The organism is Pseudomonas sp. SMN5 (genome assembly GCF_052041925.1).
Classification (GTDB): Bacteria; Pseudomonadota; Gammaproteobacteria; order Pseudomonadales; family Pseudomonadaceae; genus Aquipseudomonas.
Window position 1 is genome coordinate 115,344 of the sequence record NZ_JBKGGX010000013.1, and the last position, 57,671, is coordinate 173,014.

At 57.7% G+C, this 57,671-nt stretch carries 34 protein-coding genes and 2 pseudogenes (2 of these 36 cut by a window edge); 19 read left to right on the forward strand and 17 right to left on the reverse strand.

Features of this window, described 5'->3' with window-relative positions; genetic code table 11:
* From ACLEJR_RS15175 to ACLEJR_RS15185, 3 genes are all read left to right on the forward strand, one after another.
* A protein-coding gene (locus tag ACLEJR_RS15175) for a hypothetical protein (RefSeq protein ID WP_243055845.1) crosses the window boundary here: on the forward strand, positions 1-150 show its 3' portion. 510 nt of this gene lie to the left of the window's left edge; 150 of the gene's 660 nt are visible here — the last part of the coding sequence; its start codon lies off the left edge, out of view; the stop codon is at positions 148-150.
* Complete coding sequence (locus tag ACLEJR_RS15180; RefSeq protein ID WP_243055843.1) at positions 147-1,265, forward strand: helix-turn-helix domain-containing protein; 1,119 nt, start codon at positions 147-149, stop codon at positions 1,263-1,265. Before ACLEJR_RS15175 ends, ACLEJR_RS15180 begins: the two co-directional genes overlap by 4 nt.
* 164 nt (positions 1,266-1,429) lie before the next feature.
* On the forward strand, positions 1,430-1,993 hold the full coding sequence (locus tag ACLEJR_RS15185; RefSeq protein WP_243055842.1) for a hypothetical protein: 564 nt from the start codon (positions 1,430-1,432) through the stop codon (positions 1,991-1,993).
* Between the two features lie 201 nt (positions 1,994-2,194).
* Here the strand turns inward: ACLEJR_RS15185 and ACLEJR_RS15190 are convergent, their stop codons facing one another.
* The 4 genes from ACLEJR_RS15190 to ACLEJR_RS15205 all read right to left on the reverse strand — a co-directional run bounded on the left by ACLEJR_RS15190 (position 2,195) and on the right by ACLEJR_RS15205 (position 10,302).
* Positions 2,195-3,442, reverse strand: coding sequence for a GIY-YIG nuclease family protein (locus tag ACLEJR_RS15190; RefSeq protein ID WP_243055841.1), 1,248 nt, complete (start codon positions 3,440-3,442; stop codon positions 2,195-2,197).
* A gap of 14 nt (positions 3,443-3,456) precedes the next feature.
* On the reverse strand, positions 3,457-5,535 hold the full coding sequence (locus ACLEJR_RS15195) for a DEAD/DEAH box helicase (RefSeq protein WP_243055839.1): 2,079 nt from the start codon (positions 5,533-5,535) through the stop codon (positions 3,457-3,459).
* A gap of 22 nt (positions 5,536-5,557) precedes the next feature.
* Entirely contained in the window at positions 5,558-8,314 is a 2,757-nt protein-coding gene (locus ACLEJR_RS15200) for a class I SAM-dependent DNA methyltransferase (RefSeq protein WP_243055838.1), read from the reverse strand.
* A gap of 1,376 nt (positions 8,315-9,690) precedes the next feature.
* A complete protein-coding gene (locus ACLEJR_RS15205) occupies positions 9,691-10,302 on the reverse strand; it encodes a hypothetical protein (RefSeq protein WP_440814831.1) in 612 nt (203 codons plus the stop codon).
* 661 nt (positions 10,303-10,963) lie between these two features.
* Here ACLEJR_RS15205 and ACLEJR_RS15210 point away from each other — a divergent pair.
* The 3 genes from ACLEJR_RS15210 (at position 10,964) to ACLEJR_RS15220 (ending at position 16,278) form a co-directional block, all read left to right on the forward strand.
* On the forward strand, positions 10,964-11,782 hold the full coding sequence (locus tag ACLEJR_RS15210; RefSeq protein WP_440814833.1) for a hypothetical protein: 819 nt from the start codon (positions 10,964-10,966) through the stop codon (positions 11,780-11,782).
* A 69-nt stretch (positions 11,783-11,851) separates the two neighbouring features.
* A complete protein-coding gene (locus tag ACLEJR_RS15215; RefSeq protein WP_440814834.1) occupies positions 11,852-12,232 on the forward strand; it encodes a hypothetical protein in 381 nt (126 codons plus the stop codon).
* A gap of 281 nt (positions 12,233-12,513) precedes the next feature.
* Complete coding sequence (locus tag ACLEJR_RS15220; RefSeq protein WP_440814836.1) at positions 12,514-16,278, forward strand: hypothetical protein; 3,765 nt, start codon at positions 12,514-12,516, stop codon at positions 16,276-16,278.
* 630 nt (positions 16,279-16,908) lie between these two features.
* On the opposite strand, the gene ACLEJR_RS15225 is transcribed toward ACLEJR_RS15220, so the two are convergent.
* Positions 16,909-19,062, reverse strand: coding sequence for an AAA family ATPase (locus ACLEJR_RS15225; protein WP_440814838.1), 2,154 nt, complete (start codon positions 19,060-19,062; stop codon positions 16,909-16,911).
* Between the two features lie 670 nt (positions 19,063-19,732).
* On the opposite strand from ACLEJR_RS15225, the gene ACLEJR_RS15230 reads away from it, so the two are divergent.
* Together ACLEJR_RS15230 and ACLEJR_RS15235 are read left to right on the forward strand one after the other, a co-directional pair.
* Positions 19,733-20,371 (forward strand): flagellar biosynthesis protein, encoded by a 639-nt coding sequence (locus ACLEJR_RS15230; protein WP_440814839.1) that lies wholly within the window; start codon positions 19,733-19,735, stop codon positions 20,369-20,371.
* Positions 20,372-20,547: 176 nt separating this feature from the next.
* A pseudogene (locus ACLEJR_RS15235) lies at positions 20,548-20,661 on the forward strand (SDR family oxidoreductase); the annotation flags it as partial.
* A 98-nt stretch (positions 20,662-20,759) separates the two neighbouring features.
* On the opposite strand, the gene ACLEJR_RS15240 reads toward ACLEJR_RS15235, so the two are convergent.
* Positions 20,760-21,683: an NADP-dependent oxidoreductase gene (locus ACLEJR_RS15240; RefSeq protein WP_440814840.1), complete on the reverse strand. Its 924-nt coding sequence runs from the start codon at positions 21,681-21,683 to the stop codon at positions 20,760-20,762.
* 61 nt (positions 21,684-21,744) lie between these two features.
* Positions 21,745-22,176 (reverse strand): DoxX family protein, encoded by a 432-nt coding sequence (locus tag ACLEJR_RS15245; RefSeq protein ID WP_440793610.1) that lies wholly within the window; start codon positions 22,174-22,176, stop codon positions 21,745-21,747.
* A 310-nt stretch (positions 22,177-22,486) separates the two neighbouring features.
* Here ACLEJR_RS15245 and ACLEJR_RS15250 point away from each other — a divergent pair, with 310 nt between their 5' ends.
* Positions 22,487-23,392, forward strand: a complete 906-nt coding sequence (locus ACLEJR_RS15250; protein ID WP_440793609.1) for a helix-turn-helix domain-containing protein — start codon at positions 22,487-22,489, stop codon at positions 23,390-23,392.
* 130 nt (positions 23,393-23,522) lie between these two features.
* On the opposite strand, the gene ACLEJR_RS15255 is transcribed toward ACLEJR_RS15250, so the two are convergent.
* From ACLEJR_RS15255 to ACLEJR_RS15270, 4 genes are all read right to left on the reverse strand, one after another.
* Positions 23,523-24,284: an SDR family NAD(P)-dependent oxidoreductase gene (locus tag ACLEJR_RS15255; protein WP_340662440.1), complete on the reverse strand. Its 762-nt coding sequence runs from the start codon at positions 24,282-24,284 to the stop codon at positions 23,523-23,525.
* 122 nt (positions 24,285-24,406) lie between these two features.
* Positions 24,407-25,312, reverse strand: a complete 906-nt coding sequence (locus ACLEJR_RS15260) for a LysR family transcriptional regulator (protein WP_440793607.1) — start codon at positions 25,310-25,312, stop codon at positions 24,407-24,409.
* A 173-nt stretch (positions 25,313-25,485) separates the two neighbouring features.
* Positions 25,486-26,424 (reverse strand): AraC family transcriptional regulator N-terminal domain-containing protein, encoded by a 939-nt coding sequence (locus ACLEJR_RS15265; protein WP_440814842.1) that lies wholly within the window; start codon positions 26,422-26,424, stop codon positions 25,486-25,488.
* Positions 26,425-26,447: 23 nt separating this feature from the next.
* Positions 26,448-27,281, reverse strand: coding sequence for an oxidoreductase (locus tag ACLEJR_RS15270; RefSeq protein ID WP_440793603.1), 834 nt, complete (start codon positions 27,279-27,281; stop codon positions 26,448-26,450).
* Positions 27,282-27,471: 190 nt separating this feature from the next.
* On the opposite strand from ACLEJR_RS15270, the gene ACLEJR_RS15275 reads away from it, so the two are divergent.
* The 3 genes from ACLEJR_RS15275 to ACLEJR_RS15285 all read left to right on the forward strand — a co-directional run bounded on the left by ACLEJR_RS15275 (position 27,472) and on the right by ACLEJR_RS15285 (position 31,453).
* Entirely contained in the window at positions 27,472-27,993 is a 522-nt protein-coding gene (locus ACLEJR_RS15275) for a sigma-70 family RNA polymerase sigma factor (RefSeq protein WP_440793602.1), read from the forward strand.
* Positions 27,980-28,960, forward strand: coding sequence for a DUF4880 domain-containing protein (locus tag ACLEJR_RS15280; protein WP_440814843.1), 981 nt, complete (start codon positions 27,980-27,982; stop codon positions 28,958-28,960). The genes ACLEJR_RS15275 and ACLEJR_RS15280 overlap by 14 nt, the downstream gene beginning before the upstream one ends.
* A 120-nt stretch (positions 28,961-29,080) precedes the next feature.
* A complete protein-coding gene (locus ACLEJR_RS15285; RefSeq protein ID WP_440814844.1) occupies positions 29,081-31,453 on the forward strand; it encodes a TonB-dependent siderophore receptor in 2,373 nt (790 codons plus the stop codon).
* 57 nt (positions 31,454-31,510) lie between these two features.
* Here the strand turns inward: ACLEJR_RS15285 and ACLEJR_RS15290 are convergent, their stop codons facing one another.
* On the reverse strand, positions 31,511-32,992 hold the full coding sequence (locus ACLEJR_RS15290; protein WP_440814845.1) for a leucine-rich repeat domain-containing protein: 1,482 nt from the start codon (positions 32,990-32,992) through the stop codon (positions 31,511-31,513).
* 119 nt (positions 32,993-33,111) lie between these two features.
* Positions 33,112-34,392, reverse strand: coding sequence for a hypothetical protein (locus ACLEJR_RS15295; protein ID WP_440814846.1), 1,281 nt, complete (start codon positions 34,390-34,392; stop codon positions 33,112-33,114).
* A gap of 652 nt (positions 34,393-35,044) precedes the next feature.
* Between ACLEJR_RS15295 and ACLEJR_RS15300 the strand changes: the two are divergent.
* From ACLEJR_RS15300 to ACLEJR_RS15325, 6 genes and pseudogenes are all read left to right on the forward strand, one after another.
* Positions 35,045-35,923: pseudogene (locus tag ACLEJR_RS15300) on the forward strand (methyl-accepting chemotaxis protein); the annotation flags it as partial.
* Between the two features lie 201 nt (positions 35,924-36,124).
* Entirely contained in the window at positions 36,125-36,829 is a 705-nt protein-coding gene (locus ACLEJR_RS15305) for a methyl-accepting chemotaxis protein (protein WP_440814878.1), read from the forward strand.
* Positions 36,830-37,216: 387 nt separating this feature from the next.
* Positions 37,217-39,766, forward strand: coding sequence for a Tc toxin subunit A (locus tag ACLEJR_RS15310; RefSeq protein ID WP_440814848.1), 2,550 nt, complete (start codon positions 37,217-37,219; stop codon positions 39,764-39,766).
* 30 nt (positions 39,767-39,796) lie between these two features.
* Positions 39,797-44,368: a neuraminidase-like domain-containing protein gene (locus ACLEJR_RS15315; protein WP_440814849.1), complete on the forward strand. Its 4,572-nt coding sequence runs from the start codon at positions 39,797-39,799 to the stop codon at positions 44,366-44,368.
* Positions 44,365-48,837: a SpvB/TcaC N-terminal domain-containing protein gene (locus ACLEJR_RS15320; RefSeq protein WP_440814851.1), complete on the forward strand. Its 4,473-nt coding sequence runs from the start codon at positions 44,365-44,367 to the stop codon at positions 48,835-48,837. The genes ACLEJR_RS15315 and ACLEJR_RS15320 overlap by 4 nt, the downstream gene beginning before the upstream one ends.
* Positions 48,834-51,614, forward strand: a complete 2,781-nt coding sequence (locus tag ACLEJR_RS15325) for an RHS repeat-associated core domain-containing protein (protein WP_440814852.1) — start codon at positions 48,834-48,836, stop codon at positions 51,612-51,614. Before ACLEJR_RS15320 ends, ACLEJR_RS15325 begins: the two co-directional genes overlap by 4 nt.
* Before the next feature lie 19 nt (positions 51,615-51,633).
* On the opposite strand, the gene ACLEJR_RS15330 is transcribed toward ACLEJR_RS15325, so the two are convergent.
* The 4 genes from ACLEJR_RS15330 to ACLEJR_RS15345 form a co-directional block, all read right to left on the reverse strand.
* On the reverse strand, positions 51,634-52,002 hold the full coding sequence (locus ACLEJR_RS15330) for a glyoxalase superfamily protein (protein WP_440793585.1): 369 nt from the start codon (positions 52,000-52,002) through the stop codon (positions 51,634-51,636).
* A 239-nt stretch (positions 52,003-52,241) separates the two neighbouring features.
* The gene (locus ACLEJR_RS15335; RefSeq protein WP_440814853.1) at positions 52,242-53,690 is read right to left on the reverse strand and encodes an N-acyl-D-amino-acid deacylase family protein; all 1,449 of its coding nucleotides are present in this window, start codon (positions 53,688-53,690) and stop codon (positions 52,242-52,244) included.
* Position 53,691: 1 nt separating this feature from the next.
* Entirely contained in the window at positions 53,692-54,552 is an 861-nt protein-coding gene (locus ACLEJR_RS15340) for a MurR/RpiR family transcriptional regulator (RefSeq protein ID WP_440793581.1), read from the reverse strand.
* Between the two features lie 27 nt (positions 54,553-54,579).
* Positions 54,580-55,929, reverse strand: coding sequence for a GntT/GntP/DsdX family permease (locus ACLEJR_RS15345; RefSeq protein ID WP_440793579.1), 1,350 nt, complete (start codon positions 55,927-55,929; stop codon positions 54,580-54,582).
* A 355-nt stretch (positions 55,930-56,284) separates the two neighbouring features.
* Here ACLEJR_RS15345 and ACLEJR_RS15350 point away from each other — a divergent pair, with 355 nt between their 5' ends.
* Positions 56,285-57,671: the 5' portion of a SulP family inorganic anion transporter gene (locus ACLEJR_RS15350; protein WP_440814855.1), read on the forward strand. Its footprint extends 59 nt past the window's final position; only the first 1,387 of its 1,446 coding nucleotides appear in the window; the start codon lies at positions 56,285-56,287; its stop codon lies off the right edge, out of view.

A 57,671-nucleotide genomic window follows, 5' to 3' on the forward strand; every position in this document is an offset into this window, starting at 1 on the left:
TCTAGACCAGTCAACATGGGGGAAAACGAAAGAGTTGACGGTTGGGCTCCGCGCTTTATTATGCCGCCGCTTCACATTGACGAATCTAACGACCTTCCTGGCCCGGATTCGAGCCCAGACATTGACATCCCCGTGACTCCGAAAACATGACCGAACTGAGCGATTTCAACCCAAACCGGCTAATCCTCGCGAGACAGCGCCGGGGGCTGACCAAGAAATTGCTCGCCGATCTCTCAGGGCTCAGCAGTAAGCTCGTGACTCTGTATGAAAATGGTACGCAAGAGCCAACCTCTGAAAGCCTTGAACGACTTTCTAATGCCCTGCGATTTCCAATGGCCTTCTTTATGGGCCATGACGTCGATGCGCCCACAGATACGAATGCTAGCTTCCGCTCCTTTTCACGCATGACATCAGGGCAGCGTGACGGGGCTCTGGCTGCCGGAGGTATCGCTTATCTCCTTGCTGACTGGATTGATGTTCGGTTCAACGTTCCCAAGCCAGAGGTGCCTGATTGTTCCGGTATGGATCCTGAGGCCGCTGCCATGGTTGTACGTGCTGAATGGCTGCTGGGCGATAGGCCGATCAAGAATCTGATCCATCTGTTGGAATCTAAGGGCATACGTGTTTTCTCGCTGGCCGAAGAAACCAAGCAGGTCAATGCATTCTCTTGTTGGAGACGTGGCACGACGCCGTTCGTTTTTCTGAATACCCAGAAATCGAGCGAGGCAAGTCGATTCGATGCAGCCCATGAGCTCGGGCACCTGGTTCTTCACCGCCACGGTGAGAACAAAGGCAAGGAGGTTGAGGCCGAGGCCAACGCATTTGCCTCAGCTTTGCTCATGCCTCGTGATAGCATCCTGGCGTATGCAAGTGGTTGTAAATCGACAGCGGGCATACTGAGAGCAAAGAAGTACTGGAATGTCTCCGCTATGGCACTCACTTACCGGCTTCACAAGGTAGGGATATTGACTGAATGGGTGTATCGGGACTTGTGCATTGCGTTCTCGAACATGGGTGCCCGAACTAACGAGATTGACCCGTCACCGCGCGAAACCTCTCAGGTACTTCAAAAAGTACTCAACCATTCCCGAGATAAAGGCACATCTCTTCAAAGCATTGCATCTGATCTGAATGTCAATGCTGAGGATTTGGCCGCAAATCTATTCGGATTGGCTCCGGTCATGGTGTCGCGGCCTGGTGCCCCCCCCCAAATTAGGGCAGGTGGTCGGCCACCTGAGCTGAAGCTGGTCTCTGGTAGTAAATAAGTCCCAGCAGCGCTAGTTGCTGACCTGAGGGTCAAGCATCACAAGTGGCTAGACGTTCTAACTTGGATGTTTCGATGTGCCTGCCGGCGAACCTCGCCTATCGTGTGATAGTAGGAGTGGCTAGTGCTGGGCTACGCACTCAAAGGGTATGCAAAGGATTTGGAATGGCTAGTTTTTTAGAGTTTCTCACCAATAATGCTTCAAGATTGACTCTTCTCATGAGCTTTGCGGCGCTGTGCATAAGCGTTCGCAATGGCCTAACCCAAAACGCCTCCTACCAGCTGACGCGAGCAGTGCATCGCAGCGGCACGAATGACTTTCATGTTGTCAGCTCAGAGCAGTTGGAAGATTCGGTCCTGGTACAGCTCGTATATTTCAATCCTGGCGCAATCGCTACGGTCATCCAGAGCTTGGCAGTCTATGAGGTGCCTAAACCTATCTGGTGGCTACCGCGCAAATTTGATCTAGCCCGGAAATCAAGAATTGAGAAAGCCAAATGGTGGCCTGCTGGAAATGGGGACGAAAAGACCGCCAAGCTTTTTGCTGAAAATTTTCAATATCTGATGGTGAACGACTGCAGGGTCATATTCGTGAAGTTGCCAGGCATGATCAATCGCCTGGATCATGCCTTTGAACTGAAGACCAATCACGGGACATTGTTGACTATCTACTCGCTGGATTTTATCGATCGCGAGTTTTCATTCGACTCCAAGCGACATTTTAGCTAAATGGCGGTGATTCTGGCTCAGCGGCCCATTGGATTCAGACTATCTGTGGTTTTCTTGCCTATGGGCACTGACTGCTTAGTATATTTTCAATTCAACGCTACAGGCATAGGGGCGCTGATCGCCCCTGCCTGAATTACTTATTCTGAAGACTGCACTGCTTCAGTGAGAAAAAACCAAAGTAATTTTATAGGATTTTTATCCTCATAATAATCGCCGATCTTTTTTGATCATCTGGCCTGTCGTATTATCCATACGGTATTGAGTAATCGTTCCATCAATGATCCGATTAATTACTTCCCTTGCCACCTCTAGAGAGACAGCAAACCACTCACGCGGGCGATAATGTTCCCCATCCCTACCAACCAGATCCACATTGAGTCGCTGGACAGCCAGGAAGCCGTGAACAAGGGACTCGAACCTCTGTGGGTTCATGTTGTAACACTCAAATTCCGTTACCTTCTGTACCGGGCTTTCCAGAAACGCGATATCCCGCTCTGCATTACGAACGCGCTCATCTACCGTGAGTTCGGTGTACCCGATCTTGTACAGATGGGGGAACTGCGCCAAAGCAGGGTTATTGCTTAGCGACTTGACGATATATACCACGCCTGTGCGCCGATCACGGTGGGTCAGGCGGATGTCTTGGAAAGACTCAGCCAGAGCATCATCTCGATCACGCAGGATGCGGCGGCCAGTTTCTTCCATATAAAGGGCACGACCAAGCGAACGCCGCAGCATGTTCGACTCAGTGCCGTTCTCGAAGATCAAACGTAATCGGGCATCCTTGTGCTCTCCACGGCCATGCTCTTCACCAACCTCATCCACAAAACACATGACGCCATTGAGAATGAAAGCATCGCCAGCGGTGATCTGCCAGTTTTCGGCAAATTGAACGGACTCCGCCCGCCCACTTTTTAGGGCAGTATGTAGGTTCCTGAAAACCGATTCAAACCGCCAGAAATCCTCACATTTCGTCCGTTGCGCTACCTCATCCGGAATTTCCCTTTCGGACGGTACGTGTTTAATGTCAAGGATACTCATATCGCCGACATCAAGCAGCCCCATGTGATCACCACCCAAGATATCGTCGATGCTCATCACATCCTCGGGCGCGATGGGTTCTGCAGACATGAAATTTTGAACTGGCTCGCAAACGGCCAGCAAGCTATGCCGATCCAAAGTGGTTAGGGTGGCGTGATCGCTACCCTCCAAGATCGCCTTCAAGCGCTTTGCCATTTGTCTCTCGAACAAGTTTTCACCGTGCTCGTATGGCAGGCGGCCATGCTGATCAATGAACTGATTGATCTCTTCAAACCGAGAAGCCATCAGATCATTTTTTCTAGGGGGCGCAGGCCGGGGCTTTACGTTGAGCAGGCCGAATTCATCAGAGGCGCCAAAAATGTCATCCAGAGAATCAAGTTCGCGACGCTTTTTACCACTCAGGAACATTCCGTTGCCTCCCGTCAGACTACTTGCTGTTGCTGAAGCTTCTCGCGCTTACGTTTTTTCAGATACTCCAGACCTTCCGCATACCTTTTTTCGATAGGGTCATTCGCGGTAAGGGAAGGCTCGCGTCCTTTCTCTTGTCGGAATGCTACTATGCGTGGCCAGAGGATCACGGCCTCATCCTCGGTCATGTTGATGCGACCTGCCGCAACCACCTCTTGAATCGTCTTAAGCATCAAAGGGGTCACAGATTTCGACAGGATTTCGTAGGCACCGTGGAATGGGTTGACCTGATGGATCAAGTCGATTGTCACGTTGTCGATGTTGATGAACTTATCGCCCATCTTCACAAATTGACGATTGCCCTCCGGTGCAGCAGAAGGCTGAGAAATCGAGCTCGGCTGCGTGACGTAACTTTGGCCAGTCTCCGCCACCGCGTAGCATGCACCATCACTAGTGCTACCACACTCAATGATCACCGCGTCCGCCGGCAAATCTGCCTCATCAAACAACCCGCCCGAGGTGCCGATCAATACCTTGGTCAGAACACCCTCACGGACCTGCTCGACCTCCTCCGGCGTCAGGTCAGGGTATTTCGTCTCAATAATTTTTGGCAGCTCGGTCTCATTGATGACCTCGGGCGGTACTCCACCACCTACCAGAGACTTTCCTACCTCAGGCTTCTGGATCAGCGTCGCAATGATGTCATCGCTGTCACCATTCAGAATTTTGATAACTTTATCAGAGACAGGAGCAGTTACGTCATTGATAATGATAGTTCCAGGCTCAACAGTTTCACCTTCGACAATCTTCGAGCGCGGTTTAAAGGTGACGGTCGGTGCTAATACCTGCTCCATCAATAGCGACAAGGTGATCGCTTTGAGCATATTATTCACCGATATCTTCACATCCACATCTTCAGCATCTGGCTGAGCGATCAAGTTGGTGAACTGAGCATGAGCCTTCCCTTCCACATCACGGGTCGCGCGACCAATTATCTGAACAATTTCCGTCATAGAGCTACGATAGCCAATAGTCAGAACGTGCTCGCACCAAGGCCAGTCAAAACCTTCTTTCGCCATACCGAGGGCGATTACGGCATCCAGTTCATCTGATGCTTTAATGTTGCGGAGATACTCGATAACTGAGGCGCGTATTGGGCCATCGTCGACAAGGTTGGCCACTCTCATTAGCGAGCCATCTTTGCGCTTGACTGTGATAATTCCCGTGTTCAGATCTTGCTTCTGCACATCCCCCATTGCATCAAGAATATGATCAACTGCCTCATGTTTCGGCAGCGCAGCTTCGCCACTATTTACATTAGGAATGTGAATAATAGTCTTCTTTCGATTATCCAGCACATCCTTCATCGCATCGATATAGCGCCCCTGATAAAAATGATACCCAATGCCCAGCGATTTCAGATAACGATAACCATTGAGCTGTTCGTAATAGGTATATGTGACCTTATCGAACAGCTCCTCGTCTTCCGGGAGTAGAATCGGAACAGTGTCACCGCGGAAGTAGGAACCAGTCATCGCAACGATGTGTGCATTAGACCCCTTCATCAGGGAGTCAATAAGTGCGCCCAGGCGATTATCCCCATCGACGGAGACATGGTGGAATTCATCAATTGCCACTAGAGCTGAATCGAAATCAGCCGGTGCCAATTTCTCGAAGGCAAAGCGGAGGGTCGCATGAGTGCAAACGAGAATCTGTTCACCATCGGCTTGCATAAAGCGCCGGAACGATTCAACTTTCGTGCTTTCACCACCCGGCAAGCATAGGTTATTCGATGGAAGAACTGACCAATCAGAAAAGAAACCTTGCTTTGTCAGTGAGGTGTCTCGAAATGAGGCACCGATAGACATTTCAGGTACTGCGACAATGACTTTTTGTAAGCCTTGATTAACCAACTTATCGAGCCCCAAGAACATAAGGGCACGAGATTTTCCGCTAGCTGGCGGAGCCTTCAGTAGCAGGTACTGACTGTTGCGAGAAGCGAAGGCCCTAGCCTGCATTTCCCTCATCCCCATCTCATTTAACGTCGCGCTTTTACCAGTTTGCGCGTACTCCACTTTCAATAAGTCAACCATATTCTTGAGTCCTTTCCAGTTACTAGGCAGCAGTCTTGGATGCGCGGGGTTTACGGATTTTTTTGGTCTTAGCTTGATCAGCCAGCAGCTGACGCTCCTGCTCAATCAGCGTCTCATAACGGTCAAACAGGTGATCTAGGCGCTCAGAAACATCACGGAAGGGGCGAGATCGATATAGTCGTTCCACCGCTGTATCTAGCGCCTTGTGGGCAGATGTCAGATTATCCGGCATGTAGCTTAGGTCGTAGAGGTCAGCCAGCGACTTGTCGGGATAGTGCTCTCTAACCATCAGTACTTCTTCAGCTAGAGCTTCGATCTGCTTACGCTGCGCCTCGGAGGCTTCAGGCCATGGGAATGTGTTATAGACCAATGAGGCGGAATAGCGATAGTCGCTTTTCATACGCCCAGCCACAACACGCACCCAATCATTGTGCATGGTCGATGTAAGCACGCCGAACTCGTACAGAGTCGCATTGGGAATAATCTGCAAGTCGTTGTTAGCTATAACGGAGCTATCCACGTAGCCAATGGGAACATACATTCGGTTCTCGGAGGATGTTCTAGGAATGGCGAGATAATTACCAACTCGGGGCTGACGATTTTCCGTAAACAAATGAGGAGTATTAGCCTTCTTTTTAGTCTGCTCTTTCGGACTGAGAAGTCGAGTACTTTTCACACGCTCAACACGCTTCATTACCTCGGGCATACGACTCAGTTCATCGGGTGAACAATCAGCCAGCCACAAGCAATACCGCGTAACTCCGGAAAGAAGATCGTCCGCCCCACGATAGGGTTTAATCCACTTAGCAGAGGCCGGCTCTGAGGCGATGAGCTGCTCCCGCTCTGTAGCATCTAAGATAAGATGCCCACCGTCGGCGGCAATACTTCCATTGGCAAAAGGTGTGACATTGACGATTGGCTTACGCCGTCCATAAGCGACAGTATTGCCCCCCTCAATTAGGTATGGGCTGATATTGGAAACTATCTGAGCACGCCATTCATTTCCAATGTGCTTAAAAATAATTCGATTAGATGGATTATTGGACAACCCAACAATCACAACATGAACAGCTGCGTTTTTCTTCGCACTATTTTTCCACTTGAATGGTTGGTATGCGAAGCTGATACTCAGGCCGAGATCAAGAACAGCTGGCCAAAGCATTGCTACCTGTTCGCCTTGGCAGATTGAGTTAGTAGATACCAGAGCCAACTCAGATCGAGTACTATTGATGTACTGTGCGCCCTTCCAAAACCAACACGCTACGAAATCAAGGTCTTTGTAGCTGTCAAACCCTTGAAAAGTCAGGACCATATCGTCATCTTGCTCTTTAGAGCGATCTTTACCAGATGCAACAAAAGGTGGATTCCCTATTACATACACCTCATCATTGGCCATATTAGGACAAACACTGCTCCACTCAAGTCGCAGACTATTCCCATGAATAACATTTCCACTTGCCTTCAGAGGCAGCATCGGCTCCGCGTGCCCGAAGGCAACTTTAAACTCAGTGTGCATCTGATGTTCAACAAGCCACAAGGACAGCAAAGCAATCTCATGAGCAAAATCGTCCATTTCGATACCATAAAATTGCGACAACTTAATACCACTCATGAAAATCACACGCTGCTTACTGAAATCATTCAGCGCACGAAAAACCTCCATCTCGAAACGGCGCAATTCTTTATAAGCGATAATAAGAAAGTTTCCCGACCCACAGGCCGGATCGAATACTTTTATTTGAGCAACACGCTCCAGCAATGCCTGCAGCTTTCTCTCACTACCTCGCGAAACCTCTAACTCCGCATACAGCTTGTCCAGGAACAATGGCTGGATGACCTTCATGATATTACTCACGGAGGTATAGTGCTGACCCATGCTACTGCGCTGTTCTTCATCGATCACCGCCTGGAACATGGAGCCAAATATATCCGGATTGATCTGAGACCAATCGAGAGTTCCGCACTCCAACAGCAAACGGCGAGATTTTGCCCCGAATGAGGGGATCGTCAACTGTTGCTCAAACAAACCGCCATTTACATACGGGAAAGCCTGCAGGTGTGCAGGTATGGACTGACGCAGGGTATCTGCTTCAGCAGCGTTCAGGACCGCGAACAGTTTTCCAAGGAATTCCGAAATGTCCTCTCCATCTTCGCGAGTCGTGGACTTGATCGCATCAGTGAACTGATGCTTCTCAAAGATCCCTGTATCTTCAGCAAAGAAGCAGAACAGCAGGCGGGTCAGGAACACATTTAGGCTATGTACATCATCAGCGCTAGTGATTTGGTTACGCTCACGGATCAAGTCAAACAGCCGCCCCATCTTCTCCGCTGCCTTTACATCTGCCACGCTTTCGCTGTGAATATAACTCTTCTCTAACCCCGCCAACGGCAGGAAAAAACTGTACTGCTGGTGGAGCTCGGTGAATGCTGTTTCCAAGCGCTCATCCGCCTTCAGGTCGTAAGCGACCAGCAGTTCAAAGTCAGTCGCGATCACAAAACGGATCTTCTGCGCCTTGATAGCATCACCATTCCGGAGGAGCTCCACGATCTCGTGGAGCTCCTCACCGGCTTGAATAGGGTGAAAATAGAGCTGGCCTTTCAGTGCGACATCACCAGTGATCTTCGCCACGTTACGAGCACCGCCGTTCCTTAGCTGAGTGATCGTGCTCTTTGCGAAACCGTAGGCGTCCAGAAAGCCATAGATGAATTCATTTTCAACGCCTGACTGCTGGGTCAACGATTGCAGCATGTCATAGAGCAAGGTTTGGTTGATCGACATGAATTACTTCCTTGATGAAGGCTTGGCTGATAGCTGGATCAATGACTGATGAAAAATGGGCAAAGCAGAAAAGGTCGTAACCCAGAGGGCCGACCATCTATAACGTCTCGGCGATAAGTAATCCTGGGGGCGAGCCTTAACCGCTTAGACGAACCTGAACCAGCATCGTCGTTTGGCGCTCTATGGCTGCGAGCAGCTGCAGGGTTCCCCACAAGCGTCACCGCCACGACAGCCTGCAAAAGAACTCTTTACATCTGATGCAGGCCACCTTGCGAGCAATATCGAAAGGCCACACCCTAGTCAAAATGGCGGTTGACGTCCACATTGGCTGTTCATACAGGTAAATAATCTGAACAGGTTACGGCGCCCAGGACAGGAGTGGTCGAAGCCTAGGGCCACAAGCCTATTTATCTGTAAAGCCTTCAGACACACTGCCAGCGGCCAGGCCGTCACGACCTTAAGCATTGTCCACCAACCCCTCAAGACCCTTCACCACCGGGAGTGGAAGAGCCTTAGAGTAAACCTCACCCTGGCGCGATCATCGCGCGCTGGGCTGGCCGAATCGAGCCGAGTACGCGGATGGTCTTGATAGACGCTCCATTTTTCTGTCGCTGGTCTTCAACAGCATACACGACGGAATTTAATGGATGGCCCCACCTGCCGAGAAGTAGTATGGATTGAATGCTTAGCCAGTGGCCAACGAACGCACCGCAAACGCTGGCAACCGTAACGCTGTGGCGGTACTCGGGGTACGCCTGAATGAGATCTGTAATTCCTAAACGGATAGTGCCGCGCTACCTGCAATAGCACCGCCAACCTGGACAAGCCTTCGTGGCTTCGACTAACGGCTCGGCAAGCCTGTGCCAATCTTCATCCTGCTGATGCTGGATAGCCTCAACACGCTAACGGCTATTGCGAGCTATCCAGGTTGTACAGTTAGACCCAACTGGTCGGTGCAAGACCTAGAAACTTGCTGCAGAATTCCAATTGGTATTCCAGCTGTAACCACTAACCGATTTTCAGATGCCTAATCAGTATCTTATTGGACCAATTCAACTTACCCCGGCTCCACCAATTTGTCTTCCCAGGAAGACCCAGAAAAGCCGTAAAGCCTAGATAAATCAAAGCTTACGGCTTTTTTCTTGCCTGCGTTTCTCCACCTAATCCGGGGGCATTCCACGGTTGATGGGGGCATAAAACGCTCAGCGGCCCGTTCAGAGAGGATGTAATCCTGATGCCCTCGAAAGAAACCAAGTGCCGCAACGCCAAAAATCCTAGACAAGCCATAGGCACTTTTTCTGCAGTATGACTCGATTGATGTCATCGCCCCGCAACAAGACTAATACGTATCTGTTCAGTTTCACTTGTGCGGTGCTCTAGAAATTGCTGTCCTCAACAACGCACTCTAGAGACGGGAATCCGCTCAGTGAGAACATCCATGAAAGCGAATCGCCAAGTGCCCGCACAGCACTCTGCCCACCATCTGAATGTAGCTCTGCCGTAATGGTAAGGTTGACTGGCTTTTTCGGTAACTCACGACCTGGCCCAACAAGAGGCGCCATCGACACCAGGTATGCAGCTTTGGCTACCTCCTCCAAAAAAGAGTGGGCCAGTCCGGTGCCTCGGCTGCTATTGGCGAGATACACCGCATCTAGGGTGACAGTGAGATAGATTTCGTCAGAGAATTCCATGCCGGAAAAACTCAGCACGGCAACGCCGACCAACGAACCGTTCGTCCAGAGCTCATAGCAAGGACGACCGAGAAAATTCGAAGGCTGTAGCAGATCTCCTACTGGTCTTTTCCTGCGAAAAAGCCCTTTGATCTGCTGATCAGTGGCAAGGTGATAAGTGACCAGATAAAGCTGCTCGCGCCCCGAATTCAGAAAGTTCGTACTGGCCGCCAAGCTGCAAGGCTCAGGCTCGGGGAAGACTAGATCACTGCCTTCATCTTCCAACGCTTCAGCTATGTCCTGAGAGTGAACGTCCATTTCTCATCCTTCGCTATCAATAAAAAAAACCTAGGCTGGTAAGGGGTTGCCTCCTGCATAAGCTGGCCCCCCGCACACTGCTATTTATTGGGTCGGGGGAATAACCAAGTGCCCGTTTGTAGTCGAAAGCAGCCAGCCACAGCACTGATCAATTCCGATGCAAAAAATTGGTTCGGCACCATCTCGGTTCACACGAGCTTGTAGCTGCTAGATAGTACTTCGCTCAGAATGAAAACATGAAAAAAGGGGACAGATTTATTGTCAAAAAAATAAACCTGTCCCCCTTTTTCCGGTGGACCGGAGCATTAGTGATTCAATCACTGGACACGCCCCAGAAACAGTCGCCAGCAAACATTATGATGGCGGAGCTACGATGTAATAGAAGCTCGGCCGCGCTTTTGTATCTTCCTATCCCGCAGCGGTGATATGCCTCACTAGCTACAAGGTAGATTTTTTGGATCGATTTGGAGAAACCCTGACGAAAGGTATCACTAGTCACCGGCTGAAATGTCCGCGTACCATCTAGGAGGGTGTTAGAGGTCAACCGCAACGCTACGCTAGCGGCCCTACATAGTCAGTCCCTCAATGAACGGGCTACGGAGTCGGGTTAGGCTCCACTTATTCGTACTACTCGGAATCGATCTCGCAGGGAATTGCACCGATGCTGCATCACTACACGACAGTGAACACGTTGGCTTTGATACTTAGGCACCAGACTTTACGCTTCACTCGCTTAGACCAGTTTGATGACATAACCGAAGGCCGGTCGCTGGGCCCTTTTCCTCTCGGGGCGCGGATGTTTGCAAGCTGCTGGTCTGCAGCCGACGAAGAAAGCATACCGCAGTGGGCAATGTACGGAGACTCTATGCGGGGTGTTCGCCTTTCGCTCCGCTCTGACCCCTTCACGTGGCGTCCAATCGATATCAGGTGGCACGAGAATTTTCAATTCCTCGATCTTGAAGCGCCGTACAGCGTTGAAGAGATGCTCGCCGCCAACATAACGCTGCTTCCTACGTCTCAGATGAGACAAACATTCGGTCAACCAGTGAACTACGTGCCGGACGTATCCGCTGCGATTGGGCGATTTGCTACCGTATCCAGTGACAATGAAATCACACTCCATGGTGAAGGCACTGAAATCGCATTCTTGAAGTCTGACGCGTGGGCGTTTCAGCAAGAGTATCGGTTCGTAATGGTCGCCGCGCCGGGTCCCACAGAGCCGTACACCGGCGACGCATCTGCATATATTGAATCCAGAAAAATCTGGCATCGAAAAGGCGTCGACCTCATAAGAGGAATCCCTAGCCCTCTTCACGTCGACCTGAAGCTAGATCACAAAGCGCTGATGAATGCGGAAATTTTGATAGGACCTTTAGCGCCGCCGGGCACGATGGAGATTGTTGAAGCGCTCATCGCGCGTTTCGCAGTGGGTGCAGTCGTGCGTGAAAGCAACCTCAGAGGTATGATTCGCCCGAAGTAGTGAAAAAAGGGGACAAATTTATTATTTGAAAAAATAAATCTGTCCCCTTTTTCAGGCACTGCAATCCCATTGAAAATCCCGAAAACCATTGCGGGCTTGGCTCTGCTATTTGAGTTGATGGAAGGTGGGCGGGAAGCTGTGGGCCGAGAGTCCAATGAGCGCGCCATTGAACGGGCAAACTGCCTGATGAGCCATGCCCAGCGACTGTACGGCGCGGCAATCAACGCCCCACTTCTCGGGGCACGGTTGCTCCTAGAACGTCAGCAGAAATTTCCCGAGCCGTTTACCGCACGGGAACTGCGCCAGAAGGATTGGACGGGATTGGGTTCGCAGGATGCCGTAAATAATGCGCTCGCAGTTCTGGCTGAATACGACTTCATCGTTGGCTACGAGGTGGCCGGAGAAAAAGGTGGCCGCCCATCGACACTCTATGTCTGGCGAAAAACGTAGCTCCAAACTAGCTTGTTTACTAAAAAGGCCGGCGGGGCGACCTACAAAACCCACGAAACCTAGTTCTGTAGGTTTTGTAGGTAGCTTTACCCTGGCTGGGAGGAGTGTTCTGCGTTCAAGTGGAGATATCTCTTTTTAGGCGCTCTGGGGCTAGGCACGAGGGACTGACTGTATCCGCTGCATGCTTGGCAGTTTTATTCTGGCGTACGGTAGAGTGCGCTTCTGCTAAGGGGCCGCGCCGTTTCGGCCACACCGCTGCACCATGCGAAAGGAGAGATACGTTGAAATGGATCAGCGCGCTTGAACTAGGGCAGTGGGCCGACACCCTCCAAGCCAAGGATAAAATGCCCGAACTGGTGGCTGACCTGATCTGGGCCACAGCCTCGAGAGTCAGGCGGCTTCGATTTCTGCAGGGTGACATGGGGCAGATCCGAGGGTTTGATGGCTACCTTGATGTCGATTCAACTTCCCCGTTCGTGCCCGACGGGAAGTCGATTTGGGAGTTCGGGACTAATGGCGCAGGCAAAACTAAGGCACAAGGTGACTATAACAAGCGCACCGCCGAGGTGGATGCAGAAACACGTGCTCAGCACACCCTAGTCATCGTATCGCCAAGGACGTGGGACACGCCTAAGGTAAAGGTTGAGGACTGGCTTGATGAAAAGAACAACCAAGGGGATTGGAAGCGTGTCGTCTACCTTGATGGCCCGTTGCTGGAGGATTGGCTTGGGCAAAGTCCGGCTGTAGCATCCCGATGGGCCCGTTACCAGTTCAGGAGCGCACCACAACAAGGTGTGCTCAGCACGGAAGAGTTCTGGCAGTCCTTTTCCAACCGCTATGATCCTGCACTGTCGGAAGACGTTCTGCTCGCAGGGCGTGAATCCCAGGCTGAAGATCTGCTGCGAAACCTGGCCCAGGGAAGTGGGCGCTTGGCGTTTGCTGCGGACACTACCGATGAAGTCATCGCCTTTGCAGTCGCCGCTATTCGCAAGGCGCCCGAAACTGTGCGCAAGCCGCTCGAAGCCCGCACCTTGGTTGTTGAGACAGAGGATGCAGCTAGGCACTTAGTCAACACGTGCAACCTTATCTACCTTCCCCGAAACGGTGCGCGCAGCTGCGTTGGACTCCTCAAAACTTCTGGCCCTACAGTGATAAGCGCCGGGGCGGATGACAAAAAGAGCGATCATGTCGAGCTGACGCGACCGACCAGCACCCAACTTGGTAAAGCGTTCACCGGCATGGGTATGTCTGAAAGCGAAGGGTATGAAACTGCCCGCAAATGTGGTCGGAGCCTGGCGGTCTTGGCTCGACAGAAGCCTAGCGGTACCGCTGAGTTGCCAACATGGATCGGCGAGGCTGATGCATTAATACCAGCAATGTTGGCAGGAGCATGGGTCTGTGATATCGAGCATGATCAACAAGTTCTCAGCTCGCTCAGCCAGAAACCTTATGACGAAACCGAGGATGAGCTGCTCAGATTCTTGGTCATGCAGGATTCGCCCATCGAACGCATTGAGAATTTGTGGGCGACAAAAGCCCCAGTAGATGCGTTCTTGCACCTTGCTCCTCGGGTCGGACGCAAGCACCTTGACCTATTCAAAGCGGCTTTGACCACTGTTTTCGAGTCGGCTGTGGCCTCGCATAAGCCTCCGACTGCAGACGAACCATTCGTAATGCGCAACAAGCGCGACCTGGAAACCTCGCACAGCGAACAACTCAGAAACGGATTGATGACCACGCTACTACATATGGCAGTACTGCATAAGCATGCTGGCTTCACGGTAGCGGGGGGTGACCCGCAAGCTTTTGTAGATGGCTTGGTTAGGTCGATTCACGGCCTGTCGACCAACCATACGTTGATGGCAAGCCTGAACCAAAATCTTGCGCTGCTTGCTGAGGCATCTCCTGGCCCTTTTCTTGAAGCCCTCGAGCGCCAGCTTGAGGGCGACTCGCCGTCAATCCGGCACATTTTCGACGAGCACCCCGGAATGCTCGCACCAGTGACATACCACTGCGGTTTGTTGTGGGCACTGGAAGTAATCGCGTGGGATGCCTTTTATTTTCAGAGAGCCGTGCTATGCCTTGCCAAGCTTGCCGCAATCGACCCGGGCGGCAAATTGAGCAACCGTCCTATCAACAGTCTGCGCGCAATCTTCCTCTCTTGGGTACCAAGTACATCTGTGGGAACAAAGCGTCGGTTGGCCGTTCTGCAGTCAACGGTGAAGGCTGTCCCGAGCATTGCTTGGCCGCTGCTCACTAGCTTGCTACCCCGTTCAGGAGATACAAGCTCTCCAACCGAAAAACCGAAGTTTCGGGAGTACGAGCAGGATCACGCTGAGACCCTGACTTATGGTCTGGTCTGGGAGAGTGAAGCCAAGATCATCGCACTGGCGATAGATGAAGCAGGTTCGATTGCGGAGCGCTGGGTTTCGTTGATTAACTCAATGCAGACCTTCCATGATGCTCCTTTCGATTCTGCTGTCGAGCGGCTCGGTGAAGTGCTAAGCGCCGTCGACACTGACGACAGAACCCAAATCTGGAAAGCCCTGAATCTGGAGGTCAAGCATCACCAGAAATATTCGACCACAGATTGGGCGATGCCGAATGAGCGTATTGAGCTATTGGCTGCCCTGGTCGACCGATATGCCCCTAAAGCATTAGTAGAGAACCACACTTGGTTGTTCGACGATTGGATGCCGCCTGTGGACGGTCTTGATGACGATGATGCTGACCCAACCAAGGTTGTGGAGGATGCCCGTCTGCAGGCTCTGAAGGCGGTGTATGACGCCCTGGGCGTTCAGGGCATCTTGCAGATGACGAGCCGCGTCAAGATTCCGCACTCCGTAGTTTACTCCGCATTGCGTCTTGACATGTCTTACGAAGAGCGCCTCGCGTTGTTTACTGGCCTGCTAAGTAGCGCATTGCAGGAGCTAGAGTTTGCTGCTGGAGCAGTGATGTCGGATGGAATCACTCGCTTTTCAGATAAGTGGAAGCAGGCGGCGCGTTCGGCAGTACTGAGAGTCGGCCTAGGTTCTGATCGTGTAGTTAGAATGATCGAACGTATCCCGGAGAATATGCAGACATGGCTGTACATCGAGTCCTTCGGAGACGAGATAACGAAAGCCTATTGGTCTCTGAAAACACCCTACCCGCTTGAAGTAAGCACCGATGAGCTGCTCCACGCAGTCCGCAAATATCGAGAGGTTGGGCGTCCTGTCGCTGGCTTAAGCGCCGTATCCCGCAGACTCGGTGAGATTCCGACAGAGGATGTTGTAGCGCTGCTAATCGAGGGCGTTGAGGAGCAAAACTCCCAGCCTGGCGATCGTATGGCCACCAGCTTCTTTGACATTGAGAAAGTCATTAGTGAGCTGGCCGACCGACCGGACACCACGCTGGAACAAATTGCGAGTCTGGAGTTTACCTACCTCCCGATGCTACGCGACGATCCAAAAGCCTTGCATAAAATGCTGCTTGAACAGCCCAGCTTCTTCATGGAAATGGTGTGTCAAGTGTTTAGAGCCAAGGACGAAAAACCAGTGGATACTTCTGCATTGCAGAAAAGCCGAGCCACTAATGCTTATCGCTTATTGAAAAGCTTAAAGTCTTTGCCAGGTCAGTCTGATCAAGATGTCGACCAGGATGCGCTACTAGCCTGGTGTCTTGAGATCCAGCGCTTGGCAGCGGAGCAGAATCGTCAGGACATCACTGATCAATTGATCGGCCAAGTTTTGGCACATGCACCATTGAGCTCTAAGGATGGAGCATGGCCACATGAAGCAGTTAGACATGTCATCGAGACGCTTGCTTCTTCTCAGGTAGAACTCGGGATTCACATCGAAAGATTCAATATGCGAGGTGTGTTTTGCAAAGCGATAGGGGAAGGCGGTGATCAGGAGAGGAGTTTGGCCCGTCAAGCACAAGAATGGGCTGATGCCTCGTTGGACTTCGCACGTACCAACACACTGCTTGAGGCCATCGCTCAGGCATGGCTGAAAGACGCTGAACGCGCAGATACGATGGCCAAGCAGGACGCTCTGCGTCACTGATTCGCGGTATGCGCGCCGCCAGGCTTGGTTACGGATCCAGCCCCAGTCGAGGCGGATTGCTTCATCGCCTATGACTTGCGGGAAGATTTAGCACGACACCACGTGCTCAGGAAAAAAGGGGACAGATTTATTATCTGAAAAAAATAAATCTGTCCCCTATTTCCTGAGCAGGCTCACGTCTGCGATTAGATCGGGCGGCAACGCAAGCTGGATAATCGACGTTTTCTAGATAAGGCGAGAGAGGATGCAGCCACCCCCGCAGGGGTGTTCAATTACCGACGTGGAAGCGAGCGAAGGTGCTTACGAACCTTCTCCCAACGACCAAAGCGGTAACGATCGTATTGCCGAACCGGCACTACTTTTTCATGATTTCTCATGACACGTTCTCCATTCATTCTCAGCCAACTGCTGATAGCCTTCACATCCCATATGCAAAGCAGGGCAATCGAATGCGTGGCGGGAACAGAGATCTTTGGGGGTAGCTGCGGATCGGATAGTAGCAGGGGGGTAGGATGCTTGGGAAGGCAGATTGCCATGTAAAGCGAGGCGTTATTCGGCCGTCCTCTCAAGCGACCAAACCCCGAGCCCCAGGCCCCGCCGATCACGGAGCTCGAGCCCGGGCCCGATGAGTCAAGCCATCATGCGATTGAAGTGATCCTCGAACTGTGTCGCGACAAAGACCTGCCGGAACTGATCAAGGTACTGTTGCGCATTGATGTCGCCGAATTCGGTAATGTTCACCGGGTCGGAATGCGACTCTCGATTGATGTAGCGGTAGAAGGCACGGAAGTTGGGGTTCGCTTCGGCCAGACCATCCAAGGCTTTCCAAAGCCTGTCTTTGTGTTGAACGAAGCTGAAGTAGTACTCCAAGATGTTCCGCATCATGTTTGGTATGAGGGAGGGCGACGCTTTTCCCTCCAGCGCATCTTTCAAAGTGTGCCAGAACGCCTGATAGTCGTTTTTGATATCTTCTTTTCTCAGTGGGTGGATGACGCTGTACACCGACTTTGAAACCTTGAAGAGAGCTAGATCCCCACTGCGCTGATCATCCTCTATGAGCTTGATCAGCTCATGGAAGAAGAACAGGTTATGCGTCAACACTAATACCTGCTTGAAGCGACTTGCTGGCAGGAGCACCTCTCGGCGGATGAGGGTCGCTACGTCGTAAACGTAGTTGTGCGAGAGACTGGAAATCGGATCATCGATCACCACGATCCGATCAGCCTTTACCTTAGTCGAATTGGCATCAAGCTCACCATTGCACACTTCGAGGAAGTAAAGGAATGAAATTAGCGTCTTCTCACCTTCGCTCAAGGTTTTAAAGACCTTCTCCTGAGCTTCGAGCCGCTGCAAACGGTACTGAGGGACTTCCCCTTCTTCCCGTACCAACTTGAAGCCCTGTAGGCCCAGCAAGCCCAACCAGCGGTTGATGTTCCCGACTGCTTGGTCGATGTTAGTAATTTGGGATTTGGCATCCGCAACGAGACGGCCTTGGGCAGCGATATCCCTGCGTATGTTGGTAACGGCTTCCCGCTTCATCGTACGCTGACGGACAAACTCTTCAATTTTAGGCTCAGCATGTTTGAACTGTTCATCGCAGAGTCCCCGGTAGCAGTTCCAGAACCGATCAGCAATCAGGCTAAGGTGTTTGGTTTTCTCTCGAACCTTCTCGTTGATGGCATCGATCCGTGCTTGTTCGACCGCGATCAGGGCATTGATCTCTATGATCTTGGGTGCCGTCGGAGCCAGCTCAACAGAGGTCGAGGGTGTCCGGAGCTTATCTTCGACCAGGCGAAGGTTCGAGATAACCAGTGCCTTCAGCTCAGAAGTCAGCTCGGTCAGCAAGGAGTTGGGATAGGTCACCCCTTCAATCTCTGACAGGATCTGGCTGGCGGCTCTCTGGTACTGCGCGCGAAGCGTGTCGAGGCTCCTAATACGCTCCTCGTAGGTCGTATCGAACACCTTCTGGAGCTGATGGTAGAGATCATCTGGTAGCGACTGCTGGCAGAGCGGGCATTGTTCAGAGTGCTCATTGAAAAAATCGAAAGAGTGCTTGACCCAATCGGAGTTGCCAAGCTTAAGGATCAAGGCGGACAGGTAAGACTCGTCAGACGCTGTTATCCGTTCCTGAAATAGCGGGGACTCCTCTACCGCTTGTTCGGAAAAAGTGAGCTTGCGGATCGAAGGAACCGGCTGATCGCTGGCCTTATTGATCTCGTCGACCTCAGCGGCCAGACGCTCGAAGGTGTCAGTCGACTCCTTGTAGACCAAGCCTTTGACCTTCTCCAGTAGCCGATCTTTGGTGTTCGGACCTTGGAGACAATACCGGAGCGACGTGTTCTCCGCCTGCTTCCTTGGGGCCCAAATGCCTTCCTTCAGAGCCTCCTCCAAGGCGTCTTGCGCAGTCTTGATCTCCTGGCCGGCCTGGAGCTCCACCTCCTCCTCAGTAGCCAGCTTCTTGATCGTCGCTTCTGCTCCGGCGAGGGCTTTCTCGGCTTCGATGTTACCTTGGTTCAGCGTGAAAATTCCCGGCTGCCCGCCGCCATGAAAATTCTTCTCGACGAAATTTTGGTTGTACACAAGGATGTCTGGCTGTCCGTTAGCCCCATCCATCCGGCAGCCGTGGAACATGGGTTCGTCCGTAGCTTGCAAGAAGTTTCCAATCGTGGTTTTACCAGTACCATTTTGTCCATAAATCAAGTTGATTTTCTTAAGCGGCCCCAGCACAGCATTAGCTCCAGGCGCATAACTGGATACATCTCGCAATGAAACGTTCAGGATCATTTTAAGCTCTCCTTGACAATGGTAGTGGACGGTCTTCCCTGCGCTATGCATAACTACATCTGGCACCCTTTTCGCATGTGCCCGAACGGCGGAGCGAACTTCGCTACAAACTGTAGACACAGACATCTGGTTGTCGGCCTAAAACACTAGGTCTGAAGGCCATGGGCTTACCAAGAGACCGTATATGGCCGATTTCTGTTTATCGCAACCGGCAGCTATGGGCAATTCTCTGCAGATCATTGGTACGAAGCGTGCTGTTCAACTCCGATGAAATCGGGGCTCAGATCGAATGCACCGGGTAGTCAGGTAAAGTGCAATTCGGCACGGTATTCCATTTGGTATTCCAACCCAAAAATAAAATATTAATATCAAAAATCAATAGTTTAACGAGAAGGGTAAAATTACCCCGGCCCATACAAGCATTACAAATCATGCACTTAGCAATTCCCGCAAGTCCCTTTTATGCCATCAGGCTCGGTTTAGGCCCACAATCCAACAGCCCCCCTGTTAGGACAGCTCCCAGCGCTCTCGCCCCCATTTCCTTGTCACCCCCATTAAATAGTGCACACCCCACTTCCCTGAGTACCACACAACCGCTAAGCTCCCGGTCGCCCTCGCCCCAATACAGGCCAAGGGCCACCAAGGACTAACGAACCGTTCAGGAACCACCATGCCGTATTTAAAAGCTTCCATCGTCGCCCTCGCTCTCGCCTCATTGGTGGGATGCGCGACCAACCGTTCCGAGGTCGACGTCACGGGCCCTGCACCGCAAGCCGGCACTCAGGGTCAAGGTCGGCAGGTGTACATCAGCGCCGTGGATGAGCGGGTGTTTCAGATCGACCCGCGCAGCGCCGATATCCCTTCGCTGAAAAACGATGAAGAAGTGAACGACACCAGCATCACTCAACGGGCCATTGGGCGTAAGCGCAACGGTTTCGGTAAAGGCCTGGGCGATGTGGTGCTGCCTTCGGGTCGTACTGTGTCGCAACTGGTGGGCAACGCGGTGGCTACCGCTTATCAGCAGGCTGGCTACCAAGTCGTAACGACACCAACCCCAAGCGCCGCAGCGGTGAATGTGCACATTATCGAATACTGGTCGTGGTTTTCTCCCGGTGCATTCACTGTGGCCGTGAACAACAAGGCCCACTTGAAAATCGAAAGCCCCGGTGCCGCGCCACTGGAGGTGATCAGCGGTGCACGCGACAGCATGCAGGTGGCCACTGACAGCGACTGGAAGAAGATCAACGAGCAAGGCCTCAGTGCCATCGTCACCGAGACTGGCAAGCAACTGGGCAAGGCCAAGCCATAAGGCTATTCCCGGCCTACTGTCAGCGTCAATCGAGCGCAAAGAATCCCGTAGTTGTCTGCCTTCGCGGGCAGCTATGGGATGGTGTGATGCCCGCGATGAGTCTGTCGTGTACGTCTATGTAGCGATCCCCATCCCCTTTTTCCCGATCCCCTCACTCAACCGCTCCCTGCATTCCCCCGTCCAATTTGACTGCCGCAGCGACTTTCTTGCTTGATGAGCACAGCTCTTTTATTACTGGTCAGACGCTCTATGTTGATGGTGGTGCATCAATCGGCAGGAGCCTGATTTAGCCGTAGTAGAGGCGGTACCCGTCCGATGGAGCGGCGAAGCGATTCAGCAAGACAGGGGGGAGACAAAACAGCCCTCTGCAGGGCCGTTCCAGGATCTTTCAGCGATTGACATCAAGAATGATTTTCCCGCGGGTGTGTCCGGCCCAGCTCTGTTTCACCGCGTCGACAACTTCGGTAAGCGGTAGCACCTGGGCCTGAAGCTGGAGCTTACCCGCTGTAAAAAGCGCGGCGATTTCTGCTAATTGACGTCCATCCGAGCGAGTAGCGAAGTTCTTGCCACTGACGCCGTATGCACGCGCCATTTCTGTATCGGGAGCGCTGACGGATGAGACCAAGACGCCTCCCCGCTTGATCACGCTCCAGGAGCGAGCCTGCGTCTCTCCGCCCACCAGATCAATTACGGCATCGACATCAGCGACGCTGTCTTCGAATCGCGCGAGGGTGTAGTCAATTACCTCATCCGCGCCAAGCGAGCGGAGGTAGTCATGGTTTTTTGCAGAACTGGTTGCGATCACATACGCACCCGCAAGGTGAGCGAGTTGAATAGCGAAGCTACCCACACCACCTGCGCCACCATGAATAAGGACCTTTTGGCCGGTCTGGAGAGCAGCGTGCTCATGCAATGCTTGCCACGCGGTCAACGCTGCAGCCGGTACGCCGCCCGCCTGTAACAACGACAGGTTCGTAGGGAGATGAGCCAGCCGATCTGCCGTGGAAAGTGCTTGCGTCGCATATCCGCCAACAATGCCGATAAACCCGAACACCTGGTCGCCAACTACGAAGTCAATAACGTTCTTGCCAACTGCGGCGACCGTTCCCGAAACCTCTACGCCAGGTGTGTAAGGCAATGGCAGGGGAATGAACTGCTTCATGGAGCCGGACAGAATTTTCCAATCGATTGGATTGATTCCGCTGCCAGCGACATTGATCAGAACCTGATCGTCGTTGGGGGAAAGGTCTGGAACTTCTTTCAGCTCCAACGCTTCGGCCTGGCCGTAGTGTGCTACTTGGATAGCTTTCATGAATTCTCTCGTTTGCGAAGGACAAGGTTCACTGGCGATGTCAGACGTGCCGATGATTGAATCAGCTGCGACGAGCATCGAGGCTGAATCGACCCGCGCCAAAAGCGACGATTTGCAGAAGCCCGCCGGCCATAGCGATATTTTTGAAGAAATGGATGAACTGGTTCTGGTCAGCCAGAGCACTATGGAAAATCAATGCGGTAAAGACACTGAAAACCGCGAGCACTGCGGCGGTAGCGCGAGTGCGGTAGCCAGCGATCAACGCAGCACCGCCCAGAATTTCAACAGCGATCGCGACAGCCAACGCCAGTTGCGGGAATGGCAGCCCAACGGAGCCGATGTAACCGATCATCATGGCGGGTGCGCCAATTTTGGATACGCCTGAAAGAATAAAAATGGCGCTCAAAAAAACTCGACCCGCTAATGAAACAGCGCTGTTCAGGTGGGTGACGGGTGCAACGGCAACGCCGGAGATGCTTGCTGTTTGAGACATGACGGTAGACCCCTTTAGGTTCAGCGCTTCCCTCTGAAGAGCTGTTGTGGGAGGAGATACTGTCACCCTCCAGCTTTGCTTAATAGCCGATTAATTTCGACTTTTAGGTTCTATAAATTAGAAATGATGAGTCACAGGAGCCGGAATGAAAATTCCGGCATTTTTATTGCGCTCGGATGGGCATCGGATACGGCCTCCATCGAGGTCGCCAAGAAGGATTAACAAGGTCGTGGAACTGCTTCGCCAATGGATGGCCTCAACCTAGCGGCCGCTGGATTCGCTTTTTTCACCTATTTTCCGAGATGCCTTGATGAATAAGGATCACGCTGAACGGACCTCCCCACTAGGGCTGGAAGCCTATATCCGCGGCAAGCGTCTTGCTGCCTCGGATGAGCTCGATGCACGCGACGTATTAGTCCAGATATTCAACCGCGAACGGCAAGAGGACAGCTTTATCGTGCCTGCAGTGGCCGAACCCTTGCTGGTATGGGTCATTTCTGGAACGGCTGAGGTTGATGAAAGAATCTTGGGTGGTGAATGGGAAACCAGTGTCGTGAGCAAGGGCGATTTTTTTCTTACCACATCGGCCGAACCTTATGAAATGCGCTGGAACGTCTCCGGCGAAGAAGCATTCGTGGTGATGCATATCTACCTTGGTATTGCGCTTCTGGAGAGAGCCATTAGCGAGACGCTTGGCGGACCTGGTGCGGTTCGTCTGCGTGAGGTATCGGGTGGCCGCGACGGCGTCCTGTCCATGCTGATGGAGCAGTTTCGCAAAGAGCTGACCGATCATTCCACGGGCAGTGCGCTTTTTCTCCAGGGATTGGCGCAGTGCCTGGCCGTTCACCTTGCCCGCAATTACCTGGACGATTCGGCTGAGGATATCGCTCACCGCAATTCCCTGCCTGCATACAAGCTGCGGCGAGTACTGGAGGAGATGGAAGCTAATTTGCACAGGGAGTTCAGTTTAGGAACATTGGCTGAAGGGGCTGGTATGAGCGAGTTTCACTTCAGCCGATTGTTCAAGAAAGCCACCGGGCATTCGCCGTCTCAGTTTTTCATCCGACTGAGAATGGCCCGAGCCCGACAGCTTCTTTTAGAGACAGATCGCAGCATTATCGACATTGGACTTGACGTCGGTTACAGCAGCCCAAGCCACTTTTCGCAAGTGTTCAAGCGCGAGGTGGGCATAACGCCAAGCCACTATCGCAAGTGAATCCAGATGCTGACGAACGTCGATTAATGGAAAGTCGGAATTTCGAAAAGCAGTCATGTCGCCTCCGCTAATGACCGAAAAAAGAAAAAACGCGTGGTGCAGAACGCCCCACGCGTCTTGAGGCAAGGCATCAGCCCACAGGGATGCTCATGCCGCCGTCGGCCATCACTACCGAGCCAACAATGAAGCTGGCGCGCTCGGAGGCAAGGAAGGAAACAATTTCTGCGATCTCCTCAGGCGCCGCAGCACGGCCAATAGGGGCAGATTTGCCATGCTCCTCCAGGAAGCCGCGGCCGTCGTCCATGAAGTGGTTCAGCAAGTTGGTCACCACATCCCCTACCCCGATAGCGTTTACGCGGATGCCATGTTCGATCGCCTCGAGCGCCTGGGTGCGCGTCAGCTGGGCCAAGGCACCTTTGGATGCGGTATATGCCGCGATACCGGGGAATGCAAAGTAGGAGGCATACGAGGCGATATTTACGATCGCACCGGATTTGTTTTTCATCATTTCCTTCATCGCTTCACGGGAGTGAAGGAAAGCTCCGGTGACGTTGGTTTCCATCTGCCAAGTCCAGTCTTCGCGAGTCATTTCGATGACAGGTTTATAAAGGATGCGCCCCGCGTTATTAACCAGGACATCCAGCTTGCCGAACTTCTCGACTGCCAGGGCAACCGCTTTCTCGGCCGAGCCATCTACGGTGATGTCTGCTACGAAGGGGACAATGCCGGGGCGCTCAAGAGCGTTCACGGACGGGTCGATGTCCTCCGCAATCACTTTCGCACCGCGAGAATGGAGAAGTTCGGTAATAGCTTTACCAATACCGCTAGCCGCGCCGGTCACCAGAATTACTTTGTCAGCCACTTCATTGGGGGTTGGGGTGAAGTCAGTCATGTCGTGTCTCCAAGTAGTCATTGGGTAGTCGCTTTCGACAGTTCCAATGTCCCCCTTTTTAAGGTGCTCCTCTTTCGCAGCCTTGCTCAGCCTGTCGGGATTTTGCTTCTTTGTCGAAAAGCTCAGGCACTTCCCGCTTGTTGACCGAACCGTTCTATTAACCAACGCCCAGCCGGACCAGGTGGCGAGTCAGTTCTATAAATAGCGTCGAACGCATAAGTACCGCCTTTGCAGTCAGGCATATCCAGCTCGACCAGGCGCCCCTCTTCTAGGTCAGCTTTAACCATGGGCATGGGCATGTTTCCCCAGCCGATACCCTCTTTCAGAAGCATGTGTTTAGCGCCCAGATCTGCCAACCGCCAGGTGCGTGTGCTCACGACGGCGAAATCTTTGTCACCGGTAAGCGTTGAGCGGTCTGATAAGACCAATTGAACGAACTCCCTCGCAGCCCCAGGCAATTTGGGGCATTCCTCCGCCAGCGGATGAGCAGGCGATGCGACGGGTATCAATTGAACGCTGCCCACGCCGATGCGCTCGATGCCGTCCAGACCGATATCCAGCGGGCCGCTGACGCCAACTCCGGCTTTCTTGTTCATAACCAGCTGAGTCACTGCTCCCAGGGCTTCCATATGCAAGTGCAAGGTGACGGTGGGAAATACTTCTCTGAACGTCTTCAGCGCATCGACTACGCGATCGGCAGGGAGCATTACGTCTAGCGCGAGGTGAACCTCCGCCTCTAATCCATGCAGCAACCCAGAGACTTTTGCCCGGAGCCCGTTTACGCCGTTGGTAATGGTGCGTGCTTCGGCCAGCACGGTTCGACCGGCCCCCGTCAGTTGCGGTTTGCGCGTGGTTTTGCGGTCAAACAGCGAGACCCCAAGCTGCATTTCAAGGTTAGAAATCGTATAGCTCACGACCGATGTAGCACGATGCAGTTTTCGAGCGGCCGCGGCAAAGCTGCCCACCTCAACCACAGTCAGGAAAACTTTGAGTTGATCGAGCGTCGGCGTTCCAGGATCGGAGATCATTTCTATTGGCTCGAACGTTTTTGGGGAAATTATCCTAGTTTCGCAGACAGCAGTATGTCCACAGATTGGGACCTGATTTCCATTGAGGCTGTCGAAAAATGGCACACCTGCCGAACACTCGAATCGAGTAAACGATTCTGGCCGCCCATTCTGAGATCGCTAGAAGGCGATCATTAATGCGACGAAACATAATCCGACGACGATGAAGGCGCAGGCAACGCATAAGCAGCCTTCATCCGCTCGACTTCAGCCTGGGGCGTGCGGCCAAAGAGGCGCTTGAATTCGCGGCTGAACTGCGAGGCACTTTCGTAGCCGACAGTGAACGCCGCCGTCGAGGCGTTCATGGCGTTACGCAACATTAATAACCGCGCCTGGTGCAGGCGCGTCGACTTCAGGTATTGCATGGGGGACGAGTCCGTCACGTTGCGAAAGTGCAGATGAAAGTTGGGCACGCTCATGTTGGCTTCGCGGGCGAGGGATTCAACGTCCAGACGCTCCGAGTAGCCGCTGTGGATCCTGCGAATCGCCCGGGTAATCTGGCCGAAGTGCCCCTGGCGCCTCAGCGCCGCACGCATGGAACCGCCCTGTTCGCCGGTGAGGATGCGGTAATAGATTTCCCGCACCAGCGCCGGTCCGAGTATCTGTGCGTCACCCGGACGACTCATGGCTTCGAGAAACCGCAGCGTCGAGGCGCAGAGCGAATCGTCCATGGGCGAGGCATACATTCCCTTGGGCTGGGCATCGCTCGGCCCCAGGGTTTCATCCACTTGCAGCAGCAGTTCACTGGCCAATTGGAAGTCCAGGCGCATGTAGACCGCCAGCATGGGTTCCGCCTCGCTGGCATCGGTCTCCATGGTGAAAGGAACGGGCACGGAGACCACCAGATAATGCCGAGCGTCGTAAACGTAAACCTCATCCCCCAGGTAACCGCGCTTGCGCCCCTGGCACAGGATGACGATACCGGGGTCGTACAACACCGGCGTTCGGCTTAGCGGCCGGTTGGAGCGTAAGAACCGGATGTCATCCAGTGCGCTGAGGTTGTAGCCCTCGACCGGCGCCAGCTGCTCCATCAACTGCACCATGCGTGCGGTATTTGCGTCGGCCTGTGTCATCGGTGTCTCCCCTCGCCTGCTCTTCAGCCGTCGGTCGAACGAGTCAGCGCTTCCCATTGATCGATCTCTTTGGCGGCACGGTCCAGCTTGTCACGCACCAGGCCCAGTGCGTCGCTGCCTAATAACAGATGGGCCGGCGGCGTCGGGCTGGCAATCACTTGCAACATCGCCTGGGCTGCCTTTTGTGGATCGCCCGGTTGCTTGCCGCTCTTGGCTTCGCGAGCCGTGCGGATCGGGTCGAAGAGCGCGTCATAGTCCTCGATGCTGCGCTGGGTGCGCCGCATCGAACGGCCCGCCCAATCAGTGCGGAATGAGCCAGGCGCGACAGCCGTCACGAAGATGTTGAACGGTTGCAACTCTTTGCTCAGCGTATCGGAAATCCCTTCGAGGGCGAACTTGCTGCCGCAGTAATAGGCGATCCCAGGCATCGTGATCGTGCCACCCATGGACGTGATATTGAGGATATGCCCGGCACGACGCTTACGGAAATAGGGCAGGAATGCCTTGATCATCGCCACCGCGCCGAACACGTTGACGTCGAACTGACGACGCATTTCCTCCAGCGGCGACTCTTCGACGATGCCCTCATGCCCATAGCCGGCGTTGTTGACCAACACATCGACCGGGCCGTGGGCCGCTTCTGTGGTGGCGACCACGCTGTCGATCCGGGCGAAGTCGGTGACATCGAGGAGGACGCCGTGAGCGCGATCGGCGGACAGTTGCTCGAAGGCCTTGAGGTCCGCCTCGCTGCGTACAGTGCCGATGACCCGGTGGCCGGCCGCCAATGCTTGCTGGGCCAGGGCGTGGCCGAAGCCACTGCTGACGCCGGTGATAAACAGGGTTTTTATGCGGTGCATGACGAACTCCCATCAGTAGGTGTGCGCATGTTAGCCATCGCTGTCCAGGGTCACCTATGCCGGTTTGCCTTGCAGCCTTGCCTAGTCCTATCAAGGCAAATACCAGAGCGAGCCTCACGTCCGGCAAAGTTGCCCAGGCCTCTTCAGCCTGAATATAATGCGATTCATTATCAATTATGTAGTCTCCGGTATGCTGACGCGCAGCAACGACACATTGGGCCATGCCGATCTCGCGCTGCTCTACCGCAGCCATCATTCCTGGTTGCACGGCTGGCTGAGCCGGCGCATCGGTTGCCGCGAGAGTGCCGCAGACCTGGCGCAAGACACGTTCGTGCGCCTGCTCAAATCCCGTCAAGCAAGCCCCCTGCGCGAACCTCGTGCCTACCTGAGCAGCATCGCACGTGGGCTGATGATCGATCGGTATCGCCGTCGCGAGCTCGAACGCGCCTACCTCGAAAGCCTTGCGCTGCTGCCCTCCCAGGAAATCCCTTCTGAAGAGGAACGGTTGTTGATTCTGGACAGCCTTGAGCGGATCGATCGTCTGCTGGACCTGCTCAAGCCGAGGGTTCGCGAGGCGTTTCTACTGGCCCAGCTCGACGGCCTGACCTGCCAGCAGATCGCCGAGAAACTCGGTGTTTCCCGCTCTACGATTGAACGCGACCTGGCCAAGGCCCTGCAACATTGCTATCGCTTGCGCTATGCCGAACAGTGACGCGCAAGCGCTTGACCCAGCGGTGGTCGACCAGGCAATCCACTGGCTGGTGCGCCTGCGCTTCAACCCCGCCGATGAGCAAACCCGGAGCATTTTCGAGCACTGGCTGCGGCAGCGCCCGGAGCATCTGTTAGCGTGGCAGCGTGTAGAAACCCTCGGCGATGACTTCGCGGGCGTTCCACCTGATCTGGTCCGGCACACCCTCAAAGGCACCCGCGCCGGCATGCATCGGCGCCAAAGCCTGAAGCTGTTGGGTGTGTTGGCTACGTTGGGTGGAGCGACCTGGTTGGGCCGCAACTACACACCGCTGCCGGCCATGCTTGCCCAGCAGCACAGCAGGACCGGCGAACGCAAACGCTTGCAGCTCGATGACGGCAGCCTTCTCCAACTCAATAGCGACAGTGCCGTCGACAGCTATTTCAACGCGCAACGACGCCTGGTCGTGCTGCGGCGCGGCGAAATCATCGTGAACACCGGCGCCGATGCCGGTTCGGCGCAACCGCGTCCCTTGTGGCTACAGACACGCGACGGATTCATACGCACCCTCGATGCTCGGTTCCTGGTGCACGAACGTGACGACGGAACCGTCCTCGCGGTGCAGACCGGTGCAGTCACAGTATTTCCCGGGTCCAGTCAAAGCCCGGTCCAAGACATCGTCCTGGCCGCCAATCAGCGGCTGTTCACCTCAAAGGACGTTCGTGAGCTCAAGGACGATGGCCTGGATCTGTGGAGCTGGAGCGACGGCGTGATCAGCGCCCGCAACATGCGCCTCGGTGATTTTATCCAGGCCCTGTCGCGTTATCGCCCCGGCGTATTGCGCTGCGCCGAAGAGGTCTCGGACCTGCGCGTTTCCGGAACCTTTCAGCTCGCCGATACCGACCGGGTACTGGCCTTGGTTGCGCAGTCACTGCACCTGCAGATCGATTATCGAACCCAGTATTGGGTGACGTTGAGCGCGGCCAGTTAGATGCATTTTTTCGCTATGCGAATATTTAAATAAAAATGAGGTGATTTCTCATTCTCGTTCGGCATGTAAGAAAGGCTGAAATACAGGCCGATCTGCCGATCCCTTTCACGGAGCGAGTAAATGAGTTCGTCCCCGGTTCCACAGCGTCTTCGACTGAATCGTGCCCTGCACGGCGCCGCACTTGGCTTCATCGTCAGCAGCTACGCACTGCCGTCCCTGGCGCAATCGACGAGCGTCGATCAAACCCACCCGGTTCACCAGTGGAATATTCCCGCCGGACCACTGGCCCCGGCGCTGGATCGCTTTGCGCGTGAGGCCGGCATCAGCCTGTCCTTCGATGCCTCAAGCGTGGCGAACCGCAACACCCGAGGTGTGAGCGGCGCGTTAGATATTCCCCAAGCCCTGTCTTCGTTGTTGCAGGGCAGCGACATAGAAGTGCAACAGCAAGGGCCGAACGCTTACCTGCTAACGCCGCAAACCAGAGCCGAGGGCGAACTCGACGACTATCGCCTCGCCCCCATCCTCGTCAACGCCAAGGCCCGGGTCGACGGCACCGAAGACACTCACTCGGTAGTCGCCCAGGAACTCTGGGTCGGCGGTAAAGTGGCCACCAGCATTCTCAACACGCCCGCCTCGGTCTCCGTGGTGACCGACAAGGAAATGCAGCAGCGCAGCGTGAGCACGACCGAAGAACTGCTGCAGTACACGCCAGGGGTGATAACCGATTATTACGGCACGGACGACCGCAACGACTACTTCCAGATTCGCGGCTTCCAGGCCACGACCTATCGGGACGGTCTGACCCTGGGCTCAATGCGTGGCGTGCGCGAGGAGCCTTTCGCTTATGAGCGCGTCGAGGTGATACGCGGGGCCAACTCCACACTGTTCGGCCCGGCCGACCCCGGCGGCTCGGTGAACTTCGTGAGCAAGAAGCCACGCTTCGACAAGTTCGGCCAGGGCTATGTCACCTACGGTTCTTTCGACCATGTCGAATCCGGCATCGACGTCGGGGACTCGCTGAACCAGGAACAGACCGTGGCCGGTCGCTTCACGGCAAAGCTGCAAGACAGCGATCGCGAGTACGACCACTCCCGGGACGACAACAAGTTCTTGATGGGCGGCCTGACCTGGTCACCCACGGACTTCACTTCGGCCTCGGTGATCGTCGACTACCTGAAAACCCAAAGCTCGCCTAACAGCGGTGGTTATCCGCTGGACAAGGAATATGACCGCAAGAAGTTCTACGGCGAGCCCAGCTACAACTTCCACGATGTCGAGCGCACCAACATCAGTGGCACCTTCAGCCATGATTTCGATAATGGGTTCGTATTGCGCAGCAACCTTCGCTACAGCGAACTGAACGATGATTTCGGCTATGTGTTCCTCAGCGACTCCACGACTCGCACCGGAACCACAGTCCCGCGTTATATCTTTGGCACCGACAGCGAAGCCGAGCAGCTGAACGGCAACTTGATGCTGCAATACGATGCCCGTTTCGAAAACATCGACAGCAGTACCTTGGTGGGCGTGGAGTATGGCGACTCCTCGACCGAGGAAAGCTCCGTGTATTCCCCGACGGGCTCCATCGACCTTGCCCACCCGGTATTCACGGGGGTGCCAAGCGGCGTAGCGCCCTACAGCAACGACAAGCTCGATACCAAGACCAAGGCCGTGTTCCTGCAGCAGAACCTGTCCTTCTACGAGCGCTTTATCGTCACTGCCGGCGTGCGCAACGACTCACTGGACCTGTCCAGCACCGACATCAATAACCTGAAAGAATCGGACAACTTCTCGGAAACCTCCTATCGCGGCGCGCTGACCTATATCGTCAACGACGAAGTTTCCACTTACGTCAGCATGGTGGAATCGGTCTCGCCGCCAACCGTTGGCGTTGTCCCGAAGACAGGCAAGCAATACGAAGTGGGTGTGAAATACGCGCCCATCGGGATGGACGCATTGTTCTCGGCGGCGGTCTACGACTTGACCCAGGAAAATGTCAGCATCGCTGTCGTATTGCCCAGTGGAGTCATCGAGCAACAGACCGTTGGCGAATCACGGGTGCGCGGGCTGGACCTGGAAGCCAAGGCTGAGCTGACCCCTAACCTGAGCCTGGTGGGCGGCTACTCCTACATGGAGTCCGAAGTGTTGCGCGGGACCTTGTACGACGGCAGCTCACTCAAAGGAAATGAGTTCGCCACCGCGCCGAAACACTCCGCTTCGTTGTGGACCTATTACAACGTACCCGACACCGATGTCAGCGTTGGTCTGGGCGCACGGTATGTGGGCTCCTACTACTTCGACGCGGCCAACACCGGCACCAGCGATGGCACCACGCTGTTCGATGCGGCGTTCAACTATAAGCTCTACAAAGGCACCGACCTGGCAATTAACGTCAGCAACCTTCTGGATGAGCAACATGTGGTCGGTTCGGGGACCGCGAACTACTACAACCCGGGGCGTGAGATCACGGCGAAGCTGAGTTACAACTGGTAAGCTGCGGTCCACAACAGCGACGCCCTGTGGGAGCAACTTGCTCCCACAGGGCGAGCGTCAAATGCCCGGCCCCCTGACGTAGGCCGGTAACCTGGCCAGGCGGTCCCATCCCTGAGCACTGATTTGCGAGCCATTGCGCAACGACAAGCTCTCCAGCGGCAAGTGTTCCAGCACCGACACCATGGCCGACGTAAGCCGCGACTCCCCCGGCCCGGCTTCTAGCGTCAGGTCCCGCAATGGCAACCCCGCCAAATGCGCCACGCCGGCATCGGTCAACCAAGGACTTTCATACAGGCCCAGGCGTTGCAGCGGCAGGTTACGCAAACAGGCCAGATCGCCATCGCGCAGGTCCAAGCCACTGATCTCCAATTGCTCCAAGGGCAGGCCCAGTTCGCTGAGCTTACGTAACGTCTTGCCGTCGATCCCCTGGCAAAAACTCAAGTCAAGCCTTCTAAGCGGCAGGCCAGCCAGTTGTTTCAGTTCCTTCCAAGTAATGTCATTCAACGAGAGATCCAGAGACTCCAGATTCAACCCACGCAGATCCCTCAACGTGTCGGCGCATACACCCTGCACATCGGAGAGCCCCAGGCGCTTCAGCGGAAAGCCGTGCAGCACGTCGAGCTGTTCGATCATCATCCGCGACGACTTGAGATCCAGCTCCGCAAGCGGCATCCCTTCGAGTAGTTCCAGTTCCTCCTCGCCCACATAAGCCGATTGAAGCGAAAGCCGCTCGATGGGCAAACTTCGGATAGCGAGCACCGCGGCCTCGCTCGCGTAACAGTCATCGAGGCTCAGGGAACGCAACCCGGTCAGGCGGGTGAGCCAGGACGGATCCTTCAGAATCGCGCCACTGCCCTCGATCGACAGTTGTTCCAGCGGATGACCGCACAGATGCGCCATGCCCCGCGAAGTGAGTTCACCGGCACGCTGTAGGGTGAGCGAGCGCAATTTCAGCTGTGAGAGTTCGAGAAGACCGTCGTCGGAAATTTCATCGCAACGATTAAGCGACAAGGCTTGCAGCGGGCTGTGGGCGAGCTGCTTGAGGAAACGGTCGTCGAAGTCGTCACCGTAGGTTTCCAGCTTCAGGCTGCGCAGCCGTTCGAGCGAAGGGAGGCAGGAGGCATTGTCATGGCGGGAAAAACCGCTGATCTCCAGCGTTTCGAGCGCAAGATCTGGCAACCGTCGCCACAGATCCGGGTCGCAACTGAACCTCGGGCTGTTGAGTACCAAAGTACGCAACGGCAACCCGGCCAGGGCGTCGAGCCACTGCGGCTCGGCATCATCGAGTTCCAGATGATCGACCGGTAGACCACGCAACTGCGGCAATAAAGGTCCGGGGCGATTGCGATGTGCGGTGCTGTTCCGTTGGGCGATAGCCAATTTTGCCGCTGGATCGCCGAGGCCGGCGGCGACTCGCAGGCCGTCCAGGGACGCCTCGCTGGTGTTCAGCAGATCGCAATAAAGTGACGCTCGTGTGGCGATGTCGTCGGGTGAAGTGGCGAGTCGGGTCATCAAGGCGTTGCGGTTGGCAGTCTGCACTGTTCACGAGTCCGGAGTGAGGGGCGCGGCTTACGCGGCGAAATCCATTTCATCACAAAAATCCTGCGCGCTCTCAGAAACAAGCACCTTGCGGCAGCCGAAGGATGCAACCTGCCTCACTATTTGGATGTGCTGGAAAAAAATGCACTAAGCCCGACTTGTCTACCGCTCCCCAACACCACCCGTCCGTCTTTTTTCCCGTGTAGCTTCACTGCACTTTCTATTTCTGAATACAGCACCGGCTTGAACTCGATGACGGCTTCCCGGTCGCCAGCGAAGATAAACCTGTTTATGTTTTTGCTGAACCACGCCTGATACGCCAGTGAGCTTTTGACGAAATTGTAGACATCCTTCAGTGGGTCTCCTTGAGTGATGTTACTGAGGTCGAACAGGATCACCTGATCGACTGACCCGTCGATAATTCCCCGACGATAATCGAGCTCCTCTTTCACGCTTCGCGAGTCAGGGAATTTGCGCTGTTGCATGAAGTAGTCGGACAGGAAGGTGGAGAGTTTCGAGCAGCGAGGGGTCTTCAATTCTATGGCGAAAACCCGGTTGTCCAGCTTCACGTAATAGTCAGGATAGGTGATGTTGCCTTTCTGGAAATACAGAGCGCCATCCGCATAACAAATCTCCTCTCGCCCTATAACAACCTGGCGCCCCTGCCGGTTGCCGATGACGGCTCTCGACTTTGCCAAGCCCGGCTCAGGAACTGTTTCGTCATCGCAGAAGCTACCGGTATTGGCTCGATAAGCCTTGAACTGTCCATCCCTGGCGAGAAAAAGGTAATTGGCTTCGTGGAGCTTCTGATACATCCGCGCTTGCGACTGCGCTTCCACCACCGTGAGGTTTCCCTGGTGCAATGAGGCGCTGAACTCGTCGTAGGCATCGCTGGCCGAGACTTTCTGTTCGAGCGTAGGTACGGACGAAGAGGGGTTGGTAAACGTGGGGACCGGGACCGGTGACCCCGGTAGCGACTGAGAAGAGAACGGAGACGTCGGAGGAGAGAACGAAGAACCGAAAGAAGCGACCGGCGAAGGTGGCGGGGAAAAGGACGGAACGGCAACGGTAGGCTGCGTGATCACGGGCGCAGAGGTGGTTGCGGAGCCGCTTCGGTCTTGCCTCCCAAAAAGACGGGTAATCGGCACTTTCGCTCGCGGATGGTATTCCGATTTGAGTACCGGATGATCCGAGACATACGTCGCCCGCCTAAAGGTGGCCTTCAGCTTGCTGCCGCACGCCGGGCAGACTCTGTGCGCCAACATATGCGGCGTCAGTTTTTTTCTGAGCGACTGAGGTGCGCCCGATCGCAAATGAAAAAATATGACATCGACGCTCCTTATCGATTTTTCCGGATGCCATTCTGGATCCGCGACCCGTGGATAAACGACGAAGGCCATCGCAGTGTAGTCAGCCCTTCACAATTGCGCCCAATGATCTGGGCATGCCCGAGAGGAATCTTTCGGCAGCAATAAACCCGTGGCGAGGGAGCTTGCTCCCGCTGGGCTGCGCAGCAGCCCCCAGGCCATCCACTCAACGCAACAAGAGGGAGGGTGCCTCATGAACTTTTCTTCACCCCACGCCCCCGAGCGATTCGGTAAAGTCCCCTCGCTCATTCAAGAAACTAAGGTTTAGCCCGCGCTCCCGCGGGCTTTTTTTTTGTGCTTGATTTTGCCGGCGTATGGGTGGTCTCCACGCAACAGCGGAAAGGGCGACGTAGGCAAGCAGTGAGACCAATGTGAAAAAAGCTTGGCGCATGCCCGCGAACATTCCGCGACAGGTGAACATCGCGAAAAAATCTTTCAGATCCAGGGTCGGCGGCCGATACAGGCCTGTTACACATTTCTGCTGGTTCTTAAAAACAACAATCTTCCAGCCAACCGACGACAAGCAGCACAACGTTCCTGGAGGAATTGAATGAACAGCTGGTTCGGCAACATAAGCGTCAACATGAAATTGGGCCTGGGCTTCGGCCTGGTGCTGGTCCTGACCTGCCTGCTGGCCTTCACCAGCTGGACCAGCCTGGGCGGGCTGATCAACCGCAGCAACTGGATGAGCGACATCACCCAGCTCAACGCCGGCCTGACCAAGCTTCGCGTCACGCGCCTGCAATACATGCTGACCAATGGCGACGAGACCGCCGCGCAGAACGTGCAAACCACCCTCGATGGTTTCGTTGCACAACAGAACAAGCTGCTCAGCACGTTCAAAAGCCCTGAGAACCTCAAGCTGCTCAAGGAGCAGAGCGCGGTCATCAGCGCTTACCAAGTGTCCTTGAATAAAATGCGCAGTGCCTATCGCACCGGCAACACAGCGCGTGACGCCATGGGCGCGAACGCGGAGATCGCCTACAAGCTGATCGAAACGATCAACAACGACGTGAAGCAAATGGCGCTGAGCGACGAGCGCTTCGAACAGTTCCAGGCCATCACCCAGGCCAAGCAGGAATTCATGCTGGCCCGCTATGAGGTTCGCGGCTACACCGCCAACAGTAACGCCGACACTGAACGCAAGGCGGTCGCCCAGCTGGACGCCGCGATCGCTTCGCTCAAGCCGCTGAACGAACATTTCTCCAGCACTCGCCAGGACGAGCTGCGCCAGTTGGAAAGTGCCCTGATCCAATACCGCAGTGCCTTGCAAGCCTTTAAGCTGGCCACGGCCGATGCGGTGCAGGCGCGCAAGGAGATGACCGACCAGGGCGCCGCCATCGTGACCCTGAGCGAACAGCTGTACCAGATTCAACTCGACCGCCGCGACGCTGAAAGCGCCCAGGCCCGGACCCTGCAACTGATCAGTACATTGCTCGCCTTGCTGGTCGGTATCGTGGCCGCCGTCATCATCACCCGCCAGATCACCGGCCCGCTGCGCGACACCCTGGCTGTGGTCGAGCGCATTGCCGGCGGCGATCTGTCCCAGAATGTCATCGTGACCCGTCGCGATGAACTGGGCGTCCTGCAACAAGGCATCGCGCGCATGGGCGTGACCCTGCGCGACTTGATCAGCGGCATCCGCGATGGTGTGACCCAGATCGCCAGCGCCGCCGAGGAGTTGTCCGCCGTCACCGAGCAGACCAGCGCCGGCGTCAACAGCCAGAAGGTCGAGACCGATCAGGTGGCAACCGCCATGCACGAGATGACCGCCACTGTGCAGGAAGTTGCCCGCAACGCCGAAGAAGCCTCCCAGGCCGCGGCCGCCGCAGACGGCGAGGCCCGTGCGGGCGATCAGGTGGTCAACGAAGCCATCGCCCAGATCGAGCGCCTGGCCAGCGAAGTGGTGCGCTCCACCGACGCCATGACTGTATTGCAGCAGGAAAGCGACAAGATCGGCAGCGTCATGGACGTGATCAAGGCCGTGGCCGAACAGACCAACCTACTGGCACTCAACGCAGCGATCGAAGCGGCACGTGCCGGTGAAGCCGGGCGTGGTTTCGCCGTGGTCGCCGACGAAGTCCGCGGCCTGGCCCAGCGCACGCAGAAGTCCACCGAAGAGATCGAAGGCCTGGTGGCCGGCCTGCAGAACGGTACCCAGCAAGTGGCCGCCGTGATGAACAACAGCCGCAGCCTCACCGACAGCAGCGTGGCCCTGACCCGCAAGGCCGGCGCATCCCTGGAAAACATCACCCGAACGGTGTCGAACATCCAGTCGATGAACCAGCAGATCGCCGCCGCGGCCGAGCAGCAAAGCGCCGTGGCCGAGGAAATCAGCCGCAGCATCATCAACGTGCGCGACGTCTCCGAACAGACCGCCGCCGCCAGCGACGAAACCGCCGCCTCCAGCGTTGAACTGGCGCGGTTGGGCAATCAATTGCAGATGATGGTGAGCCACTTCCGCGTCTGATGACCACCCCGAGGCCTCACACCTGCGAGGCCTACTCGATTGTGCCACCCACCGTGGGAGCGGGCTTGCTCGCGAAGGCGGTGGGTCAGTCCACTTCAATGTTGGCTGATCCGACGCTATCGCGAGCAGGCTCGCTCCCACAGGGTCCTGGGGTGGCACACGAACATGCTACTGGCCGCAGATCCCTTGTGGGAGCGAGCCTGCTCGCGATAGCGGTGGGCCAGTCACTTCGACACTGGTTGCCCACAGCGGTTTTCCATTCGCCCCACCTTTGAATCGCCCTTTCGTACATATCCCCCAGCCCCGGTCCTACCGTTTTTTTTTGCGCGCTCCTGTACGGTTTTCTCCTGGATAAGGACATTCCGCTCGAATAGGAGAGAGCGTCACATGGACGCAAGCAATGACTCGCTGCTGCACAGGCTCGTCGCCTTTGCCGACGACAACGACACCGCGAAAGCCCGCTTCGAAACCGCCATGCAGCGGATGGGGCTGGCGTCGGTTTTCGATATCGTGCGCATGGGCAAGGCGCCGTTCGCCCTTGAACTGGCCAAGTACAGCGACGCGGATGCCGGGCTGGCCTATGACCGTGCGGCGAGCTATGCCCGGCAAATCGGTCGCCTGTATCAGGAGCATCGCGTTTCGGCCGGGCAGCAAGCCCAGAGGCGTGTCCGGCGCAGCCTGGGGTCGGATTCGACAGTCGCATCCGCCGGCTATCAGGCACTTTTCGCCGAAAACTGGGATCAGTTCTGCAGCGAAGGCGATCTCGCGGCAATCGACTCACCCGTGGCGTATCTACGTGCCCTGTATCTGTTTGCCAGGCAATTGGAGCAACTACCGGCTCCCGCCTCATCTGCCAGGATTACCCTGGAAGAACGTCGCCCGGACCTCAAGAACCTGAAGCTGGATCGACACAGTGCCTTCGCCACGCGTCCCATGCTCGACATCGTCAACGACACCCTGCGCAGCAACATCGAGGCGCACCTGACCCAGGCCGGCGAAGGTCGGACCGCCCAGCAGTTGCTCGCTCGCGAACACTACCCTTTCTCGCTGCCCTATGACCTGCATCACCAGCAATGCCTGCTCGGGCTGGGCGCAGGCAAGCCCGCCCTGGGGGAGCTGAATTATCGGATCAGCCTGCAACTGCCGTTTTCACCAGGCCATTCAACCTACGGGAGCGTCACGACGTCTCATCGTGACGCTCAGAAATTGCTGTCCGGGCTCAGCCCGGCGCAACAGGACTTGCTCCTCGCTCCCGACGCCTCCAGCGCCAGGCCCGAGGCACTGAAGCGAAGCTATGGCACCCAGGACATCAGCCGCCTGGTCCAGCTCGATTTTTTCAAAGAGCGAACCGGCCTGACGACGGAGCAGGTGGAACAACTGCTGGCGCAAAACAGCCACAGCCCCCGGACCTCGATCAACAGTCCCGATTCCACCCAGACCGTGTATGGCGCCAGCTATATCAACGGCACGGGGTCGAGCCCGGCCCTGGGCATCGACACCCAAAGGGGGCAGCAGGTTCTCATTCATCACTCCATTGAACGTTTCGACCGAGCCCAGCGCATGATCCGCCTGCAGCGCTGGACCGGCATCCCCATCTCTGAGCTGGACACACTGATCTTCAATACCCAACGCGCCGAAAGAACTCACACGCTCACCGCCAACACCTTGCGTGCCCTGGGCGTCTATCGGTACCTGAACCAGCGCCACGGCATCGCGGCCGAGGAGTTCGCCTCACTGCTGCATGACATGCCGATCGAGGCGTGCGGGGGCCGGGTACCGTTGTTCGATCAAGTGTTCAATCGCACCGGTTTGTTCGAACACTCGGTATGGCAGTTGCCCAATAAGCTTCTGACCGCCACGCAATTGCAAACCCTCAGCTACCTGAGTGCCGGGCTCGGACTGCCCATGACCGAGGACTCGTTGCTGTTACTGGTGCGCCAGAGCGAACGATACCTACTGTCGCCGGAGCACGACCTGCCGACGGTGTCTTCGCTGTACCGCCAGGCGCGCATCGCCCGGATGCTGGGGCTGTCGCCCCTCGAATGCACCGAACTGGCGCGGTTGCTGGGCGGGGAGGCGTTCTGCAAGGTGCTGGTGACAGGCCAGCTACAAGCTGCGCAATCCTCGGACCCGGACATTCTCGACGTGCTGATGGCCCTGGACTGGGCCGTCGACTGGCTCAGGCAGAACCAGCTCGATGTGCTGCGCTGGTGTCGCCTGTTCGATGTCCCCGCCACGCCTCTACCGCTCGATCAAAAGCTGGAAAGACACCTGACGCAACTCCAAGCGGACGCCAACACCGACCCTCGGCACCTGATCGAAACACTGCTGCACGACATCGCAGACCTCGGGCCCGAATACGTCCCGGGCGTGTTGCAGATGGCCGCCACCGATGCACCGGCGCTCGTCGCCGCCATCAAGGCTTCACCGGGTGTCATGCCCCCGCAACTGGCAACCGTTCTTCACGCCGCCAAGGCCTGTCAGCCTCTGCACTTGAGCAGCAACACGCTGAACGTCCTGATGGAAAACCCGACCTGGCTGGCCCCGGATATCACTGGACGGCTCACCCCGCACACGCTGTATCTGCTCGAACGTTTCAGCCACTGCGCCCGCCATCAAGCGCAATCGCAAGAGAACCTGCTGCACTACCTGAGCGTGGCCAATCAGGAAGGGCCGAACTCGGACAAACAGGCCAACCCGCTGTTGGCCAAGCTGTTGGGCTGGACTACCGAAGACGTCAGTCGCCTGACAGCGCAGTTGGCGCCAGGCCGCGCGCAATCGATGCAAGCGCTGGACTGGGTCATGCGTTGCCAGGCCTGCTGCGCCAGCACGGGCCTGTCGGCCGACCTGCTGCTCAAGGCAAGTGCACTGACCAGCGAAAGCCCCGCACCGGAGTGGAAAATCGTCGGCCAAGCGCTGATCGCGGCCTGCCATTGACGGTGGTCCTGCCCTTTTCAAGGAACGAATATGACCCTAGCCATAAAGAAGCAGCTCGATGAAAGCCTGCGCGACGCACTGCTGGCGCTCTACCTGAACAAGGTCGTGCCCGACCAGGCCGCGACCCGGCCCCATATGCCGAAGACGGCCCGGCAACTCTACGAATACTGGCTGCTGGACGTGTTGGTCAGCCAGGACGTCCCCACCACGCCGGTGGCCTGCGCCATTGCCAGTTTGCAGCAGTACATCAATCGCATCCTGATGAACCTGGAGCCCGGCTACGCGCCCATCAGCATCACCGCCGAGCTTCGACAAACCTGGCGCGACGAGTTGCACCAGTACCCGACCTGGGCCGCCTATCAGCAGTTGATCCATTTCCCTGCGATGTACCTCGACCCGACCCTCAGGGCCCATAAAAGCGCCAACTTCCAACAGCTGGAAAACACGCTCAACCAGAATCAGATCCAATCCGACGCCGTCCAGTCGGCGGTCATGGGGTACCTGACCCGCTTCGAAGAAGTCGCCAACCTGAACATCCTCAATGGGTACATCGACGGCGAGGACTTCGCCAACAGCACGTACTATTTCATCGCCAAGTCCCGCACCGAAAACAGCTACTTCTGGCGTTCGCTGAACATGGCGCATCGCCCCCTCGCTGGCATACCGCCACAGCCGCCGGCTGTCGCGCCTAAGCTGGACCAGCCCGATCCATACGCCTGGACGGACTGGGAAAAAGCCGACGTCCCCATCCCCGAGAACGCGCCCGAGCACTCGGTGCGACCGGTCTGGTTCAACAATCGCCTGTTCGTCACTTGGGCGGAATGCATCCATCAGGACCCGCCGCCTTCCAACGCTTCTTCGCAGGACGATACAACGGCAACGAGCACGCACCACCCACTGTTGCGGCTGAGCTACTGCTTCAAAAAACACGATGGAACCTGGAGTACACCGCGAGTGGCCTTGCAGGGCTATTGCACAGACGGGGCGTTGGGCGGCAAGGACCTTACGGCGATCAAGACGTTGCTCGCCACGGTCGTCGTGCATTTTCGCCAAGGCTCGCATGACTCGCTGTTTCTCGCCTTACAGGCTCATGAGTCCCCGGCAGCGTCAGACCTCGCCAACGACGGCCGTCGCGTATTCAGCAAGACGATGTACATCGACAAGCACCTGAGCCTTGAACCGGGTCGCTCAACGGATGCTGCCAACGAAAAGGACCTGCTGAGCGCCGCCGCACAGCGTATCCAAGCCACAACCTCCATAGACCTCGAAGTCACAGAAGCCGCCCTGCCCGGCAACATGCCCTCTACCCTTTCGGACTTCGAAAGGTCCTACCGTGACCGCATCAAACTCAGTTACTCCAGGCATAAATCCACACTGATGTTGCACATGGCGGTTAACATCGGCATCACCGGTGCAGGGGCCATGGAGTATCTACCGCGCACTGTGATGCGCTTGCGCGTGGCAAACGCCTTCAGCGGTGAACCTCGCCTGCAGATGAATCTGGTGTTTGCCGCCCAAAGCCTGCCGCAAACTGCATACATGCGGCTTCTGGAGGGTTCGAGCTTTAGCCTCGGCAAAACTTCCGTCACACTCGACCGCCACTTCCTGTTGTCCTTCACGCACACGCCCGATGCATTGAGAGACAGTGAACACTCACCCGGCATCACGCTGTCGAGCCAGACCAGCCTGGTAGGAAAATTCATTTCCACGCAGGCCGTCAGACAACTGATCAAGTCGAGCCGGCAGAACAATCGAAGCGCTTCCGCCACCGGGTCGGAAACCATCACCCTTAAGACAGAGAACGCAGGACCGCTTACCGTGGAGCGCGTCGGCGTTCTCTGCGATGAGCCGCTGGACAAGCAATACGTCGTCTTCCGGCAACCCTCCGCCCCAGCAAACCGGCCGCTGACCTACGCAGACCTGAGCGTCGTGGCCGAATCCCAACCTGCGGAGCAGTTGCCGCCGTCCTTCGATTTCGAATGGCCCGGAACGGATCCGGGCGCGGACGGCACCGTCGTCCTTCTCGGGGTAGCGTTCGTGCATCCCCTCGAGCCGGCCAGAAAGCTCTATTCCGTGCTCAGGGCCGTCACGTTGGAGCAACCCGTAAAGCGCCAGCAGCCTCCGGACATTACCCAGGTCACGACATCCGGCCTGGGAACCGGCCAGTTCATCGATTTCACCCATTGCGCCATCCGGACCAGTGACGCTTCCAGCCGGCGCCGTCCGCCGATCCGCTTGAACACCGTATTCGCCGCCGAATTGATCCGGCGCACCGAGAACGGCCTGGATGAATTGTTCGACTGGAGCACCCAACACCTGCAGGAGCCTCCGATTCCCGGCGACTTGAGCAACGCGATGGATTTTCATGGCGCTTATGGCCGGTACTTCACCGAACTGTTCCTTCATGTACCGTGGCTGGTGGCCCATCGCTTGAACGCCGAGCAGCAATACGAAGAGGCCGAGCGCTGGCTGCGCTATACCTTCGATCCGGGTCGCAACACTAACGAATGCTGGCGCAGCGTCCGGCTGGTCGATCGCAGCGTAGCGGCGTACGCCAACCAGGCGCCCCATGACCCGTACCAGATCGCCCTCAGTCATCCCGTGCATTTGTGCAAGGCGTTGTACTTTCTGTATCTCGACATTCTGATCAACCGTGGCGATGCCGCGTACCGCGCCATGACGCCCGACCGTCTCAGTGAAGCAAAGCTATGGTATGTGCGTGTGCTCGACTTGCTGGGCCCGCGCCCGGACGTTCGGCCGGTCGCTCCCTGGACGGACCTCACCCTGCAGACGTTGGTCGAGACTCCCGACGATGACCTGCGCTCCTTCGAGTACTCGGTGGCTCGCCGGGCCGACAGGCGCGCCTTGATCCTCCGTGAAGGCGACACGCCTTCGACCCTGCCGGGTATCGATAGCCCGTACTTGCATCTGCCGTTCCATCCGCAGCTGCTCAAATGCTGGGACACGGCCGAGAGCCGCCTGTACAACCTGCGGCATAACCTCGACATGGCCGGCAAGCCACTGCATCTACCGGCCTTTGCGGCGCCACCGGACCCTCGCGCCGTCTCCAGCGCCAGCGTCTTGAGCCTTTCGGATCGCCCGTCCGCAGGCCTGCCGAGCGTTGCCATTCCCCACTATCGCTTCGCCGTCATGCACGACCATGCCCAACAGGCCGTGGACAGCCTCAGCCAGTTGGGCACCCTGCTGCTGTCGCTGATCGAGCGCAAAGAAGAAGCTCAGTTGCTGGCCTTGCAGCAGCAGCAAGCCTGGGACCTGGCCAAACTCTCCACCGACCTGCAACGTCAGGCCTTGAACATCGACAATCGAAGCCGTCAGGCGCTTGAGGCCACTAAAGCGATCGTTCAGAACCGAGCCCTCTATTACAGAAAACTAATGGAGGAGAACCTGAACAACTCTGAAGAACATGCCACCCATTTCTACCTGGCCAGCGGCGGTGCTGAGCTCGCGGCAATCACTTGCCAGATAGCCGCAGGCGCAATGATGACGCTCCCCAACATCTTTGGCCTCGCCAACGGCGGCAGCCGCTGGGAAGGGCCGACGCTCGCGGCTTCCGCGGCTGCCCACAGCGCAGCCATCCTCGCCCGTACGACAGCGGACCACTGCGACCGTATGGCCTCGTTCAACCGTCGTTGGGATGAATGGCGCCAGGCGTACGACCAGTCCCAGTTGGAATTGGAGCAGTTGGATGCCCAACTGGCGCTATCCACCGAACAGCAAACCGCCACCCGTGTGCAATTGCGCCTGGCGGAATCGACCCTGGGTCAAGCCAAGGCCAACTACGACCTGCTCAGCAAACGCTTTACCAAGGCGCAACTGTATCAGTGGCTCAACAGCCAACTGGCCACGCTGTATCGCCAGGCCTACGACGCGACATTGAGCCTGTGCCTGGCCGCCGAAGCCTGTTGGCAATATGAAACCGCCGATTTCACCAGCCGCTTCATTCAACCCGGTGCCTGGCATACAACCTATCGAGGGCTCGGCGCCGGTGAGGCGCTGAAGCTCAACCTGCTGAACATGCACGCCGGATACCTGCAACGTCATGAGCGTGAGCTGGAGATCCGCAAGACGATATCGCTGCGACACCTGAAGGACAAAACCCCGGCCAGCCACCTGAACAAAGCGTGGCCACAGATGCTGGACGACCTGAAAAAAGGCAGCTGTGCCTTCGAACTGCCCCTTCAATTGTTCGAAGACGATTACCAGGGCCAGCAACACTACCTGCGGCGCCTCAAGACCATCAGCGTGACCCTGCCGGTCGTCGTCGGTCCATACGAGAACATTCGGGCCACGCTGACCCAGACCGCCAGCACGGTGTTCCTGTCCGCGGGCAATCAGGACCATGTCATGCAAAGCCGGCGCGCCAACCAGCAGATCGCCCTGTCGACCGGGATCGACGACAACGGTCTGTTCACCCTGAGCTTCAACGACGAGCGCTACCTGCCGTTCGAATACACCGGCGCCATTTCCCAATGGCAACTGACCTTCCCCAACCCCGAGGCCCAAAAGGCACTGCTTGAATCGCTGACCGACGTCATCGTGCACATAAGCTACACGGCCAGGGTCGGCGGAGGTGCGCAATGAGCGAGCAGTCCGCGGTGCCGGTCACCGCACCCTCCCTGCCCAAGGGCGGCGGCGCCATTCAAAGCATCGGCAAAGGATGGAGCCCCGTGGGCGCCCACGGCACGGCTGTCTATGAAATGGCCTTGCCCATTTCGCCGGGGCGCGGCTTTGCGCCATCCCTGTCCCTGAACTACGCCAGTACGCTCGGCAATGGTGTATTCGGCATTGGCTGGGGGTTGTCACTGCCCAGCGTGGCGCGCCGCACCAGCCACGGGGTACCGGCCTACGAGGAAGATGATGAAATCATCGGCCCCAACGGGGTGATGTGGCTGCCCGAGCGCGATGCGCAAGAGGCCATCGTCTGGACCCGCGTCGAGCACTACAACGAACTGGCGCTGGGTACGGCCTACTCCGTCGCCCGCTATTTTCCCCGGACCGAAAGCCGTTTCGACCGGATCGAGCATTGGGCCGCGCCAGGCGATACGCCGGGCTTCTGGCTGGTGCACGGCGCCGATGGCAGTCTCCACCTGTTTGGAAAGAGCCCGGCTTCGCGGCGCGTCGATCCCGAGGATACGAGCCGGGTCGGCGAATGGTTGCTGGAGGAAAGCCTGAACGCCCACGGTGAACATATCCTCTATCAATACCAGACAGACGCCACGGCCCAACGCTACTTGAGCCGCGTCAGCTACGGCAATTTCAAGGCCGACACACACTTGTACGCATGGACAGCGCAGCGGCTCGCGTCCGTGCAATGGCACTTCGAACTGGTGTTCGACTACGGTGAACGAACCACCGCCTATACGGAAAAGCCGCCGTATGAGGGCCAGCAATGGCCGGTCCGTAGTGACCCATTCTCCAGCTTCGCCTACGGGTTCGAAGTGCGCACCGAACGCCTGTGCCGCCAGGTCCTGATGTTCCACCGCTTCCCCGATGAACTGGGCGAAGACCCCGTCCTGGTGCGACGGCTGTTGCTTGACTATCGCCAGACGCCGCTGGGTTATCAGCACTTGAGCGCCGCCCACGAGCAGGCATTCGCCGCGGGTGAAACCGCTGAGCAGCGTCCTCCGTTAGAGTTCAGCTACAGCCCGTTCAAGCTCGCACCCGACCCCAGCGCCTGGCGTCGTTGTCAGGACCTGCCGGGGCTCAACGACGGCCATGCCTATCAACTGGTGGACCTGTACGGCGAAGGCCTGCCGGGGGTGCTCCATCGCTCCGACCAGGGTTGGCATTACCGCGAACCCGTACGCGCCGGGATCGACAGCGACGAGGTGAGTTACGGGCCGTGGCGAGCGCTCCCCCATATCCCCGTTACCGACACGACAACGCCGATGCTGCAAGTACTGAGCGACCTCACCGGCGACGGTCGCCTGGACTGGCTTGTCGCCCAACCGCAGGTAAGCGGTTTTTTCTCCCTCGGCGCCGATCGAAACTGGTCGGATTTCGCCACGTTCAACGCCTTTGCGCCAGAGTTTTTCAGTCCGCAAGGGCAACTGGCCGACCTGATGGGCAACGGGCTCGGCGACCTGGCACTGATCGGCCCGCGCAGTATTCGCCTCTACGCCAACCAGCGGGAAAACGGCTTCTCAGCACCGCTGCAGATGCCTCGCCAGGAGCACGAAGACGCCTTGCCGGTATTCGGGGCATCACCTGCCGAACTGGTGGCGTTCAGCGATGTACTGGGCAGCGGCCAACAACACCTGGTGCGCATTCGTCACGACGAAGTGAAGTGCTGGCCCAACCTCGGTCGTGGACGCTTCGGCCAAGGCCGGGTGTTGGACTTCCCTGGGCTGGCCCATGAAAGCTTCGACGCCTCGCGCATCCGCCTGGCGGACCTGGACGGCTCCGGTGCCGTCGACCTGATTTACCTGCAAGCCGACCATGCGCTGATTTTCATGAACCGCTGCGGCCACGGCTTCGCCCCCGCGGTGGCGCTGCCCTGGCCGCAAGGCGTGCGCTACGACCGTTTGTGTCAGGTGAGCATCGCCGACCTGCGAGGGCTGGGGTGTTCCAGCCTGGTCCTGAGCGTCCCGCACTTGAGCGGCCAACATTGGCGCTACGACTTCGTCAGCGCCAAACCCTATCTGCTCACCGGTGCCCACGATAACCTCGGCGCCGACTATCGCATCAGCTACCGCAGCTCGGCGCAGGAATGGCTGGATGAGAAACAGGAAAGAATCGCGACCGGCAAACTGCTCACCTGTCGCCTGCCCTTGGTCCTGCATCTGGTGTGCAGTCAGGCCGGACTGGACGAAACCAGCGGCAATCAGCTGACCCAGACGTTCACTTATCGCCAAGGCTATTACGACGGCAGCGAGCGGGAATTTCGCGGTTTCGGTCTGTTGCTGCAAACCGATACCCAAACCAGCCCCGGCGATCGCGCCGCCCAGGATTTCACCGCCACCTGCCTGACCAAATCCTGGTTTCACACCGGACGCAAGGTGGATCTGCCGCGAAATGCTTACAGCCGCGCCGACAAGCACGCCGTGGCGCTGGGCAAGACACTGCTTTGCCAATACCAGCCCGAAGCACAGAGCGACCGGATCATCGCCTCGCCAGGTGCGACCGCCGACCTCGAAATGGCGCGGGCCTTGTGTGGCCGCTTGCTGCGCAGCGAGGTTTTCGGCGTCGATGAGCATCGCAACGCCACCCGCCTGTATTCGGTCCAGGAACACCGGTACGGGCTGCGCCTGCTGCAACCTCCCGATAACCCTCGCGGCCATGCCCGGATCTTGCCACTGTTGCTGGAAACCATCACCTATCAATACGAAGGCTTTGCCGATGATCCGCAATGCCAGCACACCTTGAACCTGCGACACGACCAGTACGGTGTGCAAATCCGCCGCGTGGATATCCGTTACGCTCGGCGAAAAACCGTCAGCGACACGCCACCGTTCAGCGACGCCGACCAACAGCGGTGGTGGCGCGACGCCCACGACCCCGCGCAGCAGTGCTACCACCTGAGCGAAACCCGCGCCGAGTTCATCCACCTGCCAACGCCCCAGCAATGGCGGCTCGGCCTGCCCTATCGCCAGCGCACCCTGGCCTTGCAGCGCCCCAAGGCCGCTGAAGACGAGGGTTTGGCCCCGCAGGACATTACGTTCGAAACGCTCGACGAACGCGTGACACCCACTGCCTGGAACACCCAAGGCGTGCTGACCGGGCTGTCCGTGCAGCGCTATAAGCAGGCGTCGAGCGGAGCTACCCTGCCCGATGGCATCGCTGACATGCAGGCCCTGGTCGATCATCTGGAACGCGCCGAACTGGATGAAACCGCCCTGGCGGCGTTCCAGTCGCTGCCACAAGACGTCCGCCCCAAAGGAAAACTGCTGGAGCGGATCGGCTATCACCGAATGACCGACTTCCTGTCCGCGCCCTCATCCGCGAGGCTCTGGTCAGTCAAAAGCGACTTCGCAAGCTACGCGCCGCTGGCAGGCTTCTATAAGGTCAACGCCGTACAGCCGAGCCAAAGCCAGGGAGTGACCGAGATCAGCTACGACCCGTACGCCTGCCTGGTCACCGCCGTCAGATTGCCCGATGGCTGCACCACCCAGGCCGTCCACGATTACCGCTCACTCCAGCCGCTGCGCGTCACCGACCCCAACGGCAACGTGCAGGAAGGCTTGTTCGATGCGTTCGGCCAGGTACTGGCCAGCTCTTTTTATGGCGATGAAAACGGCACGCCCGTGGGCTTCAAACCACTCGCCCAGTTCCAGCGCCCTTCGTTCAAGCAGCCGGCCGAGGCAGTCCGCCGGGAACGGGAAGCGCTGCAGGACGCTGCCACAGTCCACTATTACGCGCCCTTCAGTTGGATGGGGCGCGTATCGGCGGCGGCCTTGGCAGATACCGACTGGCTGGCCCGTTGCGTGGCACGGGGGGATCTGCTTCCTGGCGGACATATCTGCGCCTCGGCCCGAGCCCGCTTGTCCACTGGCCGGGCACTGTCCGCCGATGACCTGAAACTCAAAGACGAACTTGAGGCCGCGACCCGTGAGCCCGTGCACGTCGCCACCCTGGTCGCCGACCGTTACCCCGATGACGGGCAACAACAGATTCACGTCGCCATCACCCATTTCGACGGCTTCGGTCGAACACTGCAAAACAAGCAACGGGTCGAGTCGGGCATGGCCTGGGTCGTCGACGCCAGAGGCGAACTGACCCTGGCGGATGGAAAGCCCAAGGCGCAGCTCGCAGCGGTTCGCTGGCGTGTCAGCGAACGGGTGGAATACAACGGCAAGGGTCTGGAAGTGCGGGTCTATCGGCCTTACTTTGCAGATCATCATGGTCACATCAACGACGCGTCCCTGCGCCAGTGCGGTGATTTCGACCAGCATGTCCACGACCCCCTCGGACGCCTGAGCCACACCCTGCTCGCCAGCCAGGGTGGCCTTCGCTATCTGCGCCGCCACACGCGCCATCCCTGGTACAGCGTGGATGAAGACGAGAACGACACCTTGCAGGAGGTCATGTCGACTCGCGGGGGTGATGCATGAGCGCACGCCTTCATCACAAGACGCCCACGGTCAACGTTATCGACAACCGTGGCCTGCCCGTGCGGCAGGTGACTTATTACCGACGCGAGGCAGACGAGCAAAGCCAGGCGCGCATCACCCGGCATCACTACGACGCAGCCGGACGGCCAGTGGCGCAATGGGACGCCCGGCTGTTCGCCGACGCTCCCGAGGCGAACCTGCAAACGGTCTACAGCCTGTCCGGCAAACCACTGCGGGTGAGCAGTGTCGACGCCGGATGGCGCCTCAGCCTGCCGGGTGATGCGGGGCAGGTGGTGCGCAGTTGGGATCAACGGGGACACCATTGGCGGACCACCTTCGACAATCGGCTGCGGCCGATCAGCCTGCGTGAGCAAGCGCCGGGGCAGGCGCCGCGCACGGTCGAATGCCTGCGCTACGGTGACAGTTCGCCGGCGTCTGCCGCCCATAACCTGTGTGGTGCCCTGGTCCGTCACGACGACAGCGCCGGCACTTTGCTCACCCATGGCTACGCGCTTTGCGCCAAGCCTCTGAGCCAGACCCGACACCTGCCGGCCAACAGCGAGATCCCTGACTGGCCTGGGGACGAAAAGGACCGTGACCGGCTGCTGGAACATGGCGACGGCCACACCACGAACTGGCGTTACGACGCACTCGGGCAAGTCATCCAGCAAACCGATGCGGCCCGGCATCAACAGCACTACGCCTTCGATCGGGCGGGTCAACTCAGCGCCGTGAGCCTCCAGCCTCGGGATGCCAGCGTCGCAACAACCGTCGTCAGCCAACTCACCTACAACGCCTCCGGCCAGCTCGAATCGCAGGCTGCCGGCAACGGAGTGATCAGCCGCGCCGAGTTCGACCCGGCCAACGGGCGAATGACCACCCTCAGCGCGTCGTTGTCCGCCCGCACCTTGCAGGACCTGCATTACGCCTACGACCCGGTGGGTAATGTGATGCGCATCGAAGACAAGGCCCAAGCGGTGCACTTCGGCAGCAACCAGCGGGTCGAAGCCATCGGCACATTCAACTACGACAGCCTGTACCAATTGACCCGCGCGACAGGGCGCGAAACCGCAGGCCTGGCCCCGACGATTCTCGGCACTGCGATCGATGCCGGCCAGTTGTTCAACTACACCGAACACTACACCTACGACGCCGGCGGCAACCTGACCGAGCTGCGCCATGTCCGCGACCGCAATCAATATACCCGGACGTTCCACGTCAGCCCTGTCAGCAACCGTCTCACGAGTTGGAACACAGGCCAGTCGGCAATCGACGTCACGCTGGCGTTCGATGCCAACGGCAACCAGCAGGTGCTACAGCCTGGGCAGGCGCTGACCTGGAACAGCCGCAACCAGCTCGACAGCGTGGTGCTGGTCCAGCGCGAAGACGGGGCCAACGACGTTGAGCGCTATCACTACGACAGCAGCGGCCAACGAGTGCGCAAGATCCGGACGGCCCACGCCAAGGCCATCACCCACACGTGGGAGGTCCGCTACCTGCCGGGCCTGGAAATCCACACGCGCCCTAACGAACGGCTGGAAGTGATCAATCTGCAAGCCGGTCGGTTCACCGTGCGTTACCTGCACTGGACCGAAGGCCGACCGTCCGGCATCGCTGCCAGCCCGCTGCGCTACGGCCTTGGCGACCACCTGGGCTCCTGCGCACTGGAGCTCGACGACCAAGGTGGGCTGATCAGCCAGGAAAGTTACCTGCCCTATGGCGGGACCGCGTGGCTGGCCGCCCGCTCGGCGCTGGAAGTCGGCTACCGGACCCTGCGCTACGGAGGCAAGGAGCGCGATGCCAGCGGCCTGTACTATTACGGGCAACGCTACTACGCGCCTTGGTTACAGCGCTGGATCAGCCCCGATCCGGCGGGGGCGGTCGACGGGTTGAACCTGTATGGCATGGTGGCCAACAATCCGCTCAGGTTCGTCGACCATCAGGGCTGGATCAAGGATGACGTTGTCAGAGGGGTGGAGGCTAATGGGCACGCCCGATCCCTGGCGATGATGCAGTCGCCCTCGACCCTGCCGTCCAGGCGAACGGCCGGTGACGACCGAGAAAACGCCGTGCTCAACCTGGCCTTGCGTCCGCCCCCAGGCTTGAGCAAGACAAAGCGCAAGGACCTGGTGGTCCACTCGTTTGGCGTGACCGGCGATACCCCGGATGGCAAGCCGGTGGCGCTCTACGAGTACCACAACCTTTCCGGTCCCAAATCCGGCCCGACGGGTTATCGCGGTGTGGACCCCCATTACGACGGCAGCGCTAAAAGCGACAGTTTCTACCTGAACTTCGGCAGCTACAGGATCGGCGATACCAACGAATACCTGAGCGACCTGGCCGAACGCTACCGTGCGACAAAAAACGACCCGGTCTACAAACTCGAAGTGGATCCCGAGTTGCTCAAACGCGAACCCACGCTGAGCAGGACCGTCGATGCCCTGTCGGAGCTCCAGCCACATACCCAGAACCTCATCGCCAGACACATCGAACTCTGCAACGGCATCATCCCCGTGCGCGCCGGTGGGCCGGGGGCGCATGGGGAAGTCCGGGTACTGAACGACGTCGTTGCGCTTTATCCGGGCCAGGCCGAGCGAGTGCTTTCGGACACGTACCTGTTCACCGAAAAAATCACCGGTGTGGCCCAACCGGAACCGTTCATCGCCTGTTTCAACTGCAGCGGGATCATTCCCGAAAACGTAAATATTCCCACGCAGCGCCATCCCAGGAACTATGAGATGTACAACGATCACGTCCAGTCAATCCCGCGACCTTAGCGCCTGGGCCGTTCAGGACTCAGGCACTGATCGTGTGGATGAATACCAACCGGTTCCCGAACGGATCGGTCACGGTCAGTTCCTGGGTCCCCCAGGGCATCGCCTGAATCTGCGGATGCGCGTAGCGGTACTGCCTGGCCTGCAATTGCTGCTGGAACGCTTCGAGCTCATCCGTTTCGATACGCAGCGCCGAACCCGGTGTGCAATCGCCGTGATGCTCGGACAGGTGCAGCACACAATCGCCGCGGGACACTTGCAGGTAGAGCGGGAAGTTGTCGCCAAAGCGGTGTTGCCAGTCGACGTTGAAGCCCAGGAAATCGACGTAGAACTCCATCGCCTTGGCCTCATCGAAGATCCGCAGGATCGGAGTGGTTTTACCGAAGCGCATGGGTTGCTCCCTGGCTGAAAAGTCCCCGTTCAAACGGGTTGAACCCAGTGCTTCGGCCTTGGCGCCGGGTTCTTTAATATCGCAGTGCCATCACCACCCCGTATAACACTGCACTTTGGACGCTCCAACGAACCCGTGGCGAGGGAGCTTGCTCCCGCTGGACGCGCCAGCGTCCCCTGCCGTGTAACTACAGGGCTGCTTCGCACCCCAGCGGGAGCAAGCTCCCTCGCCACACCGAGTCATAGACCTGAGTGTCGTTCCCGCGCCAGGAATCGTCCTCCCCGGCATCCATTCGCCTGGCCTTCGCCATAACTCAGGACGCCGTTGACCCACACGCCATCAATGCCTTCGGCTGCCCGTTGCGGTTCGATGAAATCGGCGACGTCACGAATGGTCTGTGGATTGAACAACACCATGTCGGCCCAGTGCCCTTCACGGATTTCACCGCGCTCCTTCAGACCGAAGCGGGATGCCGATAGACCGGTCATCTTATGCACGGCGGTGTGCAGCGGAAAGAGCCCGACGTCGCGACTGAAGTGTCCCAACACCCGTGGGAAAGCGCCCCACAACCGGGGATGGGGAAACGGGTCTTCGGGCAAACCGTCGGAACCGACCATGGATAAAGGGTGGGCGAGGATCTTTCGCACGTCGGATTCGTCCATGCCGTAATACACCGCGCCGGCCGGTTGCAGGCGTTGCGCCGCGTCCAGCAGCGACACGTTCCATTCAGCAGCAATATCGATAAGGTCGCGGCCGCCCATCTGCGGATGCGGCGTCGACCAAGTGATAGTGATGGGATGGGCGTCGGTCACCTGCTTGAGGTCCAGGGTCGAAGAGCTGGCCGCGTAGGGATAGCAGTCACAGCCGACCGGATGATTTTTTGCAGCGTTTTCCAGCGCCGCGAGTACTTGAGGACTACGCCCCCAATTGCCGACACCCGCACACTTGAGGTGGGAAATGATCACTGGGCTGCGGGCGTGCCGACCAATCTGGAACGCTTCGTCCATGGCTTCGAGCACTGGTTCGAATTCGCTGCGCAGGTGGGTGGTGTAGATCGCGCCGAATGCGTTCAATTCTTCAGTCAGTTGCATGACTTCATCGGTGGACGCGCAAAACGCGTTGGCGTAGGCCAGGCCGGTGGACAACCCCAACGCACCGTCCTGAAGACTTTCGCGCAGTTGCCGGCGCATGGCGGCGATCTCTGCTGCGCTGGCAGTGCGCAACAGATCGTCCATGTGGTTGCTGCGCAACGCGGTGTGGCCCACCAGCGCAGCGACGTTGACCGCGGGTGCGGCCGCCTTTACCGCGTCGCGATAAACGCTGAAGCGTGGATAGGCGAACGCCGACGCGGGGCCGAGCAGGTTCATCGGGTCCGGCGGATCGCCGCGCAGGCTCACCGGCGAGGCGCTGATGCCGCAGTTGCCGACGATCACTGTGGTCACGCCCTGGCTGAGCTTGGGCAGCATCTGCGGTTGGCGAATCACCACCGTGTCGTCGTGGGTGTGCACATCGATGAATCCCGGCGCCAGCACCCGGCCGGCGGCGTCGATTTCTTCGACGGCCCGGGCGCCGCCCAGCTCGCCAATGCGCTCGATGCGACCGGCGCGAATCGCGACATCGGCAGGGTAGCCGGGGGTGTCGCTGCCATCGATGAGCAGCGCATTGCGGATCAGTGTGTCGTACTGCATGTCAGTCTCCCAGCGGCAACTCATCATCGCCGCCGCGGTAGTCGTCCAGGGCGAGTTTGACTCGCCGCAGGCGCTCTTGATTGTCTTCGGGATTTGCCAATGCAAGCTCGGTGGCGAGCACATCGATTGCCAGCAGCATGCCGTAGCGCGCCGCCGTGGGTTTGTAGATGAATGAGGTTTCGGCGCCCTGCAGGGGTAGCACCACATCGGCCAGTCGGGCGAGCGGTGAGTCGGCGCGGGTAATCGCCAGGATTGCCGCACCATAACTGCGGGCCAGTTCGACGGCGCCAAGCAGTTCCGGGGTAATGCCGGTGAGCGAGCAGGCGATGACCAGATGTTGCTCGCTCAGCGACGTGGCGGTGATGCGCATCATCACCGGGTCGCGGCATGCGGCAATCGGATAGCCGAAACGCACCAGGCGCACTTGCAACTCCTCGCTGCAGAGCGCCGACCAGCCACCGAGTCCGAACGCGTGGACCATTCGTGCCTTGCCCAGCAGCCGAACGGCGTCGGCAAAGCGGGGCTCTTCGAACGCCGACAGGTGCTGACGCAGGGTCGACTCGATATCGCCCACGATCTGCCCGTAGAACGCCGATTGCTCGGGCGCGCCGGCCGGGTCGAGAAAGCGACTGCCGACCCCGCTGGCCTGAGCCAGTTGCAGACGCAGGTCCCGCAGGTCACGGCAACCGACGGTCCGGGCAAAACGCGACAGCGTGGCGCTGCTGACGTCCGCCCGCTGGGCCAGTTCATCGAGGCTGGCCGAAGCGGCGAATCCTACGTCGTCAAGCATCAGCCGGGCGATTCTTCCTTCGCCGGCGCTGAAGGAATCCTGGCGGGAGCGGATCTGGTAGAGGATGTCCATGACGGCTCCTGTGTGGTTGCGTTGTGCTCAGAGCAAACGGGCAAGCCCGAGGGTCAGGCCGAACGCGACCACGGAAATCAGCGTTTCGAGCACCGTCCAGGTCTTGAAGGTTTGTGCAACGGTCATATTGAAGTATTCCTTGATCAGCCAGAAGCCGCCGTCGTTGACGTGGGAAAAGATCACCGACCCGGCCCCGGTCGCCAGCACCAGCAGCTCGGGATGCGGATAGCCCAGGCCGATCGCCACCGGCGCGACAATGCCGGAGGCCGTGGTCATCGCCACCGTGGCCGAGCCCGTGGCGACGCGCATCAGCGCGGCGAACAGCCAGCCCATGACCAACGGTGACAGCTGGAACTCCTGGGCCAGCCCGACGATTTGCTGGGTGACACCGGCGTCCACCAGGATCCGGTTCAAGCCGCCGCCGGCGCCCACCAGCAGGGTGATGCTGGCGGTCGGTGCCAGGCACTCATTGGTGAACTTGAGGATCGACTCGCGATTGAAGCCCTGGGCCAGGCCGAGGGTCCAGAAACTGAGGATGGTCGCCAGCAGCAAGGCGATCACTGAGTTGCCGATGAACAACAGGAACTGGTTCAAGCCGCTGCCGGGCGTGGAGATCAGGTTGGCCCAGCCGCCGATGAGCATCAGCACCACCGGCAACAGGATCGTCCCGAGGGTCACGCCGAAACCCGGCAACCGGGCACGCGGTTCACGGTCGAGAAACTGCCGCTCCAGCGGGTTATCGGCCGGTAGCTGGATGCGCGGCACGATGAACTTGGCGTACAGGGGCCCGGCGATGATCGCCGTGGGAATTCCGATCAGGATTGCGTAAAGCAAGGTCTGCCCCACCGACGCCTGGAATGCCTGCACCGCCAGCATGGCCGCCGGATGCGGCGGTACCAGCGCATGGACCACCGACAGCCCGGCAACCATCGGCAGCCCGACCATGAGGATCGATACTCCCACCCGCCGGGCGACTGTGAAAGCGATGGGTACCAGCAGCACGAAACCCACTTCGAAAAACAACGGCAGCCCCACCAGGAACGCGATGCACACCATGGCCCAATGGGCATTGCGCTCGCCGAAGCGTTCGATCAGCGTTTGCGCCATGCGCTCGGCCCCGCCGGATTCGGCCATCATCTTGCCAAGCATCGTGCCCAACGCCACCACCAGCGCGATATGCCCCAGCGTCTTGCCCACGCCCGCCTCGTAAGCCCCTACGACACCCGACGGCGGCATCCCGGCCAGCAGTGCCAGGCCAATCGACACCAGGGTAATCACGATGAACGGATTGAGCCGGTATCGGGCGATCAGAACGATCAGGGCAATGATGGCAATGGCCGCGTAGACCAATAGCCAGTATCCGAAAGCAGGTGCCATGCGGGACTCCTCGAACAGGGTCACATCTATGAGTTGTGAAACTCATAAAGCATTTCCACGAAGAATCCTCAAACCCATTGAAAGTTATTTTCGTACCCAGACAAGAAATGTCGCTGACGGACATCGCGACACAGTGCCGATGAAAATCCACCACCGAATTTTCGTCCCTAGTACCGGACCCTGTGGGAGCGAGCCTGCTCGCGATTGCGGCGGGTCAGCCGACATCGATATCGACGGATCCAACCGCATCGCGAGCAAGCTCGCTCCCACTGGGGAATTTCCGTACCATTCCCATCTGCTCTTGCAACCACTCCTCCGGCAGCCGACATTCCACCGGCGCCCACTCAGGTAAATCATGAAACCAGCACGCCTTCGCGCCGATGCCCTCGCCGGCCTCACCACGTCTTTCGCCCTGCTCCCCGAATGCATCGCCTTCGCTCTGGTCGCCCATCTCAACCCACTGATGGGGCTGTATGGCGCCTTCATCATTTGCACGCTGACCGCCCTGTTCGGCGGTCGTCCGGGCATGGTCTCGGGCGCGGCGGGGTCGATGGCGGTGGTGATCGTGGCGCTGGTGGTGCAGCACGGCGTGCAATATCTGTTGGCCACGGTGCTGCTGGGCGGGTTGATCATGATGGCGTTCGGGCTGTTGCGGCTGGGCAAGCTGATACGCATGGTGCCGCATCCGGTGATGCTTGGTTTCGTCAACGGCCTGGCGATAGTCATCGCACTGGCGCAACTGGAGCATTTCAAGAACGGCGAGGCCTGGCTGAGCGGCGGCCCGTTGTACCTGATGATCGGGCTGGTGGTACTGACCATGGCCATCGTCTATCTGTTGCCGCGCCTGACCCGCAGCGTGCCTCCGGCCTTGGTGGCAATCCTCGGTGTTGGTCTGGCGGTGTACCTGCTCGGCCTGCCCACCCGCACCCTCGGCGACATGGCACATATCGCCGGCGGCTTGCCGAGCCTTGCCTGGCCGGACATCCCGTGGAACCTGGAAACCCTGCAGATCGTCGCGCCTTATGCGCTGATCATGGCCCTGGTGGGTTTGCTGGAAACCTTGCTGACCCTGAACCTGACCGATGAAATCACCGAGAGCCGCGGCTATCCGGACCGCGAGTGCGTCGCGCTGGGCGCCGCCAACATGGCCTCCGGACTGCTGGGCGGCATGGGCGGTTGCGCGATGATCGGCCAGACGATGATCAACTTGAGTTCCGGCGGGCGCGGGCGATCGTCCGGCGTGGTGGCCGGGGTGATGGTGCTGCTGTTCGTGTTGTTCCTGTCGCCGCTGATCGAACGCATCCCGCTCGCCGCGCTGGTGGGGGTGATGTTCGTGGTGGCACAGCAGACGTTTGCCTGGGCCTCGTTGCGGGTGATCAACAAAGTGCCGGTCAATGATGTGCTGGTGATCATCGCGGTGACGGTCATCACGGTGTTTACCGACCTGGCGATTGCCGTGCTCTGCGGCATCGTCATCGCAGCCCTCAACTTCGCCTGGCAACAGGCTCGGGAGCTGTACGCCGACACTCACCTTGAAAACGATGGGAGTAAACTCTATCGCCTGCACGGCACCTTGTTCTTCGCCTCGACGACGCCATTTCTCAACCAGTTCGACCCGGCCAACGACCCACCCCTTGTGACCCTGGACTGCCGCCACCTGAGCTTCGTCGACTACTCGGCCATCACCGCGCTCAAGACCCTGCGCGAGCGCTACAGCAAGGCCGGCAAGCACCTGCGGGTGT

Excerpts from the sequence above, each read along its gene's own strand:
- ACLEJR_RS15320 (WP_440814851.1), top strand. The coding sequence starts at position 44,365 with ATGAGCGAGCAGTCCGCGGTGCCGGTCACCGCACCCTCCCTGCCCAAG.
- ACLEJR_RS15340 (WP_440793581.1), bottom strand. The coding sequence starts at position 54,552 with ATGGACATCCTCTACCAGATCCGCTCCCGCCAGGATTCCTTCAGCGCC.
- ACLEJR_RS15195 (WP_243055839.1), bottom strand. The coding sequence starts at position 5,535 with ATGGTTGACTTATTGAAAGTGGAGTACGCGCAAACTGGTAAAAGCGCG.
- ACLEJR_RS15310 (WP_440814848.1), top strand. The coding sequence starts at position 37,217 with ATGGACGCAAGCAATGACTCGCTGCTGCACAGGCTCGTCGCCTTTGCC.
- ACLEJR_RS15325 (WP_440814852.1), top strand. The coding sequence starts at position 48,834 with ATGAGCGCACGCCTTCATCACAAGACGCCCACGGTCAACGTTATCGAC.
- ACLEJR_RS15255 (WP_340662440.1), bottom strand. The coding sequence starts at position 24,284 with ATGACTGACTTCACCCCAACCCCCAATGAAGTGGCTGACAAAGTAATT.
- ACLEJR_RS15230 (WP_440814839.1), top strand. The coding sequence starts at position 19,733 with ATGCCGTATTTAAAAGCTTCCATCGTCGCCCTCGCTCTCGCCTCATTG.
- ACLEJR_RS15240 (WP_440814840.1), bottom strand. The coding sequence starts at position 21,683 with ATGAAAGCTATCCAAGTAGCACACTACGGCCAGGCCGAAGCGTTGGAG.
- ACLEJR_RS15210 (WP_440814833.1), top strand. The coding sequence starts at position 10,964 with ATGCTGCATCACTACACGACAGTGAACACGTTGGCTTTGATACTTAGG.
- ACLEJR_RS15200 (WP_243055838.1), bottom strand. The coding sequence starts at position 8,314 with ATGTCGATCAACCAAACCTTGCTCTATGACATGCTGCAATCGTTGACC.
- ACLEJR_RS15345 (WP_440793579.1), bottom strand. The coding sequence starts at position 55,929 with ATGGCACCTGCTTTCGGATACTGGCTATTGGTCTACGCGGCCATTGCC.
- ACLEJR_RS15270 (WP_440793603.1), bottom strand. The coding sequence starts at position 27,281 with ATGCACCGCATAAAAACCCTGTTTATCACCGGCGTCAGCAGTGGCTTC.
- ACLEJR_RS15260 (WP_440793607.1), bottom strand. The coding sequence starts at position 25,312 with ATGATCTCCGATCCTGGAACGCCGACGCTCGATCAACTCAAAGTTTTC.
- ACLEJR_RS15285 (WP_440814844.1), top strand. The coding sequence starts at position 29,081 with ATGAGTTCGTCCCCGGTTCCACAGCGTCTTCGACTGAATCGTGCCCTG.
- ACLEJR_RS15225 (WP_440814838.1), bottom strand. The coding sequence starts at position 19,062 with ATGATCCTGAACGTTTCATTGCGAGATGTATCCAGTTATGCGCCTGGA.
- ACLEJR_RS15190 (WP_243055841.1), bottom strand. The coding sequence starts at position 3,442 with ATGTTCCTGAGTGGTAAAAAGCGTCGCGAACTTGATTCTCTGGATGAC.
- ACLEJR_RS15275 (WP_440793602.1), top strand. The coding sequence starts at position 27,472 with ATGCTGACGCGCAGCAACGACACATTGGGCCATGCCGATCTCGCGCTG.
- ACLEJR_RS15305 (WP_440814878.1), top strand. The coding sequence starts at position 36,125 with ATGACCGCCACTGTGCAGGAAGTTGCCCGCAACGCCGAAGAAGCCTCC.
- ACLEJR_RS15185 (WP_243055842.1), top strand. The coding sequence starts at position 1,430 with ATGGCTAGTTTTTTAGAGTTTCTCACCAATAATGCTTCAAGATTGACT.
- ACLEJR_RS15180 (WP_243055843.1), top strand. The coding sequence starts at position 147 with ATGACCGAACTGAGCGATTTCAACCCAAACCGGCTAATCCTCGCGAGA.
- ACLEJR_RS15245 (WP_440793610.1), bottom strand. The coding sequence starts at position 22,176 with ATGTCTCAAACAGCAAGCATCTCCGGCGTTGCCGTTGCACCCGTCACC.
- ACLEJR_RS15280 (WP_440814843.1), top strand. The coding sequence starts at position 27,980 with ATGCCGAACAGTGACGCGCAAGCGCTTGACCCAGCGGTGGTCGACCAG.
- ACLEJR_RS15330 (WP_440793585.1), bottom strand. The coding sequence starts at position 52,002 with ATGCGCTTCGGTAAAACCACTCCGATCCTGCGGATCTTCGATGAGGCC.
- ACLEJR_RS15250 (WP_440793609.1), top strand. The coding sequence starts at position 22,487 with ATGAATAAGGATCACGCTGAACGGACCTCCCCACTAGGGCTGGAAGCC.
- ACLEJR_RS15265 (WP_440814842.1), bottom strand. The coding sequence starts at position 26,424 with ATGACACAGGCCGACGCAAATACCGCACGCATGGTGCAGTTGATGGAG.
- ACLEJR_RS15315 (WP_440814849.1), top strand. The coding sequence starts at position 39,797 with ATGACCCTAGCCATAAAGAAGCAGCTCGATGAAAGCCTGCGCGACGCA.
- ACLEJR_RS15205 (WP_440814831.1), bottom strand. The coding sequence starts at position 10,302 with ATGGACGTTCACTCTCAGGACATAGCTGAAGCGTTGGAAGATGAAGGC.
- ACLEJR_RS15335 (WP_440814853.1), bottom strand. The coding sequence starts at position 53,690 with ATGCAGTACGACACACTGATCCGCAATGCGCTGCTCATCGATGGCAGC.
- ACLEJR_RS15295 (WP_440814846.1), bottom strand. The coding sequence starts at position 34,392 with ATGGCCTTCGTCGTTTATCCACGGGTCGCGGATCCAGAATGGCATCCG.